This is a genomic window from Streptomyces sp. PA03-1a, from assembly GCF_033792805.1.
In the GTDB taxonomy this organism is placed as follows: Bacteria; Actinomycetota; Actinomycetes; order Streptomycetales; family Streptomycetaceae; genus Actinacidiphila.
This window is the reverse complement of the sequence record NZ_JARAVO010000020.1, coordinates 1-57671: the sequence shown is the minus strand read 5'-3', so window position 1 is coordinate 57671 and position 57671 is coordinate 1. Positions and strand designations below refer to the sequence as shown.

31 protein-coding genes and 1 pseudogene (1 of these 32 running past the window's edge) are annotated in these 57671 nt (G+C 73.5%); 17 read left to right on the top strand and 15 right to left on the bottom strand.

Annotation, left to right across the window (positions count from 1 at the left end; translation table 11 throughout):
* Nucleotides 1-95: the end of an iron-siderophore ABC transporter substrate-binding protein gene (locus PV341_RS06715; protein ID WP_500323620.1), read on the top strand. The gene continues 979 nt to the left of window position 1, outside the view; only the last 95 of its 1074 coding nucleotides appear in the window; its start codon lies beyond the left edge, outside the window; the stop codon is at nucleotides 93-95.
* A gap of 106 nt (nucleotides 96-201) precedes the next feature.
* Here the strand turns inward: PV341_RS06715 and PV341_RS06710 are convergent, their stop codons facing one another.
* The 3 genes from PV341_RS06710 to PV341_RS06700 all read right to left on the bottom strand — a co-directional run bounded on the left by PV341_RS06710 (nucleotide 202) and on the right by PV341_RS06700 (nucleotide 23260).
* Nucleotides 202-1053, bottom strand: a complete 852-nt coding sequence (locus PV341_RS06710; RefSeq protein ID WP_500356996.1) for a tetratricopeptide repeat protein — start codon at nucleotides 1051-1053, stop codon at nucleotides 202-204.
* A gap of 110 nt (nucleotides 1054-1163) precedes the next feature.
* Nucleotides 1164-1370 (bottom strand): MbtH family protein, encoded by a 207-nt coding sequence (locus PV341_RS06705; protein ID WP_500323618.1) that lies wholly within the window; start codon nucleotides 1368-1370, stop codon nucleotides 1164-1166.
* The gene (locus PV341_RS06700) at nucleotides 1367-23260 is read right to left on the bottom strand and encodes a non-ribosomal peptide synthase/polyketide synthase (protein WP_500357001.1); all 21894 of its coding nucleotides are present in this window, start codon (nucleotides 23258-23260) and stop codon (nucleotides 1367-1369) included. Before PV341_RS06700 ends, PV341_RS06705 begins: the two co-directional genes overlap by 4 nt.
* Before the next feature lie 202 nt (nucleotides 23261-23462).
* Between PV341_RS06700 and PV341_RS06695 the strand changes: the two genes are divergently transcribed.
* From PV341_RS06695 to PV341_RS06680, 4 genes are all read left to right on the top strand, one after another.
* Nucleotides 23463-24488 (top strand): FecCD family ABC transporter permease, encoded by a 1026-nt coding sequence (locus PV341_RS06695; protein ID WP_500323616.1) that lies wholly within the window; start codon nucleotides 23463-23465, stop codon nucleotides 24486-24488.
* 2 nt (nucleotides 24489-24490) lie between these two features.
* Nucleotides 24491-25552 carry a FecCD family ABC transporter permease gene (locus tag PV341_RS06690; protein WP_500323615.1) on the top strand — a complete coding sequence of 354 codons (1062 nt, stop codon included), beginning with the start codon at nucleotides 24491-24493 and terminating at the stop codon, nucleotides 25550-25552.
* Between the two features lie 48 nt (nucleotides 25553-25600).
* The gene (locus tag PV341_RS06685) at nucleotides 25601-26401 is read left to right on the top strand and encodes an ABC transporter ATP-binding protein (protein ID WP_500356999.1); all 801 of its coding nucleotides are present in this window, start codon (nucleotides 25601-25603) and stop codon (nucleotides 26399-26401) included.
* A 104-nt stretch (nucleotides 26402-26505) separates the two neighbouring features.
* Nucleotides 26506-26904 (top strand): tautomerase family protein, encoded by a 399-nt coding sequence (locus PV341_RS06680; protein WP_500356994.1) that lies wholly within the window; start codon nucleotides 26506-26508, stop codon nucleotides 26902-26904.
* A gap of 73 nt (nucleotides 26905-26977) precedes the next feature.
* On the opposite strand, the gene argB is transcribed toward PV341_RS06680, so the two are convergent.
* Nucleotides 26978-27838 carry an acetylglutamate kinase gene (argB, locus tag PV341_RS06675; RefSeq protein ID WP_500323609.1) on the bottom strand — a complete coding sequence of 287 codons (861 nt, stop codon included), beginning with the start codon at nucleotides 27836-27838 and terminating at the stop codon, nucleotides 26978-26980.
* Entirely contained in the window at nucleotides 27835-28782 is a 948-nt protein-coding gene (locus PV341_RS06670) for a methionyl-tRNA formyltransferase (RefSeq protein ID WP_500356992.1), read from the bottom strand. Before PV341_RS06670 ends, argB begins: the two co-directional genes overlap by 4 nt.
* 84 nt (nucleotides 28783-28866) lie before the next feature.
* Here PV341_RS06670 and PV341_RS06665 point away from each other — a divergent pair, with 84 nt between their 5' ends.
* Nucleotides 28867-30210, top strand: coding sequence for a lysine N(6)-hydroxylase/L-ornithine N(5)-oxygenase family protein (locus PV341_RS06665; RefSeq protein WP_500356991.1), 1344 nt, complete (start codon nucleotides 28867-28869; stop codon nucleotides 30208-30210).
* Between the two features lie 74 nt (nucleotides 30211-30284).
* Here the strand turns inward: PV341_RS06665 and PV341_RS06660 are convergent.
* Nucleotides 30285-30818, bottom strand: a pseudogene (locus tag PV341_RS06660) (ABC transporter ATP-binding protein); the annotation flags it as partial.
* A gap of 114 nt (nucleotides 30819-30932) precedes the next feature.
* Here PV341_RS06660 and PV341_RS06655 point away from each other — a divergent pair.
* From PV341_RS06655 to PV341_RS06645, 3 genes are all read left to right on the top strand, one after another.
* Nucleotides 30933-31754, top strand: coding sequence for a siderophore-interacting protein (locus tag PV341_RS06655; RefSeq protein WP_500323597.1), 822 nt, complete (start codon nucleotides 30933-30935; stop codon nucleotides 31752-31754).
* Nucleotides 31755-31947: 193 nt separating this feature from the next.
* Nucleotides 31948-32667 (top strand): FAD binding domain-containing protein, encoded by a 720-nt coding sequence (locus PV341_RS06650; RefSeq protein ID WP_500323595.1) that lies wholly within the window; start codon nucleotides 31948-31950, stop codon nucleotides 32665-32667.
* 142 nt (nucleotides 32668-32809) lie between these two features.
* Nucleotides 32810-33202, top strand: coding sequence for a hypothetical protein (locus PV341_RS06645; protein ID WP_500356989.1), 393 nt, complete (start codon nucleotides 32810-32812; stop codon nucleotides 33200-33202).
* A gap of 151 nt (nucleotides 33203-33353) precedes the next feature.
* Here PV341_RS06645 and PV341_RS06640 read toward each other — a convergent pair whose 3' ends face one another.
* From PV341_RS06640 to PV341_RS06630, 3 genes are all read right to left on the bottom strand, one after another.
* Nucleotides 33354-34262 carry a GNAT family N-acetyltransferase gene (locus PV341_RS06640; protein WP_500356988.1) on the bottom strand — a complete coding sequence of 303 codons (909 nt, stop codon included), beginning with the start codon at nucleotides 34260-34262 and terminating at the stop codon, nucleotides 33354-33356.
* Between the two features lie 33 nt (nucleotides 34263-34295).
* Nucleotides 34296-34730 (bottom strand): DUF5959 family protein, encoded by a 435-nt coding sequence (locus PV341_RS06635; RefSeq protein WP_500323712.1) that lies wholly within the window; start codon nucleotides 34728-34730, stop codon nucleotides 34296-34298.
* A gap of 124 nt (nucleotides 34731-34854) precedes the next feature.
* On the bottom strand, nucleotides 34855-35736 hold the full coding sequence (locus tag PV341_RS06630; protein WP_500323589.1) for a hypothetical protein: 882 nt from the start codon (nucleotides 35734-35736) through the stop codon (nucleotides 34855-34857).
* A gap of 53 nt (nucleotides 35737-35789) precedes the next feature.
* On the opposite strand from PV341_RS06630, the gene PV341_RS06625 reads away from it, so the two are divergent.
* Both PV341_RS06625 and PV341_RS06620 read left to right on the top strand, forming a co-directional pair.
* A complete protein-coding gene (locus tag PV341_RS06625) occupies nucleotides 35790-35942 on the top strand; it encodes a hypothetical protein (RefSeq protein ID WP_500356986.1) in 153 nt (50 codons plus the stop codon).
* Entirely contained in the window at nucleotides 35943-36323 is a 381-nt protein-coding gene (locus PV341_RS06620; RefSeq protein WP_500323585.1) for a GNAT family N-acetyltransferase, read from the top strand.
* 73 nt (nucleotides 36324-36396) lie between these two features.
* On the opposite strand, the gene PV341_RS06615 is transcribed toward PV341_RS06620, so the two are convergent.
* On the bottom strand, nucleotides 36397-37899 hold the full coding sequence (locus PV341_RS06615; RefSeq protein WP_500323583.1) for an FG-GAP repeat protein: 1503 nt from the start codon (nucleotides 37897-37899) through the stop codon (nucleotides 36397-36399).
* Between the two features lie 285 nt (nucleotides 37900-38184).
* Between PV341_RS06615 and PV341_RS06610 the strand changes: the two genes are divergently transcribed.
* The 3 genes from PV341_RS06610 (at nucleotide 38185) to PV341_RS06600 (ending at nucleotide 48755) form a co-directional block, all read left to right on the top strand.
* Nucleotides 38185-40221 carry an alpha/beta fold hydrolase gene (locus tag PV341_RS06610; protein ID WP_500356984.1) on the top strand — a complete coding sequence of 679 codons (2037 nt, stop codon included), beginning with the start codon at nucleotides 38185-38187 and terminating at the stop codon, nucleotides 40219-40221.
* Between the two features lie 305 nt (nucleotides 40222-40526).
* Entirely contained in the window at nucleotides 40527-44333 is a 3807-nt protein-coding gene (locus tag PV341_RS06605) for a GH92 family glycosyl hydrolase (RefSeq protein ID WP_500356982.1), read from the top strand.
* Nucleotides 44334-44981: 648 nt separating this feature from the next.
* Nucleotides 44982-48755 carry a S8 family peptidase gene (locus PV341_RS06600; protein ID WP_500356980.1) on the top strand — a complete coding sequence of 1258 codons (3774 nt, stop codon included), beginning with the start codon at nucleotides 44982-44984 and terminating at the stop codon, nucleotides 48753-48755.
* Between the two features lie 145 nt (nucleotides 48756-48900).
* On the opposite strand, the gene PV341_RS06595 is transcribed toward PV341_RS06600, so the two are convergent.
* Together PV341_RS06595 and PV341_RS06590 are read right to left on the bottom strand one after the other, a co-directional pair.
* Nucleotides 48901-51096 carry a TIGR03767 family metallophosphoesterase gene (locus PV341_RS06595; protein WP_500323575.1) on the bottom strand — a complete coding sequence of 732 codons (2196 nt, stop codon included), beginning with the start codon at nucleotides 51094-51096 and terminating at the stop codon, nucleotides 48901-48903.
* A 285-nt stretch (nucleotides 51097-51381) separates the two neighbouring features.
* Nucleotides 51382-52176, bottom strand: coding sequence for an SGNH/GDSL hydrolase family protein (locus PV341_RS06590; RefSeq protein ID WP_499516136.1), 795 nt, complete (start codon nucleotides 52174-52176; stop codon nucleotides 51382-51384).
* 219 nt (nucleotides 52177-52395) lie between these two features.
* On the opposite strand from PV341_RS06590, the gene PV341_RS06585 reads away from it, so the two are divergent.
* Together PV341_RS06585 and gap are read left to right on the top strand one after the other, a co-directional pair.
* Nucleotides 52396-53346, top strand: coding sequence for a GlxA family transcriptional regulator (locus tag PV341_RS06585; protein ID WP_500356979.1), 951 nt, complete (start codon nucleotides 52396-52398; stop codon nucleotides 53344-53346).
* Nucleotides 53347-53492: 146 nt separating this feature from the next.
* Complete coding sequence (gap, locus tag PV341_RS06580) at nucleotides 53493-54491, top strand: type I glyceraldehyde-3-phosphate dehydrogenase (protein ID WP_500323571.1); 999 nt, start codon at nucleotides 53493-53495, stop codon at nucleotides 54489-54491.
* A 49-nt stretch (nucleotides 54492-54540) separates the two neighbouring features.
* Here gap and PV341_RS06575 read toward each other — a convergent pair whose 3' ends face one another.
* Nucleotides 54541-55029 (bottom strand): YcxB family protein, encoded by a 489-nt coding sequence (locus PV341_RS06575; protein ID WP_500356978.1) that lies wholly within the window; start codon nucleotides 55027-55029, stop codon nucleotides 54541-54543.
* 108 nt (nucleotides 55030-55137) lie between these two features.
* Between PV341_RS06575 and PV341_RS06570 the strand changes: the two genes are divergently transcribed.
* Entirely contained in the window at nucleotides 55138-55476 is a 339-nt protein-coding gene (locus PV341_RS06570; protein ID WP_500323568.1) for a hypothetical protein, read from the top strand.
* Nucleotides 55477-55489: 13 nt separating this feature from the next.
* On the opposite strand, the gene PV341_RS06565 is transcribed toward PV341_RS06570, so the two are convergent.
* Entirely contained in the window at nucleotides 55490-56344 is an 855-nt protein-coding gene (locus PV341_RS06565) for a GNAT family N-acetyltransferase (RefSeq protein ID WP_500323566.1), read from the bottom strand.
* Nucleotides 56322-57671: alpha/beta fold hydrolase (locus tag PV341_RS06560; RefSeq protein WP_500356976.1), on the bottom strand; the 1350-nt coding region annotated here is incomplete at its 5' end. The genes PV341_RS06565 and PV341_RS06560, both read right to left, overlap by 23 nt.

Sequence of the window (57671 nt, the reverse complement as noted above, 5' to 3'; positions counted from 1 at the left end):
TGAGCATCCCCTACGTCCTCGACCGCCTCGTCCCGCAGCTCGCCGCCGCGGTGGACGGCGACCCGGCCACGAAGGTGGAACAGCCCGCGTCCTGATCACCGCCGTCCTGCGGTGCTCCGTGCGCCGCCGGGCCGAGGCCGGGCAACCCGGGGCCGGGGCCCGCTCTGCACGCAGAGCGGGCCCCGGCCCGTGTGCCACGCGCTACCGGGCGTCGGTGTCCGGCACGTCCCCGGCGATACGTTCGAGCAGGTCCCGAGCCTCGGCGGTCCGGCGGTGGTCCGGGCCGAACGTCGCCAGGCACGCATCATGCGCGGTCACGGCCCTGCTGAGGGCTTCGCGTTCACGGCCGAGCCCTTGGAGGGCGGTGGCCAGGGCCAGTTCGACCGCACCGGTCTCCGCTCGGTGCTGCTGCGCGGACATGCCGCGGCGCAGGTCGTCGGCGCGTTCCGCCTCGGCGAGTGCCTCTTCGTGACGGGCCTGGGCGTTGAGGCTGCGGGCCAGGCCGAGTCGCAGGACCAGAGCGAACCGGTCATGCTCCGGATGGGCCGCGAGGGCGTCGCGGACGAGGGCCTCCGCTTCCGCGTGACGGCCCTGCGCGGTGAGCGCGAAGACCAGTCCGTTGCGTGCGGCCGCCGCCGTGTTCAGCATGTCCGGGCCGGTGCCGCGGGCCGCTACCCCTACGACGGCCCGGCATTCCGCCTCGCATTCGGCGTGCCGGCCGAGCGCGCTGAGTGCCTGCGCGCGATCCGAACGCAGCTTCAGGGTCAGCATGTGCTCGGCGCCGAAGGTCCTTCCGAACACGGGCAGCAGTTCGTCGTACGCGGTGACGGCCTCGGCGTGACGGCCCTGGGCCCCCACCGCCAGGGCGGCGAAGCTCAGGGCCAGCGGTGCGTACGGGGTGCCGCGCTGCCCGGTCCAGGCAGCCGCCACGGCACGGGCCTCGGTCTCCGCCTCGGCGTAACGCCCCGCCGTGTAGAGCGCGATGACCTCGTCCACGGGGGAACTCGTGGGCCGATCCGCCTCGTGTCGGCCGCGCGGCCGGAAGAGTCTCATGCCCGAAGCGTACGGATCAAGCGCCCGCACCTCCCCATGTGGTGCAGGGACGCACGGGAGGGGCCGCCCCGCGGGGCGGCCCCTCCCGGCCTCTTTCCGTGCGTTCCCGGTCAGCGGCCTTCGACGAGGCTCTTCGGGCGCAGGTCCGTCCAGTTGGTCTCGATGTACTCCAGGCATTCCTGGCGGGCGGCCGGGCCGTGGGCGACGGTCCAGCCGGCCGGGACGGCGACGAAGTCCGGCCACAGGCTGTGCTGGCCCTCGGCGTTGACCAGGACGGAGTAGACGCCGTCGGGGTTCTCGAAGGGGTTGCTGCTCATCGGGTGGTTTCCTTCCGTGTGACCAGGGCCTCAAGGGCCCGGAACCAGGTCTGCGCCAGATCCCGGACGGCCTCCTCGGTGAGGAGTTCGCCGGCGTAGGCCCAGTGGGCGCTCAGCTCGGGGCCGCCGGGGCGGTCCTCGGTGAGGGCGTTGAGGGTGAGGGCGTGGGACATCGGCATCCCGGGGTCGGCGTCGAGGTCGGCGGCGTCGCCCTCCGGCGCGTACGACCAGTCGGCGGCCTCGGGGACGTCGAAGCGGCCCATGTAGTTGAACTCGATCTGCGGCTCGGTGAGCCGGGCCAGCTCCGGACCGGTGACCGGGTTGAGGTACCGCAGCAGGCCGTGTCCGACGCCGCCGGTGGACAGGCCCGTCAGGTGCTCGCGGACGCGGGCGACTGCCTCGTCGGGGTCGGGGCCCGCCGGGCCCGGGTCGAGGCGGACCGGTACGACGCTGGTGAACCAGCCGATGGTGCGGGACAGGTCGGCGTTGCCGGCGAGTTCCTCCTCGCGGCCGTGGCCTTCGAGGTCGACGAGGACGGCGGTGCCGGGCTCCGCGCCGAGCAGGCGGGTCCGCCAGTCGGCGACGGCCTGCGCGAAGGCGGTCAGCAGCACGTCGTTGACGCTCGCGCCGTACGCTGCGGGCACGCGCCCGAGCAGCGGCCCGGTGACCTCGGCGGGCAGGGTCAGCGACAGGTAGCGGGTGCTCTCCACGGTGTCGCGTGCCGTGTCCAGCGGCCGGGCCAGCGGCAGGCCCGCGCCGTCCGCGAGGACCGAGGTCCACCGGGGCAGTTCGTCCTCGCGGGAGGGGTCGAGGGCGCGGGCGGTGAGAAGTTCGGACCAGCGGCGGAAGGAGACGTCCACGGGGGGCAGCTCCGGTGCGCGGCCCGCCGCGACGGCCGCCCAGGCGGTCTCGAGGTCGGGGAGCAGGATGCGCCAGGTCACGCCGTCGACGACGAGGTGGTGCAGGAGCACCAGCAGCCGTCCCGGACGTCCGGGCCCGGCGTCGAACCACACCGCGCGCACCATGTCGCCGGTGTCGGGGTCGAGTCCGGCGCGCGCGGTGACCGCGTGGGCGGAGATCGCCTCCCGCAGCGCGGTGTCGTCCGCGCCGGAGACGTCTGCGCGGGCGAGCCAGGACGCCACGTCGACGGTGCCCGGGGCGGGCACGCGCAGCGCCCACTGCTCGCCGCTGTCGCCCCTGTGGCACGGCTGGGTGCGGGTGCGTTCCAGGCGGGCGCGGAGCATGTCGTGCCGGTCGGCCACGGCGCGCAGGACCGCCAGCAGGCCGTCCTCGTCCAGGTCCGCCGGGGTCTGCAGGAAGGCGGCCTGGTGGTAGCCCCAGATGGGGCCGCCGCGCTCGCGCAGGGCGTGCATGATCGGGGTGAGCGGGACGAGACCGGTGCCGTCGTCGTGGGTGCGGACCAGCTCGTCGCCCGCGAGCGGGACGGCGACCTCGGCGAGCGAGGCCACGTCGCGGTGCTGGAACACCTGACGGGGGGTGATCCGCAGCCCTGCCGCCCGGGCCCGGCTGACGAACTGCATCGCGACGATGCTGTCGCCCCCGAGGGCGAAGAAGTCGTCGTCGGTGCCGACGGCCTCGGCGGGCAGTCCCAGTACCTCGGCGACGAGGCCGCACAGGGTGCGTTCGGTGTCGTTGCCGGGCCTGCGGCCGCCCGTGCCCGCGGTGAAGTCGGGGGCGGGCAGCGCCTTGCGGTCCAGCTTGCCGTTGGACAGCAGCGGCAGCCGCTCCAGGACGACCACGGCGGCCGGGACCATGTACTCCGGCAGGCCCGCCGCCACGTGGGCGCGCAGGGCGGCGGGGTCGGCGGTGCGGCCCCCGGCGGGGACGACGTAGCCGACCAGCTGCCGTACGCGGGGGCGGTCCTCGCGGGCGGTGACGACGACCTGGGCGACGGTGCCGTGCGCGGCGAGGGCGGTCTCGACCTCGGCGAGCTCGACCCGGTAGCCGCGGATCTTGACCTGGTCGTCGGAGCGGCCGGCGTACTCCAGCTGCCCTTCCTCCGTCGACCGCGCGAGGTCGCCGGTGCGGTACATCCGGGCGCCGGGCGGGCCGTACGGGTCGGCGACGAAGCGCTCGGCCGTCAGGTCGGGGCGGCCCAGGTAGCCGCGGGCGAGCCCGGCGCCGGACAGGTACAGCTCGCCGGTGACGCCGGGCGGGACCATGCGCAGCGAGCCGTCCAGGACGTAGGCCCGCGTGCCCCGCACGGCGCGGCCCACGACGGGCCGGTCGCTGTCGGCGACCCGCCCGACGAGGGCGTCGACGGTGGCCTCGGTGGGCCCGTACAGGTTGAAGGCCTCGGTGGACTCCAGCGCCGCCAGGCGCGACCAGAGGGCGTCCGGCACGGCCTCGCCGCCGACGCCGACCACCGCCAGCGGACAGTTCCCGTCGCGGATCAGTCCGGCTTCCGCCATCTGGGCGAGCAGCGACGGGGTGACCTCGATGAAGTCCAGCCCCTCGGCGCGGATCAGGGCGGCGAGCTGCTCCGCGTCGCGGCGCGTCTCGTCGTCCACGATGTGCAGCGCGTGCCCGTCCAGCAGCCACAGCTGCGGCTGCCAGGACGCGTCGAAGGAGAACGACCAGGCGTGGCCGACCCGCAGGTGGCGGCGCCCGGTCAGCTCCTTGGCGCGGTCGTGGAGGTCGTGGCGGTGGCTGTGGAAGAGGTTGGCGAGACTGCGCTGGGTGACGACGACGCCCTTGGGGCGGCCCGTCGAGCCCGAGGTGTAGATGACGTACGCCGGGTGGTCGGGGGCCGGTGCCTGCGGGGCCGCCTCGGGCAGCCCGTCGAGGGCGTCCAGGTGCAGCACCGGGACGCCGGTGTCCGGCAGGGACGCGGCGAGTTCCCGCGTGGTGAGGATCAGCCGCGGCGCCGCGTCGGCGAGCATGTCGAGCACGCGGTCGGCGGGCAGGTCGGGGTCGACGGGCAGGTAGGCGGCGCCCGCCGTCATGACGGCCAGGATCGCCGTGATGTGGTCGGCGGTACGGGGCAGCGCCAGCGCCACGATGCCCTCGGGGCGCGCGCCCGCGCCGGCCAGCACGCGGGCCAGCCGGTCGGTGCGTGCGGCCAGTTCGGCGAAGGTCCACGTCACGGACGGGTCGGTGACGGCGACCGCGTCCGGGGACGCGGCGGCCTGCGCCGCGAAGAGGGCGGGGACGGTGGCGTGGCCGGCCCGCGGGAGCAGGGCCGTGTCGTTCCAGGTCTCCAGCAGCAGGCGCCGGTCGGCGTCGCTGAGGATGTCGATGCGGCCGACGGCGGCGTCCGGGTCGGCGGCCATCGCCGACAGGACGGAGAGCATCGCCGAGGCGATGCGCCCGGCGGCGGCCGGGGTGAACAGGTCGGGGCGGAACTCGGCCGTCAGGCGCAGGCGTTCGTCGGGTTCGACGGCCCAGGCGAACGGGTAGTGCGTGGAGTCCTCGTGCTCGCGCACCGACAGGCGCAGGGCTGCCTCGTCGACGCCCCCCGTCTCCTCCGCCACCGGGTAGGACTCGAAGACCATCAGCGTGTCGAAGAGGTCGCCGAGCCCGGCGCCGCGCTGGATGTCGGCGAGGCCCAGGTGCTGGTGCGGCAGCAGGCGTGACTGCTCGTCCTGGAGGCGGTCCAGCAGGGCGCCGACCGGCTCCTGCGGGTGCAGCCGGACGCGTACGGGCACGGTGTTGATGAACAGGCCGATCATGGACTCGACGCCGTCCAGCTCCGGCGGACGGCCCGCGACCGTCGCGCCGAACACCACATCGTCGCGGCCGGTCAGCCGGGACAGCACGACCGACCAGGCGGCCTGCACGAGGGTGTTGACGGTGAGCCCGCGGCGCCGGGCGAGCGCGCCCAGCGCCCCCGTCAGCTCCTCGTCGGCCTCGACGGTGTGGGTGAGCGGCACGACCGGCGCCCGGCCTGCGTCGGCGGGCACCAGGTGGGTGGGCTCCTCCAGCGCGTCCAGGGCCGCGGCCCAGGCGGCCGCGGAGGCCGCCGTGTCCTGCGCGGCGAGCCAGCGCAGGTAGTCGCGGTAGGGGGCGCCGGCGGGCGGGGTGGCCCCGTCGTAGAGGGCGGTCAGCTCCGCCATCAGGCGGGGCACCGACCAGCCGTCGAGCAGCAGGTGCTGGTGGGACAGGACGAGGCGGTGGGCTCCCTCGCCCGTCCTGGCCAGCAGCAGCCGCAGCAGCGGCGGTTCGGCGGGGTCGAAGCGGCGGCGTTCCTGCAGCAGCAGACGCTCCCACTCCTGCCCGGCGTCCGGGACGGCGGTGAGGTCGACGTGGCGCCACGGCAGCGGCACCGAGCGCGGCACGACGGCCACCGGGCGGCCGGAGGACAAGTAGCGGAAGCCCGCGCGCAGGCTCTCGTGCCGGTCGAGCAGGGCCTGCCCGGCGGCGCGCAGCCGCTCGGGGTCGGGCTCGCCCTCGATGTCGTACGACACCTGGACGGTGTAGACATCGGGGCCCTGGTCGCCGGAGTCGAAGGAGGCGTGGAAGAGCAGGCCGGCCTGGAGCGGGGTGAGCGGCAGCAGCTCGGCCGCTCCGGCGCCGGGAAGTTCGGCGCGCTCGGCGTCGGTGAGGCCGGGCAGCAGCTCGTTGTCGTCGGCGGTGTCCTCGCGGACGGTGTCGACGGCGACGGCCGCCAGGCCCGCGGGGGTCTTGTGGCGGAAGACGTCGCGCGGCGTGATCGTCAGCCCGGCGGCGCGGGCCCGGACCACGAGCTGCATGGCGACGATGCTGTCGCCGCCGAGGGTGAAGAAGTCGTCGTCGGCGCCGACCCGTTCGAGGCCGAGGACGGCGGCGACGAGCTCGCACATGCGCTCCTCGCGCGGGGTGCGGGGCGCGGTCGCGGTGACCTGGGCGGCGAAGTCCGGCGCGGGCAGGGCCGCGCGGTCGAGCTTGCCGTTCGGCGTGAGCGGGAGCTCGTCCAGGACCACGAAGGCGGCGGGCACCATGTGCTCCGGCAGCGCGGCGGCCGCGTGGGCGCGCAGCGCCGCCGTGCCGGCGTCCCGTCCCGGGGCGGGGACGACGTACGCCACCAGGCGCTCGTCGCGCAGCAGGACGGTGGCCGAGGCGACCGCGGGATGCCCGGTCAGCACTCCCTCGATCTCGCCCGGTTCGACGCGGAAGCCGCGCAGCTTGACCTGGTCGTCGACGCGGCCCAGGTAGTCCAGCTCTCCCTCGCGCGTCCAGCGCGCCAGGTCGCCGGTGCGGTACATCCGGCTCCCTGGCTCCCCGTACGGGTCGGCGACGAACCGTTCGGCGGTCAGCCCGGGCCGGCCGAGGTAGCCGCGCGCCAGCTGCACGCCCGCGAGGTACAGCTCACCCGGCACGCCCGGGGGAACCGGGCGCAGCGAGGCGTCCAGCACATAGGTGCGGGTGTTCCACACCGGGCGGCCGATCGGGACGGCGGTGGCCCCCGGCGTGACGTGCCGGGCGGTGACGTCGACGGACGCCTCCGTGGGGCCGTACAGGTTGTGCAGCCCGGCCGTGCCCAGCACCTCGTGGAAACGGGCGGCGAGCGGGGCGGGCAGCGCCTCGCCGCTGCAGACCACACGGCGCAGCCCCGTGCAGCCGGCCGCGGCCGGCTCGTCGAGGAAGGCGCGCAGCATCGACGGCACGAAGTGCGCCGTGGTGACGCCGCTGTCCTGGATCAGCCTGGCGAGGTAGGCCGGGTCCTTGTGGCCCTCGGGGCGGGCCACGACGAGCGTCGCGCCGGTGATCAGCGGCCAGAAGAACTCCCAGACCGACACGTCGAAGCTCGACGGCGTCTTCTGCAGCACGCGGTCGTCGGCGGTCAGGCCGTAGGTGTCCTGCATCCACAGCAGGCGGTTGACGATGCCCTCCTGCGGTATGACGACGCCCTTGGGGCGGCCGGTCGAGCCGGAGGTGTAAATGACGTAGGCGGGCCGGCGCGGGTCGTACGCCTGCGGGAGCGGGCCGGTGGCGGCGTCCGCCGCCGCGGCGCCGTCGGCGTCGACCAGGAGGCGCGGCGCGTCGGTGTCCGGCAGGTCGACGCCGTCGGTGGTCACCACGCACACCGGACGGGCGTCGGCGAGCATGAACGCCAGCCGCTCCGCCGGGTAGTCGGTGTCGAGCGGCAGGTAGGCGCCGCCCGCGCGGTGGACGGCGAGCAGGGTGACGACCAGGGCCGCCGAACGCGGCAGCGCGACGGCCACCGTGGACTCCGGGCCGACGCCCGCGCCCGCGAGGACGTGGGCGAGGCGTTCGACGCGGGCCTCCAGCTCCGCGTACCCGACCGGGGTGTCCTCCACCAGCAGCGCGGGCGCGGACGGGGTCGCGGCGGCCTGGGCGCGGAACAGCTCGGGGAGGGTGAGGCCGGGCACGGCGTGGCCGGTGGCGTTCCACTCCCCCAGGACGCGGGTGCGTTCGTCGTCCTCCAGTACGTCCAGGTGCCCGACGGGCCGCTCGGGTGCGGCGGCGGCCTGCTCCAGCAGGCGTTCCATGCGGCGGGCGAGGAGTTCGGCGGTCGGCCGGTCGAAGAGGTCGGCGCTGTACTCGATCCAGCCCTGGATGCCGTTGCCCTCGCCCTGCTCGACGAAGTCGAAGCTGAGGTCGAACTTGGCGGTGTCCTGGCCGACCGGCTCCGGGCGTGCGGTGAGGCCCGGCAGCACGGGGGTGCCGGCGCGCTCGGCGAGATGGACGACCATCACCTGGAAGAGCGGGTGCCGGGCCAGCGAACGGCCCGGGTTGAGGGCTTCGACCAGCCGCTCGAAGGGCAGCTCCTGGTGCTCGTACGCGGCGAGGTCGGCCGTCCGGACGCGGCGCAGCAGCTCCGCGAAGCCGGGCTCGCCGGACAGGTCGGTGCGCAGCACGAGGGAGTTGACGAAGAAACCGACGAGGTCCTCCAGGCGCTCGTCCGCGCGTCCGGAGACGGGCGCGCCGAGCGGGATGTCCTCGCCCGCGCCGAGCCGGTGCAGCAGGGCGGCGACGGCGGCCTGGGAGACCATGAACATGCTGGCGCCCTCGCGGCGGGCGAGCGCGCGCAGGGCGCGTTCCAGCTCGGGCCGGATCGTGAAGCCCACGGTGCCGCCGGTGTGCGAGGACTCCTGGGGGCGCTGCCGGTCGGTGGGCAGCGCCAGTTCCTCGGGGAGGCCGCGCAGGGTCTCCGTCCAGTAGGCGAGCAGGCCGTCGCCGGAGTGCTCCAGCAGCTCGCGCTGCCAGAGCGTGTAGTCGGCGTAACTCACCGGCAGCGGCCCCCAGTCGGGGCCGTGGCCCGCGGCGCGCGCGGCGTAGGCGGTGCCGAGGTCGGCGAGCAGGGCCCGGTCGGACCACTCGTCGGTGGCGATGTGGTGCAGCACGAGCAGCAGCAGGTGCTCGTCAGGACCGGTCGCGGACAGGTGGGCGCGCAGCGGCAGTTCGCGTTCCAGGTCGAACGGCCGTACGGCGATCCGGGGCAGCTCGTCCGGGGCCGCGGTGCCGAGCGTCACGCGCGCCCGCTCCGGCGCCAGGACGTGCTGGTGGGGCACGCCGTCCACGGCCGGGAAGAGCGTGCGCAGGGTGGTGTGGCGGGCGACGAGGTCGTTCAGCGCCGCCTCCAGCGCGGCACGGTCCAGGGCGCCGGTCAGGCGCCAGGCGGCCGGGAGGTTGTACGAGGGGTCGGCGGCGTCGACCTGGTGCAGCAGCCACAGCCGGCACTGGGCCGAGGAGAGCGGCAGCCGCTCGGGCAGGGCGCGGCCCGCGGTCAGGGCCGGACGCTCCTGCGCGCCCTGACCGTCCAGCAGGGCGGCGAGCCGGGCGACGGTGGGCGCGTCGAAGACGGCGCGCAGCGTCACCCCGATACCGAGCGCGGTACGGATGCGGCTGATCAGGCGCATCGCGAGCAGCGAGTGGCCGCCGAGGACGAAGAAGTCGTCGTCGATGCCGACCCGTTCCAGGCCCAGCACGGCGGCGAACTGCTCGGCGAGCAGCTCTTCACGCGGGGTGCGGGGCAGCCGTCCGCCGACCGCCGACGACAGGTCGGGCGCGGGCAGCGCGGCCCGGTCCAGCTTGCCGTTGACGGTGCGCGGCAGCGCCGCCAGGTGCACGAACGCGGCGGGCACCATGTGCTCGGGCAGCGCGGCGGCGACACGGGCGCGCAGCGCGGCGGGGTCGGGCTCGTGGCCGGGATCGTGGCCGGGGGCGGGGACGACGTACGCGACGAGGCGCGGCACGCCGGGGGTGTCCTCGCGGACGACGACGGCGGCCGTGGACACACCGGGATCGGCGGTGAGGACGGACTCGATCTCACCGGGCTCCACGCGGAAGCCGCGGATCTTGACCTGGTCGTCGGTACGGCCCAGGTACTCAAGGGTGCTGTCGGCCCGGCGTCGCGCCAGGTCGCCCGTGCGGTACATGCGCTCGCCGGGGGTGCCGTACGGGTCGGCCACGAACCGCTCGGCCGTCAGGTCCGGCCGGCCGAGGTAGCCGCGGGCCAGGCCCGCTCCGGCGAGGTAGAGCTCGCCTGGCACGCCGAGCGGTGCCGGGCGCAGCCGCTCGTCGAGGACGTACGCGCGGGTGTTGTCCAGCGGCGCCGCCCACTCCCGGGCCCCGCTGTGGCGTCCGTAGGCGTCGACGGAGGCCTCGGTGGGCCCGTACAGGTCGTGCACCTGGGTGCCGGGGAGCTCGGACAGCCGCTGCCACAGGGCGGGCGGGGTGGCCTCGCCGCCGACGGTGAGGACGGCGGGCGCGTAGCCGCCCGCGGCGAGGAAGCCGTGGTGGGTCAGCTCGCCCAGGTAGGTCGGGGTGAGGTCGACGTAGTCGGCTCCGGTCTCCGCCAGGTGCGCGAGGAGCGCGGCCGGTTCCGTCATCGTGGTCTCGTCCACGACGTGCAGTTCGTGGCCCGCCAGCAGCCACAGCAGCGGGTCCCAGGAGGCGTCGAAGCTGAACGAGGCGGTGTGCGCGGCCTTCAGGACGTCGCGGCCGGTGGCACGGACCGCCGGTTCGACCATGTCGCGCAGGTGGGCGCCGAAGAGGTTGGACAGGCCCCGGTGGGTGCCGACGACGCCCTTGGGGGTACCGGTGGAGCCGGAGGTGTAGATGGTGTATGCGGCCCCCAGCGCCGGGTACCCGGCCGGGCGTGCGAACTCGGCTTCGGGCAGCGGCCCGTCGAGCAGCAGCCGCGCGACGCCCGGCGTTGCCGGAAGGCGTTCGGCGAGGTCGGCGGTGGTGAGCAGGCAGACCGGGCCCGCGTCGCGGAGCATGAACTCCAGCCGGTCGGCGGGCAGGGCGGGATCGAGCGGCAGGTAGGCGGCGCCCGAGGCGAGCACGCCGAGGATCGCCGGGACCATGGCGTGCCGCGGCAGCGCGAGGGCCACCACCGTGCCCTCGGCCGCGCCGTGCGCACGGACCAGGCCGGCCAGGGCGCCGACCCGGTCGCCCAGTTCGGCGAAGGTCAGCGTGCCGGGGGCGGTCACCACGGCCGTCCGCTCCGGGTGGGCCCGGACGGTGTCGGCGAGTATCTCGGGCACCGCCCGGGTCTCCGCGCCGTGCCGCGCGGTGTCGTTCCAGGCGACGGCGGCGGCCTCGTGCTCGGCGGGCGTGAGCAGGTCGAACTCCGCCAGCGGGAGGTCCGGGTGGGCCGCGGCCTGCCGCAGCAGCAGGACCAGCCGGGCGACGAGCAGCGCGGCGGTGGCCTCGTCGGCCAGGTCGGTCGCGTACTCCAGCAGCAGAGCCAGCGGGTGTGCCTCGCCGTGGTCGACGAAGGTGAAGTCGAGGTCGAACTTGGCCGTGCCGGTGTCCATGTCGAACCACTCGGTGGGCAGCCCGAAGACGTCGGGGTCGCCGTCCGGGCGGTGGTGGTAGCCCAGCATCACCTGGAACAGTGGGTTGCGGCCCGCCGCGCGCGGCGGGTTCACCGCCTCCACGACCCGGTCGAAGGGCATGTCCTGGTGCTCGAAGGCTTCCAGAGCCGACTCGCCTACCCGGCCCAGCAATTGACGGAACGTCAGCGCGTCGCCGGACAGGTCGGTGCGCAGCACGAGGGTGTTGACGAAGAAGCCGACGAGGTCGTCGAGGCCGCTGTCGGTACGGCCGGCGATGGGCGCGCCGAGCGGGACGTCCTCGCCCGCGCCGAGCCGGTGCAGCAGCGCGGCGGTGGCGGCCTGGAACAGCATGAACATGCTGGTGCCGGTCGCGGTGGACAGCTCCCGCAGTTCCCGGCCCAGTTCCACGGGCACCTCACCGTGCACGATCGCGCCGGCGCCGGTGGGCGCGGCGGGACGCGGCCGGTCGAGCGGCAGCGCCAGCTCCTCGGGCAGGTCGCGCAACCGCTCGGTCCAGTAGGCGAGCTGTGTGTCACCGACGGTGCCGAGCAGGCGCTCCTGCCAGAGGGTGTAGTCCGCGTACTGGACGGGCAGCGGCTGCCAGGCCGGGGCGGAGCCCGCGGCGCGGGCGGTGTAGGCGGCGGTCAGGTCCGCCATGAAGGGGCGGTCGGACCACTCGTCGGTGGTGATGTGGTGCAGTACGACGGCCACCACGTGGTCGTCGGCGCCGACCCGGAACACCTCGCAGCGCAGCGGCAGTTCCGTCGCCAGGTCGAAGGGGCGGCGCTGGGCGGCCTCGATCAGCCCCGGGAGCTCGGACCCGGCGCAGTCGGCGACGCTGAACCCGGGCAGCGCCTCGGCGGCGGGGACGATCCGCTGGTACGGCTCGCCGTCCTGCTCGCCGATCAGGGTGCGCAGCGCCTCGTGGCGCCCCGCGACATCGCCCAGGGCCCGGCGCAGGGCGTCGGTGTTCAGGGCGCCGCGCAGCCGGAACACGAGCGGGAAGTTGTACGCGGCGCCGCCGCCGGTGAGGCGTTCCACCAGCCACAGGCGGCGCTGCGCGGCGGAGAGCGGGACGAGGGCGGGCCGTTCGGCGGCCGCGGTGAGCGCGGGGCGGGCGGGCCGTCCGGCGTCGGCGCGCTCCGCGAGCCGGGCGGGCGTCGGGGCCTCGAAGAGGTCGCGGATGGCGAGTTCGGCGCCGAGCTCGGTGCGGGCCCGGCTGACCAGGCGGGTGGCGAGCAGCGAGTGGCCGCCCAGGTCGAAGAAGTCGTCCTCGGCGCCCACCGACGGCAGGGCCAGCACCTCGGCGAACAGACGGCACAGCACCTCTTCCTGCGGGGTGCGCGGTCCGCGTCCGCCGCCGAGGGCCACGGCCGGCTCGGCGTCGGGCAGCGCCCGCACGTCGAGCTTGCCGTTGGCGTTCATCGGCAGCCGGTCGAGGGTGACGAAGGCGGCCGGGACCATGTACTCGGGCAGTTCGCGCTTCAGGTCCTCGCGCAGCACGCGGACCAGGGCGCTCGCGTCGCGGCCCGCCGCCGGGTCGTTGGCGTACGGGGCGCTGCCGCCGCCCGGCCGGTACAGGCCGGCGGTCGTGCCGGTGGTGCCGGCCGGGACGAGGACGGCCTCGTAGGTGCCGGCTTCGGCACCCCACGTCGTGAGCACGCGGCAGCCGAGGTCGGCGGCCAGTTCGTGCAGGGTCTCCGGGTCGACGCCGTCCGGACGGACGCGGCCGTCCGGCACACCGGTGAGGCGCAGCCGTTCGGGCCGCTCCCCGCGCAGCCGCTCGGCAAGACCGGGCGACCACGCCGCCACGGACTCATCGCCCAGCCGCACGGAGGCCTCGCCGCGGTAGAGCACGGCGTCGTAGCGGTGCCGGGTCAGCTCGTTGTGGTGGCGTCCGCGCTTGGTGCGCAGGTCGAGGCCGTAGCCGAGGTGCGCGAAGAAGTCGGGGTCGACCAGGAGTTCCTTCTCCAGGCGCAGGCCGCGTTCCACGGCCCGCTCGAACTCCGCTCCGCCGGTGCCCCGGGCGCGCTGGATCTCGGTGTGGAAGGTGCGGGCGAGCCGCAGGTTGCGGACGTCGCCGACGAAGAGCGCGCCGCCGGGGACGAGCAGCTCCATGGCTCCGCGCACGACCGACTCCAGGTAGGCCACGCTGGGGAAGTACTGGATGACGGAGTTGATGACGATCGTGTCGAAGTACCCGGTGGGCAGCCCCTGCAGGTCGTCGGCGGGACGGCAGCGCAGCTCCACCTTGGCGGCGAGCTCCGGGTCCCGCCGCAGCTCCTCGCCGATCTTGCGGATGACGGGGGCGGCGAAGTCGGTGGCCCAGTAAGCCTCGGCTTCCGGGGCCAGCCGGGACAGCAGCAGGCCGGAGCCGACGCCGATCTCCAGGACGCGGCGCGGGCGCAGTTCGCGGATGCGGGCGAGGGTGGCCTCGCGCCACTCGTGCATGTCCTCGAAGGGGATGGGCCGCCCGTCGTAGGAGCTGTCCCAGCCCGCGTACTCCTCGGTGAAGACGGCGGTGGAGATCTCCTCGTACTCGTCGGAGTAGATCTCCTGCCACTCGCCGACCTGGGCGCGCTCGGTGGACTCGCGTTCGGCGGCCTCGGCGGGGGCGGGGACGACGTAGCCGATCAGCCGGTCGTCGCGGACGACGACGGCGGCCTGCGAGACGCGCGGGTGGCGGCTGAGGGCGGTCTCGATCTCGCCGGGCTCGACGCGGTAGCCGCGGATCTTGACCTGGTCGTCGGTACGGCCAAGGAAGTCCAGGTTGCCATCGGCATTGCGCCGCACCAGGTCGCCAGTGCGGTACATCCGCTCGCCGGGCTCGCCGAAGGGGTCGGCGACGAACCGCTCGGCGGTCAGGCCGGGCCGGTCCAGGTAGCCGCGGGCCAGGCCGACACCCGCGATGTACAGCTCGCCGGGGACGCCGTCGGGCACCGGGCGCAGCCAGGCGTCGAGGATGTGGGCGCGGGTGCCGCGGATGGGGCGGCCGACAGTGGGCGTGGCGCTGTCGTGGGTGCCGCCGCCGAGGGTGTTGATGGTGTACTCGGTCGGGCCGTACAGGTTGTAGCCGTAACTCCCCGGGGTGTCGCGCAGCCGCGTCCAGACCGTCTCGGGGACGGCTTCGCCGCCGAGCAGCACCAGCGGCGGGACGTGCCCTTCGAGCAGGCCCTCCTCGATGAGCAGCCGGGCGTAGGTCGGAGTGACGTTGACGACGTCGATGCGGTGCCGCTCGCAGTAGGCGGTCAGCGCGTGGGCGTCACGCCGCAGCTCCTCGTCGCAGACGTGCACTTCGTGACCCTCGACGAGCCACAGCAGCTCCTCCCACGACATGTCGAAGGCGAAGGAGACGGTGTGCGCGACGCGCAGCCGCCGGCCCCCCGCCGCGGCGATCGCCGGCTCGAAGATCTCCTTCTGGTGGTTGAGCTGCATGTTCGTAAGGCCCCGGTAGGGGGTGACGACGCCCTTGGGGCGGCCGGTGGAGCCCGAGGTGTAGATGACGTACGCGGGGTGCTCCAGGCTGAAGTCCGCGACGACCGGGGCGTCGGACAGCTCCGCCAGCTCGTCGGCGACGGCCGGGTCGTCGAGCAGGACCCGCGGGGTGCCGGCGTCCAGGGTGGCCGAGACAGCCGCGTGGGTCAGGAGCAGCAGGGGCCGGGCGTCCTCCAGCATCAGGGAGAGCCGGTCGGCCGGGTGGTCCAGCTCCAGCGGCAGGTAGGCGGCGCCGGTCCGCAGCACCGCGAAGAGGGCCACGACCATCTCCGCGGAGCGGGGCAGGCCGAGCGCGACGACCTTCTCCGGGCCCGCGCCGCGGGCGAGCAGCAGCCGGGCGGTGCGGTTCACGGCGGCGTCGAGTCCGGCGTAGGTGAGGGTGCGCTCGCCGAAGACGAGGGCGGTGGCGTCCGGGGTGCGGGCGGCCTGCGCGGCGAGGAGGTCGGCGATGGTCTCGGTGGGCTCCGGGACCCGGCTGCCGGTCCACTCCCGCTCCAGGGCCGCGTGTTCGGCGGGCAGCAGCGGGTCGAGACGGCCGACGGGGGCCGTCAGGTCCTGCGCCATGCCCTCCAGCAGGACGGTGAAGCGGTCCAGCAGCGCGCGGGCGGCCTCGTGCGGGACGACGTCGGGCCGGTGCGCGAGGGTGACCAGGACGCGCTGCCCCGGCGTCACGATCAGGTTGACGGGGTAGTGCGTGGCGTCGGCGTTGGCGACGGCGGTGGCGCCGTGCTCGGCGCGCAGCCGCTCCAGCCGGTCCTCGGTGTCGTTGTTGCGCAGCACGAAGAGGGTGTCGAACAGCCGCCGGTGTCCGGTCTCGGCCTGCAGCACACCCAGGCCCAGGTACTCGTACGGCATCAGTTCCAGGCGCTCGCCCTGGATGCGCCGCAGCAGGTCGAGGACGGGTTCCGCCGGGTCGAGGGCGACGCGGGCGGGCACCGTGTTGAGGAACATGCCGATGACGTTCTCCACGTCCGGCACCTCGGCCGGCCGGCCCGCGACGGTCGTGCCGAACACGACGTCGGTGCGGCCGGTCGCCGAGGCCAGGGTCAGGCCCCAGGCGGCGTTGAGCACCGTGTTGAGGGTGAGGCCGTGGGCGCGGGCCCGCTCGCGCAGCGAGTCGCCGAGCTCCGCGGGGAGCAGCGCGTCCAACTGCTCGGGGATGACGGGTTCCAGGCCCGCGTCGGCAACGGCCGGCACGAGCAGGGTGGGCTCCTCCAGGCCGGCCAGCGCGGCGCGCCAGGCGGCGGTCGCGGCGGCGTCGTCCTGGGTGCCGAGCCAGGCCAGGTAGTCCCCGTACGAGCCGGGGCGCGGCAGGCTGGTGTCGTCCCCGCCGGTCGCGTAGAGGGCGAAGAGCTGGTCGAGGAAGAGCCAGGCGGACCAGCCGTCCCACAGGATCAGGTGGCGGCCGATGACGAGGCGGTCGCCGAGCTCCGCGCCGCGGCGTACGAGCAGCATGCGGAACAGGGGCGGCGCGGACAGGTCGAAGCGGCGGGTGCGCTCCTCGTCCATCAGGGCGCGCAGCCGCGCCTCCTGCTCGGCGGCGGGCAGCGCCGACAGGTCGACCGTCTCCAGCGGCACTTCGGGCTCGGCGACGATGAACTGCACGGGCTGGCGCAGCCCGTCGCTGGTGAACCCGGCGCGGAGCCCCGGGTTGCGGTCGAGCAGGGTGCGGGCGGCGGCGCGCAGCCGGTCCTCGTCCAGGCGCTCGGCGAAATCGAAGGTCTCGTGGACGGTGTAGACGTCCAGGGCGCCGTCGTCGTAGGCGGAGTGGAAGAACAGGCCTTCCTGGAGCGGGGCGAGCGGCCAGATCCCGGCGACCGCTCCCCCGGCGGTGCGGTGGACGCGCTCGGTCTCCCCGGGCGTCAGCTCGGGGCGGACCGGCCCGGTGCGCTCCACGGCGGCGGCGCCGGTGCGGGCGGCCAGGGCGAGGGCGGCGGGGGTGCGGTGCTCGAAGACGTCGCGCGGGGTCAGTTCGAGACCGGCGGCGCGGGCGCGGCTGGCGACGCCTATGGAGCTGATGCTGTCGCCGCCGAGGAGGAAGAAGTCGTCGTCGGGGCCGGCGTCCGGCAGGCCGAGGACGGCCGCGAAGACCTCCGTCAGCGTGCGCTCGCGGCCGGTGCGCGGAGCGCGGGCGGGGGCGCGCTCGGCCTCGGCCGCGGGCAGCGCGGCGCGGTCCAGCTTGCCGCTGGGGGTCAGCGGCAGCGCGTCCAGCACGACGAAGGCGTCCGGGACGAGCGGCGCGGGCAGCAGCTCGGCCACGGCGGCGCGCAGGGCGGCGGTGTCCGGGCGGGAGTCGCGCGTCGGGACGACGTACGCCACGAGGCGCTGCTCGCGGACGGTCACCGCGGCCTGGGCGACCTCCGGGAGCCGGACGAGGGCGGCCTCGGTCTCGCCGGGCTCGATGCGGTTGCCGCGCAGCTTGACCTGGCGGTCGGTGCGGCCCAGGTACTCCACGACACCTCCCCCGGCCTCCGGCCGGGGGGACCCCCAACGCCGGCGCACGAGGTCGCCGGTGCGGTACATCCGCTCGCCGGGCGCGCCGTACGGGTCGGCGACGAAACGCTCGGCGGTGAGCGCGGAGCGGCCGTGGTAGCCGCGGGCGAGCTGCACACCGGTCAGGTAGAGCTCGCCGGGCACGCCGTCCGGCACCGGGCGCAGGCAGGCGTCCAGCACGCGCAGGCCCGTGTTCCACACCGGGCGGCCGATGGGCACGGTGGTGTCCGGGGCGCCGTCGAAGGCGTGGTGGGTGACGTCGACGGCGGCCTCGGTGGGCCCGTAGAGGTTGTGCAGCGGCACCCCGGTGAGCGCCTGCCAGCGCGCGGCGGCGGCGCCGGGCAGGGCCTCGCCGCTGCTGAGCACGCGGCGCAGGCTCGCCGCCCACGAGGCGTCGGCGGTCACCTCCGGCGTGCTGAGGAACGCCTCCAGCATGGAGGGCACGAAGTGCAGGGTGGTGACGCCCTGTTCGCGGACGAGCCCGGCGAGGTAGGCCGGGTCGCGGTGCCCGTCGGGCCGGGCGAGGACGACGGCGGCGCCCTCGCACAGCGGCCAGAAGAACTCCCACACACTGACGTCGAAGCTGGACGGGGTCTTCTGCAGGACGCGGTCGTCGGCCGTCAGGCCGTACTCGCCCTGCGTCCACGCGAGGCGGTTGACCACGGCGCGGTGGGTGACGACCACGCCCTTGGGGCGGCCGGTGGAGCCGGAGGTGTAGATCAGGTACGCCGGGTCGTCGGGCCGGGCCGCCGCACCGGCACCGTTCCCCTGGGCATCTTCGGCGGGGGCGTCGACCAGCAGCGGCGTCAGGCCCTCCACGGCGGGCAGCCGCGGGGCGTCGGCCGCCGTGGTGACGACGGTGGTGGCGCCGGAGTCGGCGAGCATGTAGGCGACGCGCTCGGCGGGGTAGTCCAGGTCGACAGGCAGGTAGGCCGCGCCGGACTTGAGGACGCCGAGCAGCGCCACCATGAGGTCCGCCGAGCGGGGGACGGCGACGGCGACGAAGCCCTCCGGTCCGGCGCCGCGGGCGCGCAGCCGCGCGGCCAGCGCCTCGGCGCGCGCATCGAGTTCGGCGTACGTCAGGGTGGTGTCGCCGTACACGACGGCGGTCGCGCCGGGGGTACGGGCGGTCTGCGCGGCGATGGCGGCGGGCAGTGTCGTGGCCGGGACGTCGCGGACGGCGCCGTCGAGGTGGGCGGTGGCGTGCTCGTGCGGGGTGAGCAGGTCGACGGAGCCGACCGGGCGGCCGGGATCGTCGGCGATGGCTTCCAGCAGCAGCGTGAGCCGGTCGCCGAGGGCGCGGACGGCCTCGGCGTCGATCCGGCGCGCGTGGTGCTTGAGCCGCAGGTCCATGCGGCGGCCGGGCTTCACGATGAGCGCGAGCGGATAGTGCACGGTGTCGTGGAAGGCGTGGCCGCTGACGCGTACGGTGCCCGAGGGGTCGGCGAGGCCGGTCTCGGCGGGGTAGTTCTCGAAGACGACGAGGGTGTCGAAGAGTTCGCCGCCGCCCGCGTGCCCGGCGGCCCGCTGGATCTCGGCGAGGCCGAGGTGCTGGTGGTCGAGCAGGGTGCTCTGCTCGTCCTGGAGGCGGCGTAGCAGCGTGCCGAGGCCGGCGGCCGGGTCCCAGGCGAGCCGGGTCGGCAGGGTGTTGATGAACAGGCCGACCATGGAGTCGATGCCGTCGACGGCGGCGTCGCGGCCGGAGACGGTGGTGCCGAAGACGACGTCCTGCTGTCCGGTCAGCCGGCCCAGCAGCAGGCCCCAGGCGCCCTGCACGACGGTGCCGAGGGTGACACCGAGCTCGCGGGCACGGGCCGCGAGGCGGGCCGTGACGCGCTCGGAGAGCTCCACGCGGACCTGTGCGGGCTCGACCGGGCCGCCGTCGGCGGGCGCGTCCACCAGACGCGTGGGGCCTTCGAGACCGGCGAGCGCGGTACGCCACGCGGCGCGGGCGGCGTCCCGGTCGGCAGCGGCGATGCGCCGCAGGTAGCCGGCGTACGCGGGCACCGCGGGCAGCGGCGCCGGGTCGTCCGCGTACAGGGCCATCAGCTCGCGGTGGAGGACGGGCAGCGACCAGCCGTCCGCGACGATGTGGTGGAACGTCAGCAGCAGGCGGCTGCGGTCCGCGCCCAGGCGGACGAGCGCGCAGCGCAGCAGCGGCGGCCGCGCGAGGTCGAACAGCCGGGACCGCTCGTCGGCGGCGACGGCGTCCGCGAGGCCGCGGCGCGCGCCGTCCTCCTGCGCGGACAGGTCGACCTCGCGCCAGGGCAGCACGGCGCCACTGGTGACGACCTGGACGGGCCGGCCGTCGGGGAGCTGGCGGAAGCAGGCGCGCAGCGGGGCGTGCCGCTCCAGGAGACGTTCCATGGCGCGCCGCAGGGCGGCGCCGTCGACCGGTCCTGACAGCTCCACGGCCTGCTGCACGACGTAGGCGTCGTGGTCGGCGCCGTCGACGAGGGCGTGGAAGAAGAAGCCCTCCTGCAGCGGGCCGAGCGGCAGCACCTCGTCGACGGTGACCGCGAGTTCGCCGCGCAGCGCGGCCAGTTCGGCGTCCGTCAGGGACAGCAGGGGCGCGGCCTGCTCCTCCGCGGCGGCGTCGTCCGGGCCGCCCTCCTGGGCGACTTCGGCGAGCGCGGCGACGGTGCGGTGCCGGAAGACCTCGCGCGGGGTGAGGCGCAGGCCGGCGCGGCGGGCGAGGACGAGCAGCTGGATCGCCACGATGCTGTCGCCGCCGAGCGCGAAGAAGTCGTCGTCGATCGTGACGGTCCGCACACCGAGGGCCTGCGCGTACAGGGCGCACAGCAGCTCCTCGCGGGCGTCGCGCGGGGCGCGGCCCGAGCTGAGGGCGGCGTAGTCGGGGACGGGCAGGGCGGCGCCGTCGAGCTTGCCGCTGGGCGTCACCGGCAGTCGGTCCAGGGGCACGAGCGCCGCGGGGACCATGTATTCCGGCAGGAATGCGGCGGCGTGCGCGCGCAGCGTGCGCATCAGCGCGGTGACGTCGCGGAAGGGGGCGGGCCGGTTGGCGAGCGGGCGGCCGCCCCCGGGCCGGTACAGCGGGCCCGGGTCGGCGTCCTCGGCGGTGAAGACGGCGTCGACGCTGCCGTCGTCGGCGTCCCCGGTCCAGGTCAGGGCGGCGGACAGGCCGTGCCGCGCGGCGAGTTCGTGCAGCGATTCAGGATCGACGCTGCCGGCGCCGTCGCCGCCGGGGCGGCTGCTGTCGTCGAGGACGGCGAGGGCGTCGAGGTCCTCGGTGAGGCGGGCGTTGGGCACGGCGGTGACGCGCAGCCGCTCCGGGCGCGCGGCGAGCCGGGCGTCAAGGGCGTCGAGGCCGCCGAGGGCCGCCCATGCGATCTCGTCACCCGTGTCCGGTTCCACCGAGGTGGGTGCCGGGCGCAGTTCGACGTCGTAGCGGTAGCGGGTCAGCTCGTTGTGGTGGACGCCGCGCTTGACGCGCACCTGGGCGGCGAAACCGTCGAGGCCCGTGAACCAGTCCGGGTCGACGAGGAGTTCGCCCTCCCACGCCACCGAGCGGTCGACGGCGGCGCGCAACGCCTCCTTGTCGGCGGCGTCACCGGCGGCGCCCTCGTCGCCGGCACCGCGGCGGCTCTCCACGGCGGCGCGCAGGGTGCGCAGCAGCCGCAGGTTGCGCACGTCGCCGACGAAGATCGCACCGCTGGGGGCGAGCAGCGCGGCGGCCTTGCGCAGCACGTCCTGGAGGTAGTCGGCGCCCGGGAAGTACTGGGCGACGGAGTTGATGACGACGACGTCGAAGTGGCCCGCGGGCAGTCCGGTGGTGTCGTGCGCGGGGCGGGCCGACAGCTCGACGCGCCCGGCGAGTTCCGGTACGTCGCGGATCTGGGCGCGCAGCGCGGCGACGGCCTCCTCGGAGACGTCGGTGCCCCAGTACGCCTCGCAGCCGGGGGCCAGGCGGGACAGCAGCAGGCCGCTGCCGACGCCGATCTCCAGGACGCGGCGCGGCGCGAGCGCGGCGATGCGCTCGACGGTGGCCGTCCGCCACTCGCGCATGTCGGCGAGCGGGATGGGCAGCCCGTCGTACATGCTGTTCCAGCCGGCGAAGTTCTCCCGGAAGCCCTCGGAACCCGCGGCGGAGTACAGGAGTTCGTGCAGGTCCTTCCACTCGGCGACCTCGGCGTCGCCGTCGAGCGACGGCACGACGTAGGCGGCCAGCCGCCGGTCGCCGGGCCGGTCCTCGCGGACGACGACGGCTGCCTGGGCGACGCCGGGGTGGGCGCGCAGCACGGACTCGATCTCGCCGGGCTCGATGCGGAAGCCGCGGATCTTGACCTGGCTGTCGACGCGGCCGAGGAACTCCATCCGCCCGTCGGACTTCCAGCGCACGAGGTCGCCGGTGCGGTACAGCCGCTCCCCCGGCTCGCCGAAGGGGTCGGCGACGAAGCGCTCGGCCGTCAGGTCGGGCCGCCCGAGGTAGCCGCGGGCCAGCCCGGCGCCGCCGAGGTAGAGCTCTCCCGCGACACCGGCGGGGACCGGCCGCAGCCGGGCGTCGAGGACGTAGGCGCGGGTGCCGGGGTCGGGCACGCCGATGGGCACGATGGTGCCGGCCGGGGTGTCGGGATCGCACAGGCCGAGCGTGGAGTTGGTGGTCGCCTCGGTCGGGCCGTAGGCGTTGAACATCATGCGGCCGCGCGCGTAGCGGCCGACGAGTTCGGGCGAGACGCGCTCGGTGCCGGCGAGCAGCGTGGCCTCCGCGGGCAGGTGCACGTCGTCGGGCATGGCGGCGAGCAGCGCGGGCGGCAGGATCATGAAGGTGACGCCGTGGGCGTTCGCGTAGTCGGCCAGCGGCGGGCCGGGGACGCGTCGTTCGGAGGGTACGACGACGAGCCGTCCGCCGGAGAGCAGGCCGAGGCACAGGTCCCAGAAGGCGACGTCGAAGCTCGGGGAGGCGAACTGCAGCACCCGGCTGTGGGGGCCGATGCCGAAGCGCTCGCTCTGGGTGGCCACGAGCTTGGCGACGCCGGCGTGGGAGAGGACGACACCCTTGGGCCGGCCGGTGGAGCCGGAGGTGTAGATGACGTACGCGGCGTTCGCGACCGTCAGCCGGCCGCCGGACTCGGGGTCGTGGGCCGGCAGCCCGGCGAGCTCGGCGACGGTGTCCGGGGCGTCCAAGAGCAGCGTGGGCACCTCGCCGGGCAGGTCGGCGGCGACCTCGGCGGTGGTGACGAGGCACACCGGCGTGGCGTCGGCGAGCATGTAGGCGACGCGGTCGGCGGGGTAGTCGGTGTCGACCGGCAGGTAGGCGGCGCCGGACTTGAGCACCGCGACCTCGGCGACGATCAGCTCGGCCGAGCGTGGCACGGCCAGTGCCACCACCGTCTCGGGGCCGGCGCCCCGGGCGACGAGGGCGTGGGCCAGCCGGTTGGCGCGGGCGTCGAGTTCGGCGTAGGTGAGGCGGACGTCCTCGAAGACCAGGGCGGTCTCGTCGGGCCGGGTGCGGACCTGCTCGGCGAACAGGGCGGGCCAGGTGGCGAGCGGCACGTCGTGGCCGGTGTCGTTCCACTCGTGGAGGACGCGGTGCCGCTCCGGCCCGTCGAGGGTTGCGAGGTCGCCGACGACGCGGTCGGGGTGCGCGGTGGCGTCGGCGAGGAGGGTGGCGTAGTGGCCGAGGATCCGGTCGACGGTGGCGGCCTCGAAGAGGCCGGGGTGGTAGGCGGCGTGGATCTCGCCGGACACCACCCGCAGTTCGAGGTCGAGGGGGCCGCCCGCCCAGTCACCGGCTGCGAAGCCGGTGTTGCAGAGCAGACCGCCACCGCGGGTCGCCGCGGCGCCCAGCTCGGCGGCGAGCACGGTGGCCGGGACGCGGTGGGCGTGGACCCGCTCCGCGGCGTCGGCCACCTGCGCGGTGAGCCCGGCGAAGGTGGTGTCGGCGGTGAGCGCGACGCGCAGCGGCACGCCGTCGTGGGCGAGGACGAGGTCGGTGGCCCCGCCGCCGTAGTGGTGGAGCAGGGCGACGTACGCCGCGAGGTGCCGTTCCTGACCCGCGGCCGTGCCGGGCAGGGCACGGGAGCGCACCGCGGCCGGTCCCGCGGGACGCTGCGGATAGGGGAAGTCGACGGGGAGAACGGTCTCCTGTGCGAGCGGAATCAGCCGCTCGCGCCAGAAGTCCCTTGCCGCCATCGCCAGTTCTTCGTTACCCGACACCGGTGCCCGTGCCTTCCCTTATGTGCGGAATCGACTCGACCGAGCCGCGACCGCTCGCCATATTAAGGTAAGCATTACCTAACTTGATAGACCTCCCCGGCGGGGCGTGACCGCACAGCTCACGGCGGTAGGGTTAAGGTGTGCCTAACCTAAGGATGCTGGCCGTGGAGCCAGGCCGGTGACCGCGCGCGGACACCTGCGCCCCGCCCTGCTCGTCGTGTTGCCGGTCGTCGCCCTGGCCGGACTGTGCGTGCTGTCGATCGGGCTGGGTGCCGTCGACATCCCCCCGGACCAGGTCGTCCGGGCGCTTTTCGGCCACCCCTCCAGCCATCTCGTGGACAACATCGTCTGGACCGTCCGCGTACCGCGCACCGTCCTCGGCCTCACCGCGGGCGCCGCCTTGGGGCTGTCCGGCGCGCTCATGCAGGCCTTGACCCGCAACCCGCTCGCCGACCCCGGCATCCTGGGGGTCAGCGCGGGCGCGTCCTTCGGGATCGTCGTCGCCATCGCCCTGTTCGGGCTCGGCTCGCTGTACGGCACGATCTGGTTCGCCTTCGCCGGCGCGCTCGGCACCAGCGTGCTGGTCTTCCTGCTGGGCCGGACGGGCCGTTCGGGCGCGACGCCGGTGAAACTGGCGCTGGCCGGAGTCGCCGTCACCTTCCTGCTGTTCTCGCTGACCAACGCGATCGTCCTCACCGATCCCGACGCCCTGGACCGCTACCGCTTCTGGTCCGCGGGCACCCTCGCCGACCAGGACGGCACCGTCGTCCGGAGCATCCTGCCGTTCCTGGCGGTCGGGGCGGTGCTCGCGCTCGCCGCCGCCCCCGCGCTCAACAGCCTGGCCCTGGGCGACGACGTGGCCGCCTCCCTCGGACGCCGGCTCGGCCTCGTACGCCTGCAGGGGGTCGTCGCGGTGATGCTTCTCACGGGCGCGTCGGTCGCCGTGATCGGCCCGGTGGTCTTCCTCGGCCTGGTCGTACCGCACGTCGCCCGGGTGCTGGCCCAGCACGCGGGCATCGGCCCCGACCACCGCTGGCTGCTGCCGCTTTCGGCGGTGCTCGCCCCGTGCCTGCTGCTCACCGCGGACATCCTCGGCCGGGTCGTCGCACGGCCCACCGAGGTCCAGGCCGGAGTGCTCGTCGCCTTCATCGGCGGCCCGTTCTTCGTCGCCCTCGTCCGCCGGCGCAAACTCGCGGAGGTCTGAGCATGACCGCCCTCGCCCCCCTCCGCGGCCGCCGGCCCTTCCGCCTGGCGGCCCCACCGGTCTCCGGCGTGCTCCGGCCGCGGCTGGTCGCCGTGTGCGCCGCCCTGGCCGTCGCGGTGTTCCTGCTCTTCTGCTGGGGCGTGTCCCTCGGGGACTACCCCATCGGGTTCGCCGACGTGGTCAAGGCCCTCACCGGCGCCGGCGACCCCGGAACGGTGCTGGTCGTACGGGAGTTGCGGCTGCCGCGCGCGCTCGCGGGACTACTCGTCGGCATCGCGTTCGGCATCTCCGGCGCGCTGTACCAGACCATGACCCGCAACCCGCTGGCCAGCCCCGACATGATCGGGCTGACCGAGGGCGCGGGGACCGCCGTGGTCGCGGGCATCGTGCTCGGCTGGGACGGCGGCCTGGGCACCCAGGGCTTCGGCCTGCTCGGAGCGCTGGTCACGGCGCTGCTGGTGTACGCACTGGCGTGGAAGGGCGGTGCCACCGGCTACCGCATCATCCTGGTCGGCATCGGCGTGTCCTGGATGTGCACCAGCGCCACGGACTACCTGGTCGCGCGCGGCGAGCGGTTCGAGGCGCAGGCCGCCCTCGGCTGGCTGGTGGGCAACCTCAACGGCCGCACCTGGGACCAGGTCACGCAGCTCGCGGTCGCCATGGCCGTCCTCGTGCCGCTCGCGCTCGGCATGGGGCGCTGGATGCGGACCCTGCAACTGGGCGACGACGTGGCGGCCGGCCTCGGCACGCCGGTGCAGCCGGTGCGGCTGGCCCTGCTGCTCATCGGCGTCGGGCTGATCGCCTTCGGCACGGCCGCGGCCGGACCGGTCGCCTTCGTGGCGCTGGCCGCCCCGCAGATCGCCCAGCGGATGGCCGGCACGGCGTGGCCACCGCCGGCCGCCTCGGGACTGACCGGCGCGCTGGTCGTCCTGGGGTCCGACCTCATCGCGCGCGAAGCGATCCCCGGCACGGAACTCCCGGTCGGGATCGTCACCGGCGTCATCGGCGCGCCGGTCCTGCTCTGGCTGCTCATCCGCGCCAACCGCGCGGGCTCAGGAGGCTGAACCCATGGCGACACCGACCCCGCCCCCACCGCCGCCGCGGGCCCCGACCTGCGGGCACGCGGGCTGCACCTGGCGTACGACGACCGGCTGGTGGTCGAGGACCTCGACCTCGTCGTACCCTCCGGCCGCATCACCGCCATCGTCGGCGCCAACGCCTGCGGCAAGTCCACCCTCCTGCGCGCCCTGGCACGGCTGCTCGCGCCCCGTCAGGGCGTCGTCGAACTCGACGGCCGCGCCCTGCGGTCGGTGCCGACCAGGGAACTCGCCCAGCGGCTGGGCATCCTGCCGCAGACCCCGGTGGCCCCGGAGGGGCTGACCGTCATCGACCTGGTCAGCCGGGGCCGTTCGCCGCACCAGACGTGGTGGCGGCAGTGGTCCAAGGCCGACGAGCTGGCGGTCCACGAGGCGCTGGCGGCGACGGGCATGACCGAGCTCGCGAACCGGGCCGTGGACGAGCTGTCCGGCGGCCAGCGCCAGCGGGCCTGGATCGCCATGGCCGTCGCCCAGGGCACCCCCGTCCTCCTGCTGGACGAGCCGACCACCTACCTGGACCTGGCCCACCAGATCGACGTCCTGGACCTCGTCACCGACCTCAACCGCCGCGAGAACCGCACGGTGGTGATGGTCCTGCACGACCTCAACCAGGCCTGCCGCTACGCCGACCACGTCATCGCGATGAAGTCGGGGCGGATCGCCGCCGAGGGCACACCGGCCGAGGTGATCACCGCCGGGACCGTCGAGGACGTCTTCGACCTGCGCTGCCAGGTCACCACCGACCCGGTGAGCGGCACCCCGCTGGTGATCCCCATGGGCCGCCACCACGAGGCGGTCCCCGTCGCCGCCGAGTGACCCGGCGGGCGGAGATCGGGGAGCCGGACACCGTCGACCTGCGGCCCGCACGGCGGCGGCCCACGGTGTTGGTACGGGGTTCGCACGGCTGATCGGAGCCGGCCATGCCCGTCTACCACGTGGTCACCACCCAGAACACGGTCTCGGCGCAGCAGAAGGCCGGGTTGGCGGCGGAGTTCACGCGTCTCCACGCGTCGATCACCGGGGCGCCCACCTCCTTCGTGCACGTGACGTTCGCCGAACTGCCCGACGGCAGCGTGTTCACGGATTCGGTTCCCTCACGTCCCCTGCTGATCGAGGCGACCACACGGGCGGGCCACGCGGACACGGAGAAGACACAGCCGGCCAAGGACATCTCGGCCGCCGGCAGCAGAGTGACCGGCGTCCCGGAGTCGCACGTCCTCGTGATCGTCAAGGACAGCCCCGCCCGGTTCGCCGCCGAGGGGGGCCGCATCCTGCCCGAACCGGGAGACGAGGGCGACTGGCTCGCAGGAACCGACTGACCTGCTGCCGGCTTCGGTCGCCGGGGCGGACGGGCGCGGGCAACCGCGGCCCGGCCACCACGGCACACCTCGCCTAGCCGGGCAGGACGGTCGTGCCGGCGCCGCCCGGCCCGACGGACAGCGCGCGCAGCAGGGCGTGCGGGGCGCGGCCGTCCAGCACACGGGCCGTGCGGACGCCCGCCCGGACGGCCCGCAGGCAGCTCTCCATCTTCGGCACCATGCCGCCCCCCAGCGCCGGGAGCATCGCCTCCAGTTCGGCGGCGGTGAGCCGGTCCAGGACCCGTCCGCGGCGCGGCCAGTCGGCGTACAGCCCGGGCACGTCGGTGAGGACGACCAGTGCCTCGGCGTCGAGCGCGGCGGCCAGGGCCCCGGCCGCCGCGTCCGCGTTGACGTTGTAGATCTGGCCGTCCGTGCCCCGGCCGAGCGAGGAGACGACGGGGATGTGGCCGTGCTCCAGCAGCACGTCCACGGCGGCCGTGTTGACCTCCGTCACCTCGCCGACGAGGCCGATGTCGACGATCTCGCCGTCGACCTCGGCGTAGCGGCGCACCGCGGTCAGCGTGTGCGCGTCCTCGCCGGTGAGCCCCACGGCGTAAGGGCCGTGCTCGTTGAGGAGCCCCACCAGGTCCCGTTGGACCTTGCCGGCCAGGACCATCCGCGCGACGTCCAGGACCTCGGGGGTGGTGACCCGCAGCCCGCCGACGAAGCGGGCCTCGATGCCGATCAGGTCGAGCTGGGCGCTGATCTGCGGGCCGCCGCCGTGCACCACGGCGACCCGCACCCCGGCCTCCCGGATGCGGACGACGTCCTGCGCGAAGGTGCGCAGCAGGGAGCCGTCGCCCATGGCGTTGCCGCCCACCTTCACGACGACGGTGCGGCCCCCGAGCGCGCGCAGGGCGGGCAGCGGCCCGGGGCCGGCCAGGGCCGTCGTCACGGACGCGCGGTCAGGTAGCCGCCCATGGTGCGGAACCAGTCGCCGGCCGCGTACTCGGTGCCGTCGTCCGTGCGGACCGTGCGCACCAGCAGTCCCTTGCGGTGACCGCCGCGGGCGTCCGCGCCGGCGACGATGACGACCCCGTCGCCCTCGCGGATGAAGATGCGGCCGGGCGTGCCGCCGTACCGGGCCTGCGAGACGGCGGCGGAGACGATCCTGATGCGTTCGCCGCGGTGGTAGGTGAAGGCGTTGGGGTAGGGGTCGGACTGCGCCCGCACCAGGCGTTCCAGGTCCTCGGCCGGCCAGTTCCAGTCGATGCGGCTGTCCTCGACGGAGCGCTTGTGGAAGAAGCTGGCGCGGGAGCGCTCCTGGGGCGTCCACTCGGCGCGGCCGGAGGCGATCAGGTCCAGGGACTCGCGCACGAGGGGTGCGATCAGGTCGCAGGTGCGGTGGAAGAGGTCGGTCGCGGTGTCGTGCGGGCCGACGGGCTCCGAACGCTGCAGGAGGATGTCGCCGGCGTCCAGTTCGCCGTCCATGCGGTGGGCGGTGACGCCGACGTGCTCCTCGCCGTTGATCAGCGCCCAGATGATCGGGGAGAAACCCGCGTAGGCGGGGAGCAGGGAGTCGTGCACGTTGAGGGTGCCGTGCGGCGGGAGGTCGAAGATCTCCGGCGGCAGCCAGGTGCGCCAGTTGTTGGCGACGATGATGTCGGGTGCCGCGGAGCGGACGGCCTCCAGCAGTTCGGCGTCGTCGGGGCGGTTGCGCAGCAGCACCGGCACGCCGTGCTTCTCGGCGAGTTCCGCCACCGAATCGTCCCAGATCTTCTCGTACGCGTGCTCGCTCCTGGGGTGGGTCACGACGAGGACGACCTCGTGATCCGACTCCAGCAGGGCCTGCAGCGTCCGGTGTCCCCAGGTCTGGTAACCGAACATGACGACCCGCATGGGCTCTGCCTCTCCTTCAGTGATTATTGCAAGGTTAGGCTTACCTTATCTAGTATGTGGCGCGCATAGGGAGGCGATGCAACGGTGACAGCACCGCTCAACGAGCCGGACACGATCCACGACATCCTGGGAATCGGTTTCGGTCCGTCAAATCTGGCTCTGGCGATAGCCATCGAGGAGCACAACGCACAAGTCCCCGCCTCCCGGCGGATCAACGCCCGCTTCCTGGAGCGGCAGCCCCGTTTCGGGTGGCACCGCGGCATGCTGATCGACGACGCGACGATGCAGGTCTCGTTCCTGAAGGACCTGGTCACCATGCGCAACCCGACCAGCGACTTCAGCTTCCTGTGCTACCTGCGCGAACAGGGCCGGCTGGTCGACTTCCTCAACCAGAAGACGCTCTTCCCGCTCCGCGTGGAGTTCCACGACTACTTCGAGTGGGCCGCCGCCCGCGTCGCCGGCGTCGTCGACTACTCCTGCGAAGTGCTGTCGGTCACACCGGTCCGCGACGCCGACGGCGAGGTCGACCACCTCGACGTGACGTGCCGGGACCCCGAGGACCCCGCGCGGACGGTCACCCACCGGGCCCGCAACATCAGCGTGGCCGTCGGGCTCGAGCCGCACCTGCCGCCGGGCACCGAGCTGTCGGACCGCGTGTGGCACAACAGCCAGCTGCTGCCCAGGGTCGCCGAGCTCACCGCGACGGGCACCCCGGTGCGCCGGGCCGTCGTCCTCGGCGCCGGCCAGAGCGCGGCCGAGGCGGTCGACTTCCTGCACCGCACCTTCCCCGACGCGGAGATCTGCGCGGTGTTCGCCAAGTACGGCTACACGCCCGCCGACGACAGCCCCTTCGCCAACCGGATCTTCGACCCGGAGGCGGTGGACCTCTACTTCGGCTCCCCGTCCGAGGTGAAGCAGTCCCTCGTCGACTACCACCGCAGCACCAACTACTCGGTGGTCGACATGGACCTCATCGAGGCCCTGTACGCGACCTCCTACCGCGAGAAGGTGCAGGGCCGCGAACGGCTGCGCTTCCTCAACGTCTCCCGCATCCGCGAGGTGAGCGCCGCGGACGACGGCCTCGACGTGACGGTGGAGTTCCTGCCGACCGGCGAGCGGCACGTCCTGGAGGCGGACGTCCTCGTGCACGCCACCGGGTACCGCTCGCAGGACGTCGGCACGCTCCTCGGGGAGTCCGCCAAGATCTGCCTGCGCGACGACGGCGACGCCCTCCGCGTCGGCCGCGACCACCGCGTCGAGGTCGCCCCCGAGGTGCGGGCGGGCATCTACGTGCAGGGCGGCACCGAGCACACGCACGGGCTCACCTCCACCCTGCTGTCCACCACCGCGATCCGGGCCGGCGAGATCGTCGCCTCGCTCGTCGCCCGTCAGGACGAGCCGGCCGCGGCGGTCACGGCCCGCGCCTGAGACGCCTTCGGGGGCCGCCGGTCGTCCGGCGGCCCCCAAAGGCGTCCGCTCGGCTTCGGGCCCAGGTGCTACGCCTCGAGGTAGGCCGTGGGCTCGTCGAGGAGGAGCACACCGGTCTCCTGGGCGAGGCAGCTCGCGAGCCAGACGCGCTGGAGCTGGCCGCCGGAGAGGTGCTCGGCGCCCCGGGCGGCGAGGTCCGCGACTCCGGTCAGCGCCAGCGCGCGGTCCACCGCGGCCGGGCCGTCCGGGTCGGGCCGGCCCCAGCGCCCCCGGTAGGGGTAGCGGCCGAACTCCACGACGTCCCGTACCGTCAGCCCGCTCGGCGTGGGGCGCCCCTGCGTCAGCAGGGCCACCCGGCGGGAGAACTCACGTGCCGTCAGGGCGAGCCCGTCGGCGCCGGTCCCGTCGTGCGCGTCGATCGTCAACGTGGCGCGGCGGGCCCGCTGCAGGCGTGCCACGGTGCGCAGGAGCGTCGACTTGCCGCTGCCGTTGGGGCCCACCAGGGCGGTCACCTCACCGGGCCGGAGGGTGATCGCCGCGTCATGGACGACGTCGACCCCGTCGTACGACACGGTCACGTCGTACGCCGTCAGCCGGTGACCACGCAGGCCTGAGGCCGCGGCAGTGTCTTCCGTAGAACTCACAAACGAAGGTTAGCCTAACCTAATCTCTGCCCGGACCACCCCCCTCTCACTTCGGTAAACTTAGGCTAACCTTCCTGCATGGCGAAGACCCCGCGGCTCATGCCGCAGAACCCCAGGATGTTCCGCGCCGAGGTCGTCAGGACCGAGCGGGTCTCCCCCTCCCTGCACCGCGTGACCGTCAGGGGCGCGGACCTCGCCGACTTCCCGTGGCTGGGCTACGACCACTGGTTCCGCCTCTTCATGCAGCTCCCCCACCAGGACGCCCTGCGGCTGCCCGAGTTCTCCGGGGCGCGCTGGTGGCAGCCCTACCTCGCCATCCCCACGGCCGAGCGTCCGCACTACTCGAACTACACCGTCGCCGCGTTCCGTCCCGAAGCGGCCGAAATGGACATCGAGTTCGTCGTGCACCGCGCCCCGGACGGCGAACTCGAGGGCCGTGCCGCGATATGGGCCTGCGACGCCCGGCCCGGGGACGCGCTGGCGCTCCTCGACCAGGGCGTCATGTTCGACTGCCCCGAGGACGCCTCCGAGGTCCTCGTCGTGGCCGACGAGAGCGGCATGCCCGCCGCCACGGGCATCCTGCGCTCCCTCCCCCGCGGCACCGTGGGCCGACTGATCCAGGAGATCCCCACCCCGGACGACCGGCGCGACCTCGACGCGCCCCCCGGGATCGCCGTCACCTGGGTCGTGCGCGACGACCCGCACGCGGTCCCCGGCTCCGTCGCACTCGCCGAATTGCGCAAGCACACCCCGGTGGACGCCACCGGGTACGCCTTCGTCGTCGGCGAGCAGAGCCTCGCCACCAAGGGACGCCGGCACCTGCACCGCGCCGGCCTCCCCAAGGACCGCATCACCTTCTCCGGCTTCTGGCGGCACGAGGCACGCCACGAGGACGCCTGACCCCCGCCGTGGGACGGAAGCGCCGCCTCGGCCCCGCGCACGCAGGGCACTTCGCGCACGGAGGGCGCACAAAGGGAACAATTGAGCCCTGTACGCGCTCCCTCAGGTACGGGGAGAATGCGTAGCGCAAGCGATCATGCGACCGGCACGCGCGCCGTCCGGTCGCCGACTCCCGGAAGGCGGGTCGACAGCCGTGCTGCTGCATCTGCCCACGTCCGTGCCCGAAGCACAGGAGTTCATGGCCCAGGGGGCGGTGCCCGTCGGCGGGGCGACGCTCGTGTGGGCCACCTGGCAGCGCGACGGCTTCCCCGAGCAGGCCATGTCGCTGCGCGATCTGCCCGAGGCCAACACGGTCGGACGCGAGGCGCTGGGCGCGGCGGTGGTGCTGAACCGGATCGACGACCGGGTTCCGGAGGTGCTGCGACGGGCGGCCGCCGGTGTGGGCACCGGTGCCGTGCGGCGGACGGCCACCGTCGGCGGCAACCTCGTCGGCAGCACCCTGCGCTGCCTGCTGCCCGCCGCCCTCGTCCTCGGCGCCCGCGCGATCACGCTGGAGCCGGACCGGACCCACGAGACCGATCTCGTCGAGGCCGTGGCCAAGCAGCACCTCCTGCTCGGCATCCGCTGGCGGGAGCCGCTGGTGAGCACGTACGAGAAGCAGTCCGGCGAGGCGGGCGGGCCTCCGCCCCTCGTCGTCGCCGCCGCGGTGCACGCCGCCGACGACGGGCACCGTCTGCGCGTCGCCGTCCGCGACGGCTACGAAGTGCTCGGCGGTAGCGCCCCGTTCGGCGGCGGCACCGCAGCGGCCCTGCACGCGCTGGAGGAGACGGACCTCGCCGCGCTCCACCCCGCGGCGTGGGACGTGGTGCGCCGGCAGGTCACCGGACTCGCCGGACGGCTCCCCGGCTCCTGACCCCCGCACGGGCCCCGCGATCTCGCCCGACGCATCGGGTATGACCCGGCGCTCCCGGTTGTTGATGAGTGCGAGGGCCCGCGCCCACCCTGGCGCGGGACCTCGCCCATCTCCCACCGGATCGGAAGAGGCGAGAGCAGAGATGGCTGACACGCCGGAAGACCCAGAGTACGGGGCGTCGTTCGGCATGGTCCGGAGCGGGCCGGCCCCGGCGCGGATGTGCCTCATCACGCCCGGCGGCGTTTCCACGGTCGAGTTCGTCCTGGAGCCGTCGGTCGGCCTCCGGTGCGCCCGGATGGAGGGCGCCGCGGCACTGGCCCTGAACCGGTGGCTCCACGACGCGGACCCCTCCCGGTACTTCGAGCTGCGGATCGCGTTCCTGCAGTTCGAGTACAACCCCGGTCACGAGTCCTTCGCCGCCGACGAGGTCCGGGCGCTGCGCGCCCTCCTGGAGGAACAGCGGGGCACCGAGCGGTGGAACGACGCCCTGGCGAGCCTGCTCGCCAGGCTGGAGGCCTGCGAGGCGCAGCTGTGACCGCCGACGGGTGAGGTCAGCCGGCGGCGGGCGGAAGGAGGCGCCGGGTACTGACGCGGCCTCCCGGCTGCCGGCCACGCCCGTGGGCCGATGCGGGGTGCGGAACCCGGTCGTGCACCCGGGTCCCGCACCCCGCCTCCGGCGAGCGGGGTCAGGGCCAGATCAGGTCGATGCGTTCCTGGGCGATCGGGTAACCGGCCCTGGCGAAGTGGGCGGCCATCGGTGCGTTGGTCTGGTCCGTCCCCGCCACGATGCGGTCCACGCCCTCGTCGGCGAGCTTGTGCGTAGCCTCGACGAGCAGGTCGTAGGCGTATCCCTGGCCTCGGTGCTCGGGCACGACGCCGATGTAGCCGATCAGGGGGTCCCCGTAGTGGCGGCCGGGGACGCGCAGCCCGACGAGTTCCCCGGCGGAGTCGTAGGCCAGGCGCCACCACTCGCGCGGGCTCGGCAACCAGCGTAGATAATCCAGTTCCTCCTGGGCGGCCGCCTCGAGCCCGGAGGTGGCGACGGTGCGGCGCACATGGGCGTCGAGGCTGCCCCGGTGGATGCGGCGGAAGACATCGAGGAATGCCGCGTCGTCGGGCTCGGGACGGAATTCGAGGCGGCCCGGGCGCGCGGGCACGCCGCAGTCCGGCGTCCAGCGGTAGCGGAAGCGCTCGACCAGAGGGGACAGACCCGCGGCGACGGCCGCGTCGATCCGGGCCTGGGCCTGCTCCCGGACCGCGGGCACGTCGCGCCAGCCGGGCCCCAGTTTGAGGGAGTACTGGGCACGCAGCGGCGAGGTGCGGAGCAGTTCCACGGCCGCACCGGCGTCGATGAAGTCGAACCAGTCCAGGGCGAGCGGCTTGTCGTCCTTCGGCCCGGCCCACCATGCGGCGCGCGCGACGACGACGCCGTCGCGCAGTGCCACCCAGGTCCACTCGGGGCGGTACTCACCGGCGGCGGCCATCTCACTGTAGGTGTCGCCGAAGGCGGCGAAGCCGACCAGACCGGGATCGGGCAGGGATTCAAAAAGCGCTTCCTCGCCTGCGGCGAGGGGGCGGATGACCAGATCGGTCACGCGAGGTCCTTCCGGGTAGCGACCTGCTCCCGTTCAGATCCTCGGCGCCCTCGGAACGGGGTGGGAGCACATGAGAGTTGGCTGGCTCACGGTTCCCACCTCCTTTTGCGATCGAGGACGCGAACGCAGCGTAACAGCATGATCGAATCGCCGGCAAGGTCCCGTACGACCCTCCGCCCGGCGGTTCAGCCCAGGGCCCGGCATACGCCGTCGAGCCGCAGGCGGTTCTCCTCCACAGTTCTCGGCGACGTCGATCGGTACCCGTACCGCGACCTGGGTCGACGGCGCCTCGTGGACTGTCACCTCCACCGGGTCGTCGGGGACGATGTCCAGCCACGCGGTGCGTCCGTCGGGCGGCCACTCGACGCCCTCGCCGGAAGCGAGGGCGTCGAGGCAGCGCGCCCAGTCGTCCAGGTAGTCGACCGAGACGTCCAGCCTCACGCACCCGCTGACGAAGTCGCTCTCCACCACGATCTCGGCCCCGTGGTACCGGTCCCGCCGATGACCAAGGGCGGACCGCCTTCCATCCGGACGCTGACGCTATGCGTCCGGTCGTCGAAACGGAAGAGCTCAAGTCGCTGCGCGTCGTCCGTCATGTGTGCCTCACGTCCCGCCGGTCGAGCGCGAGGGTCCAGGTGTGGACGGTGTTCGTGGTGGGGTGGTCCGGGCGGGGTTCGGCGATGACCGCGGTGAGGCGGTCGCCGTCGCGGCGCAGCGAGCTGATGCAGCCGGACGCCTTGTCGGGGGCGATCGCCAGCAGTTCGGCGAGGACGGTGCCGTCGAGGCGGCGGTCGACGGCACGGAGCACCCCTGCGTCGAGCAGCAGGACCGTCCCGTCCTCCAGCACCACCGGCCGCGGCGTCACCGGGCCGGAGAGCCGGGGACCGCGCTCGATCACACCACCGGGCAGCAGCCGGACCACGCGGCTCGTGGTGGGGTGGCCCCGGTCGGCCTCGACGACCCGGATGCCGGTGCCGACGACGTAATGGCCGTAACTGCGCCAGGAGTCCACGGTGGCGCCGTCACGGTCGTGCTCCCAGGTGTCGAAGAAGTCGTAGCCCGCCAGGCCGAGCACGAACCGTCCCCCGCGCAGCGCGGCACCGCGCTCCCCGCGCAGTTCGGCGACCAGGGTGCCGTCCGCCAGGTCGAGCAGCAGGGCAGGACCGAGGAACCCCCAGGGCGTGTACTCCAGGGAGTCCGTGGTGACCAGCACCCTGCCCCCGGCAATGTGCGCGGCGTTGGGACGGCCGGCGCACGCATGGGTCCAGCGCGTCCGCCCCGAGACGTCGACACAGCTGATCTCCCCGGTCGTCCCCTGGATCCGCAGGTCGTCCCGCCGCGCCAGCGGTCGCCCCTCGGGCGGCCGCGACGGGTACGGCGGCCTGCCCACCGCGCTGTGACGGTCCACCACGGTGACGCGCCACCGACCGGGGTCCGCCCCCTCGGCGCGCCTGCTTTCCTCGGGTATCGGCATGGCCGCGATGCTAACCGCCGCGCAGGGCACGGCGACACGGTTACCATGCGACCGTGATCAAGGTGCGGGCCATGCGCATGGACGACGTCGACGCCGTCTCCACGATCCGGGTGAGGGGCCGGCAGGCGGCGTACGCCGGGATCGTGCCGCGGAGCTACCTGGACGCGATGAACGTCGAGGAGGACGCGGTCCTGCGCAGGAAGTGATTGACGACCGCCGGGAACCGCGTGGAGAACCTCGTCGCCACCGAGGACGGCGTCGTGACCGGCTGGGCGGCCCTCGGGCCGCGCGCCGGGGAGCCCCGGGAGCCCGGCGCAGGCGTCGCCTGCGAGCTCTACGCCCTCTACGTGCGGCCGGACCGCATCGGCACCGGCACCGGGCGCCGGCTGATGTCGGCGGTGCGCTCCCGGGCGGCCGAACTCGGGCACCCGCGGCTGGAGTTCTGGGTGCTCGCCGACAACGCCCGCGCACGGCGCTTCTACGCACGCGCCGGGTTCTCGCCCGACGGCGCCGAGCAGGTCGAGGAATACGACGGCGTTCCGCTCCGGGACCTACGGTACGCGGGCGACACGAGCGCGCCCGCCTGAGCCCGGCGACGCAGCCGTGGCGCCGCACCCGGTCCTGCCGGGCACGGCGCCACACCCCGCCTCGTGCTTCCGCCTACTCGTCGATCGCCGCGCCGAACTGCGCGTTGGCCGAGGGAGCGCCCAGGGTCGCGCCGTCGTACGTCCAGGTGCCCTGGGCGACCAGCCCGGAGGACGACGCGGGGACGACCCAGACGAAGCCGTCGTTCGTGTTCTCGCCCGGGGCCGCCGCGAGGAGGCCGAAGCGGCCGTCCCTGTCGGCGTCGACCAGCCGGATCTGGCCGCCCCAGCGGTCGGAGGCCTCCGCGGCGCCCGGGATGCCCGCGGTGTTCTGGTCGAAGCTGCGCGCTCCCGTGGCGGTGAGCCCGCCCGGTGCGCCGCGCAGGGTCCAGACCGCGCCGGCGTCGGCGACGGAGCCGATGTCCTCACCGGGGGCACCGATGGCCAGGTCGGGAAGGCCGTCGCCGTTGGTGTCGCCGGAGGACAGTTCGGCGCCCCAGCGGTCTCCCGCCTCGGAGACGCCGGGGACGCCGGCCGAGTCCTGGGTCCATGTCTGCGCCGGGGTGGGGTCGAGTCCCGACAGGTCGCCCCTGCCCAGGTGGACGGTGACGGATCCGCCGAGCGCCGAGCCGGTGCCCGTGTCGCCGATGGCCAGGTCGTCCTGGCCGTCGTGGTTGAAGTCGCCGGAGGCGACCGCGGGTCCGCCCTCGAAGGTGCCGCCGTCGCCGAGGTCCTCGACGCCGGGTGCGCCGTGCAGGACCTGGGTGACGCCGACCCCGGGCTGGTCGCCCGTGGTCACCCCGGAGATCGCCAGGTCGGCCCAGGAGTCCTCGTTGTAGTTGCCGTGGCTCAGGCTCCGCAGGGCGAGGCCGGTGTCCTGGGCCGTGCGCTCCAGGGCGCGGACTCCCCGGTCGGCCTGCCGCAGGCGCGGCGCGGCGGTCCCCGGCTGGGCGGTGAAGAACAGCAGGGAGTCGTTCTCCAGGACGGCGATGCTGTCGCGCAGGTTGGCGTCGGGGTCCGAGGGATCCGGGGCGAAGTACCGGGCGGCTTCCACCGCCCGCCCGAAGTTCGCGCCGGCCCGCGGCTGGTCGGGGTCCTCCAGCCAGAAGCTGTCGCCGCCGTGCAGACCGGTCGGGGAGCCCCAGAAGACGACGGCACCGCCGGCGTCGGAGAGCGTGCCCAGGTCCTCGCCGGGGATGCCGACGATCGCGTCGTCGTAGCCGTCGTTGTCCAGGTCGCCGGTGGCCACGGCCTGTCCGAAGCCGTCGCCGGCCTCGGCGGCGCCCGCGACGCCCGAGGTGCTCTGGCTGAGGACGGATCTCTTGGTGGTGCTGAGGCCGCCCGACCCGCTGTACTGCACGGTGACGTACCCGGCGCCCTTGGCCCCGGACACGGTGGCTCCGGGGGCGCCGATCAGCACGTCGTCGTACCCGTTGCCGTCGAAGTCGCAGTTGCGCTGCTGCCACCCGATCGACGGGAAGGGCACCGCCGCCTGTGCGGCGGGGGCCGTGAGGAGCACACCCCCGCCGAGGGTGAGGAGTGCCGCGGCCGCGAGGGCCGCGCTCTTGTTGTGACGCACAGAAGAACCTCCATGGTCTCCTGGGTTGCCCTCGGCGTCCCCCGCGCCCGCGTCGAGTCGCCCGCGGTCGGGTGGCGTCCGGCCGGCAACGCCCGCTGTTCCGTCACCCGGAAGACACATGACGTTCGCCCAGGGTTGTAGCGACCGGGGTGGCCGCCTCCCGGCGCGGGCGGTCGCGACAGGCCGCCGACGGTCGTCGTGGGCCGCCGCTGCCTGCGTCTTTGACCGCGATTTGCCGCCAGGGGCACTGGTGCGGGGCCGCCCCGGGGATTCAGGATGATCCTCATGCCCGAATCCACTGCATTCCACGACCTGACGGCGTTCCTCGCGCTGCCCCGCGTCTCCTCGCTCGCGCTGTCACCGGACGGGACCCGTCTGGTGACGTCGGTGCAGGAACTGTCCGCCGACCGTACCCGGTTCATCGGTGCCCTGTGGGAGGTGGACCCGGCCGGGGAGCGTCCGGCGCGGCGGCTCACCCGCTCGGGGCGCGGCGAGTCCGCCCCGGGGTTCCTGCCCGACGGCACCCTGCTCTTCCTGTCCTCGCGTCCGGTCGCCGACCCCGGCGACGGCGAGGACGACCGGCAGGAGGCGGCGCTGTGGAGCCTGCCGGCCGGCGGCGGCGAGGCGGCGCAACTGCTGGCCAGGCCCGGCGGGATCGGCGAGTACGCGACGGCCACCGGCGCCTCCCGGGTCGCCCTGGGGGCCTCCTTGCTGCCCGGCGCGGCCGACGCGGAGCACGACGAGCGGCTGCGCGAGGCCCGCCGGAAGGCCAAGGTCTCGGCGATCCTGCACGAGTCGGTGCCGGTGCGGTACTGGGACCACGACCTGGGCCCCGGCATCCCGCACATGTTCACCGTCGCGGACGCCACCGCGGAGCAGCCCGCCCTCGTGGACTGCGGCGCGCGCCGGGCCGCCTTCGCCGAGGGTGTGGCGCTCTCCCCCGACGGCTCGCTGGTCGCCTACGCGACGGCTGTGGGCACCCTCCCCGACGAGGTCCGCGCCGTGGTCGTCGTCGCGGACGCCGAGACGGGCAAGCCGCTGCGGATGCTGGAGTCCCCCGACGCGGAGTTCGGCGCCCCGGCGTTCACCCCGGACGGCCGGGACCTGGTGTGCGCCCGACGGCGGCGCGTCACCTGGGAGGCCCCCGGTGACGTCACGCTGTGGCTGACGAGCGCCACGGACGACCAGGACCCCGGACGCGACCTGCTGCCTGATTTCGGCCAGTGGCCGGGTTCCCCGGTCGTCTCGCCGGTTCCCGGTCAGGACGGCGCCCCGGTGGTGTACTTCGCCGCCGACGAGGGCGGTCACGGCCCGGTCTTCCGGCTCTCCACCGGCAGCGGCGAACTGGTCGCGCTCACCGCGTCCGGTACGTATTCGGACGTGGTGGTGAGCCCGGACGGCGGCACCGTGTACGCGCTGCGCTCCGCCGTGGACAGCCCTCCGCTCCCGGTGCGGCTCGACGCCGCGACGCCCGGGCAGCAGCCCGTTGTGCTCCCCTGCCCCGGGCAGGACACCGTGCTGCCGGGCAGCCTCACCGAGGTGCACACCACCGCCGAGGACGGGACGGCCCTGCGGGCCTGGCTGGTGCTGCCGGACGGCGCGAGCGCCGATACCCCGGCGCCCCTGCTGCTGTGGGTGCACGGCGGCCCGCAGACCAGCTGGAACGCCTGGCACTGGCGCTGGAGCCCGTGGGTCGCGGCCGCCGCGGGCTACGCGGTCCTGCTGCCGGACCCGGCGCTGTCCACCGGCTACGGCCAGCAGATGCACGAACGCGGCTGGGCGCACTGGGGCGGCGCCCCGTACGACGACGTGATGGCGCTGACCGACGCCGCGCTGCAGCGGGACGACCTGGACGGCGGGCGCACCGCGATGATGGGCGGCTCGTACGGCGGCTACATGGCCAACTGGATCGCCACCCGCACCGACCGCTTCAAGGCGATCGTCACCCACGCGAGCCTGTGGAACATGTACAGCTTCGCGCAGGTCACGGACTTCCCGGCGTACTGGATGCGGCGCCAGGGCGACCCGCTGGTCAGCACCGAGCGGTACGAGCGCGAATCCCCGCACCTGCGGGCCGCGCAGATCACCACGCCGATGCTGGTGATCCACGGCGACAAGGACTACCGGGTGCCGATCGGCGAGGGCCTGGCGCTCTGGAACGACCTGGTGCGGTTCGAGGTCCCGGCGAAGTTCCTGTACTTCCCCGACGAGGGCCACTGGATCCTCAAGCCCAACAACGTCCGCCTGTGGTACGCGACGGTGCTCGGATTCCTGGCCCACCACGTGCTGGGCGAGGAGTGGCAGCGCCCCGACCTGGTCTGACGGCCCGCCGTCGCCGGGGCCCGGTCCGCACCGGGCCCCGGCGGCCTCCCCTTTCCCGGAGCCGGCCGGGAGGCCGGCTCGGCCTCCGTACACCCACGCGTCCGGTCGCCGACGTGACGGCGTCTCCGCCGCGGGTCTGACGCCGCTTCACACCTGCCGCGCCCGGCCGCGGCGGGTGTCCGCGAGCCCCGCCGGTCCGAAAGTCACACCAACACCCTTGACACCACCGGCGCCTTGACCCCCTACTAGCCCTTGCACAGCGAACTTGACAACGTTGTCTAGGTGCAGAAAGGGTGCTCGCGCATATGCAGCAGAGAGCTGCCCGGCACAGATGGACTTCCTCGGCGGTCGTGTTGGTGACCGCCCTCGCCCTGGCCGCGGCCACGCAGCAAGCGGCGGTCGCCGTGCCCGAACCGGGGCCGCACGTCGACACCTTCGCGTCGTCGTTCGAGTCGGGCGATCCGGCGCCCGACTGGCGCAACACGGTGGACACCGCGGCGGACGGGTCCAAGCGGGCCTCGGGCGTGGACGGTGGCTACAGCACCGGCATCCCCGGCAACCTCAACGACCACGTCACCGACATCCGCGCCAACGGCGAGTACGCGGACTCGGGCGAGGTGAAGGAGAACCTCGTCGACGCAGAGCCGGGGACCAAGTGGCTGGTCTTCCAGCCCACCGGCTGGGTGGAGTTCGACCTCGACGGCCCCGCGAAGGTCGTCACCTACGCACTGACCTCCGCCAACGACGCGGCGGAACGCGACCCGCGCGACTGGACCCTGCAGGGCTCCACCGACGGCAAGGACTGGAAGACCCTGGACACCCGCTCCGGCGAGTCCTTCCCCGAGCGGTTCCAGACGAAGTCGTACGACCTCGCGGAGCCCGCCGAGTACCAGCACTTCCGGATCGACATATCGAGGAACAACGGCGCGTCGGGCATCACGCAGCTCGCCGACCTGCAGCTGTCCACGGGCTCCACCGGGGACCCGGTGCCGCAGGACATGCTCTCGCTCGTCGACCGCGGCCCGAGCGGCTCGCCGACGGCGAAGTCGGGCGCCGGCTTCACCGGTACGCGGGCGCTGCGCTACGCGGGCCGGCACACCGGCGACGGCAGGGCGTACTCGTACAACAAGGTCTTCGACGTCGACGTCCCCGTCCGCCGGGACACCGCGCTGTCGTACCGGATCTACCCGTCGATGGCGGACGGCGACCGCGACTACGACGCCACCAACGTCTCGGTGGACCTGGTCTTCACCGACGGCACCTCCCTCAGCCGTCTGGGCGCCACCGACGAGCACGGCTTCGCGCTCACTCCGCAGGGGCAGGGCGCGGCCAAGGTGCTCTACGTCAACCAGTGGAACGACGTCGTCTCCCGGATCGGGTCGGTCGCCGCGGGCAAGACCGTCGACCGCATCCTGGTGGCGTACGACTCCCCCAAGGGCCCGGCGAAGTTCCGCGGCTGGCTGGACGACGTGACGCTGGAGCCGCTCGCGCAGGAGAAGCCGAAGGCGCACCTGTCGGACTACGCGCTGACGACCCGCGGGACCAACTCCAGCGGCAGCTTCTCGCGCGGCAACAACTTCCCGGCCACTGCAGTGCCGCACGGCTTCAACTTCTGGACGCCGGTGACCAACGCGGGCACCCTCAACTGGCTGTACGACTACGCCAAGGCGAACAACTCCGACAACCTGCCCACGATCCAGGCGTTCAGCGCCAGCCACGAGCCCAGCCCCTGGATGGGCGACCGGCAGACCTTCCAGGTGATGCCGTCGGCCGCCTCCGGCACCCCGGACACGGCACGCGGCGCACGGGCCCTGGCCTTCCGGCACGAGAACGAGACGGCGCGCCCCTACTACTACGGCGTGAGGTTCGAGAACGGCCTGAAGACGGAGATGGCCCCGACCGACCACGCGGCCGTGCTCCGCTTCACCTACCCCGGTGACGACGCGAGCGTGCTCTTCGACAACGTCACCGAGCAGGCGGGCCTGACGCTCGACAAGGAGACCGGCACCTTCACCGGCTACTCCGACGTGAAGTCCGGGCTGTCCACCGGCGCCACCCGGCTGTTCCTGTACGGCGAGTTCGACGCGCCCGTCACGGAGGGCACGTCGAGCGGCGTCAAGGGCTACCTGCGCTTCGACGCCGGCGAGGACCGCACCGTGTCGCTGCGGCTGGCCACCTCCCTGATCAGCATCGACCAGGCGAAGGACAACCTGCGCCAGGAGATCCCGGGCGGCACCTCCTTCGAGACGGTGAAGAAGCGCGCGCAGAAGCAGTGGGACAAGCTGCTGGGCCGCGTCGAGGTCGAGGGTGCCACCACGGACCAGCTGACGACCCTCTACTCCAGCCTGTACCGGCTGTACCTGTACCCCAACTCCGGCTTCGAGAAGGTGGGGTCGACGTACCAGTACGCGTCCCCGTTCTCCGCGATGCCCGGTCCCGACACCCCGACCCACACCGGCGCGAAGATCGTGGACGGCAAGGTCTACGTCAACAACGGCTTCTGGGACACCTACCGGACGACGTGGCCGGCGTACTCCTTCCTGACGCCCGGCCAGGCCGGTGAGATGGTCGACGGGTTCGTGCAGCAGTACAAGGACGGCGGCTGGACCTCGCGCTGGTCGTCCCCCGGCTACGCGGACCTGATGACGGGCACGTCCTCGGACGTGGCCTTCGCCGACGCCTACGTCAAGGGCGTGAACTTCGACGCCGAGGCGGCGTACGACGCGGCCGTGAAGAACGCGACGGTCGTCCCGCCGCAGTCGGGCGTGGGCCGCAAGGGGATGACGACCTCCCCCTTCCTCGGCTACACGAGCACCGACACCCACGAGGGCCTGTCGTGGGCGCTGGAGGGCTACCTCAACGACTACGGCATCGCCGAGATGGGCAAGGCCCTCTACGAGAAGACCGGCAAGAAGCGCTACAAGGAGGAGTCGGCGTACTTCCTCAACCGCGCCCAGGACTACGTCAACCTCTTCGACCCGCAGGCGGGCTTCTTCCAGGGGCGTGACGCCAAGGGCGACTGGCGGGTGGACTCCGCGAAGTACGACCCGCGGGTGTGGGGTTACGACTACACCGAGACCAACGGCTGGGGCTACGCCTTCACCGCCCCGCAGGACAGCCGGGGTCTGGCCAACCTGTACGGCGGCCGCAGCGGTCTCGCGGAGAAGCTCGACGCGTACTTCTCCACCCCGGAGACCGCCTCGCCCGAGTTCGTCGGCTCCTACGGCGGCGTCATCCACGAGATGACGGAGGCCCGCGACGTCCGGATGGGCATGTACGGGCACTCCAACCAGGTGGCCCACCACGTCACGTACATGTACGACGCGGCCGGCCGTCCCTGGGAGACGCAGAAGAACGTCCGCGAGGTGCTCTCCCGCCTCTACACCGGCAGCGCCATCGGGCAGGGCTACCACGGCGACGAGGACAACGGCGAGCAGTCGGCCTGGTTCCTCTTCTCCGCGCTCGGCTTCTACCCCCTGGTGATGGGCAGCGGCGAGTACGCCGTCGGCTCCCCGCTGTTCACCAAGGCGACCGTCCACCTGGAGAACGGCAAGGACCTGGTCGTCAAGGCGCCCAAGAACAGCACGCGCAACGTGTACGTGCAGGACCTCAAGGTCAACGGCCGCTCCTGGACGTCGACCTCGCTGCCGCACTCGCTGCTCGCCAAGGGCGGTGTGCTGGAGTTCGCCATGGGCCCGAAGCCCTCGTCGTGGGGCACCGGCAAGAACGCCGCGCCGGTGTCGATCACCCAGGACGACAAGGTGCCCGCGCCCCGCGCGGACGCCCTCAAGGGCGACGGCGCCCTGTTCGACAACACCTCGGCGACGGACGCGGCGGCCACGACCGTCGACCTTCCGGTGGACGGACGCACCAAGGCCGTCCAGTACACGCTGACCTCGTCGTCGGACCGCACCAAGGCCCCCACCGGCTGGACCCTCCAGGGCTCCTCGGACGGCACGCACTGGAAGACCCTCGACAAGCGCTCCGGTGAGTCCTTCACCTGGGACCGCCAGACCCGGGCCTTCTCGGTCGCCTCTCCGGGCGGTTACACCCAGTACCGCTTGGTCCTGGACACCGAGTCGACCCTGGCGGAGGTGGAACTGCTCGCCTGATCCGCTGAAGGCGACGGGGGCGGGCGCGGAGGGACTCCGCGCCCGCCCCCGCCGTTCACCGCGGGCCGGCCGCCGGTCCCGGGCAGGGGCCACCGGCCCCGACGGCCGGGTCCACCGGCCGAAGGCCGAACTGGGTGACGCAGCTGCCGCTCTGGAGCCTCCCCTGAATTCACATCAGACATCGCACGTCTTTGCGCCATCCGGCACAACAATTGAGAATCCGGAATTACTCAACACATAGATCATCGCCTCCAGGTTTCGCGAGTGTTAAAACTGCCGTCACAGAGGAGTGATCGGTGGCGTCCACTTTGCCGCCCTTCCATCCGGGAGCGGCGGCGTCTCATGTGACCGTTCACCGGGGCGGAGTTCGCCACTCACCCTGCATGGCCTGTGCTCGGCGGGGACGCGCGAGGCTTCTTTGAATGCCGCCGAATCCGGACGGAAACCCCACGCCCGAGAACCCCGCGAATAGTGGCCGGCAGCGGACAGCCGCGCTGAACCTACCGCCAGTTGAGTGCGAATTCAAGCACTTTACATCCGCACTTCACTGATGATCAGATTCGGTCAATCAGTAACCCAGGAGGGCACGTGCGGTTTCCCATATCCCGAAGATCTGCGGTGTGGATCGCAGCGGTTGTTGTTGCCGGTGTGACGGTCGCTCCCGCGTCCGGCGCTGCGCCTTCGCAGCCCCTGCGTGGCGCTGCGGCCGGACCGGGCGGCGCGCAGCGCGTACCGGTCTCGGTCACGCTGATCACCGGTGACAAGGTGAAGGCGTTTCAGGAGCCCGGTGGGACGCTGTCCGTGGACGACGTCCGGCGCGCGTCGGGAACCAAGGGTTCGGTGCGTGTCGCCGTCGAGAACGGCGACACCTACGTGTATCCCGATGAGGCGATGCCCTACATCGCGACCGGCAGGCTCGACAAGCAACTCTTCAACATCACGCAGCTGGTAGCCCAGGGCTACGACGACGCCCACACCGTCGCGCTGCCCCTGATCATCACTCAGTCCAGCGGTGCGACCGCCCGCAAGGGCGGTGCCACCGAGGACGCACTGCCGTCCGGTACGGCTCTGCCAGGAGCGACGGCCACCCTGGGGCTTCCGTCCATCAACGGAGCAGCCGTCAAGGCCCAGCGGTCGAAGGCCGCCACCTTCTGGTCGGCGCTCACCGGCACCACCGGACAGGACGCCCCGCGGTCGGCGGCGCGGACCGCGGGGAGCCCGGACGATGCGGGCGCCCCCTCGTTCGCCGCCGATGTCGACAAGGTGTGGCTCGACGCCAAGGCGCAGGGGACCCTGGCGGAGACCACGGCGCAGATCGGGGCCCCCGAGGCGTGGAAGGCCGGTGGCACGGGCGCGGGCGTCCGGGTCGCCGTACTGGACTCAGGGGTGGACTTCACCCATCCCGACCTGGTCAATCGCATCGTGGCGTCCCGCAGCTTCGTCGAGGGCCAGGAGGTCGTCGACCGCAACGGCCATGGCACCCACACCGCCTCCACGGTCGGCGGGACCGGCGCCGCCTCCGGCGGGAAGGAGCGGGGAGTCGCCCCCGGCGCGGACCTGATCGTGGGCAAGGTCCTCGGGGACGACAACTCGGGTGCCAACTCGGGGATCATCGCCGGCATGGAATGGGCGGCGCGGACCGAGCACGCCAAGGTGATCAACATGAGCCTGGGCATGTCGACGTGGCACACCCAGGACGATCCCATGAGCCAGGCGGTCAACAAGCTGAGCGCCGAGACGGGCGCGCTGTTCGTCATCGCCGCCGGCAACGAGGGAACCAGCCCCTACAGCGTGAGCGCGCCGGGCACCGCTGACGCCGCGCTCACCGTCGGCGCGGTGGACTCCTCCGACGTCCTCTACTCGCGGTCCGGCGCCGGCCCGCGGTTGGGGGACGACGGCCTCAAGCCCGACTTGACCGCGCCGGGTGTCGACGTGCTGGCGGCGAACTCGCAGCAGGTGCCGGGGGCGGAGGGCTACTACCGCACCGACAGCGGCACCTCCATGGCGGCGCCCCACGTCACCGGGGCGGCGGCCCTGCTGGCCCAGAAGCACCCGGTGTGGACGGGGCAGCAGATCAAGGACGCGCTGATGAGCACCAGCGCGCTGACCCCCGCCTACACCCCCTACCAGGCCGGCGCCGGCCGCCTGGACGTCGCGGCCGCCTACCTGCAGGACCAGGTCATCGCGACCGGGTCCGTGGACGCGGGACTCGTACGCTGGACCAAGGACCAGAAGCGGAATCCGGTCAAGCGGAAGATCACCTACACCAACACCACCGACAGCGCCGTCACGTTGCGGCTCACGGTGGACCGCGGCGACTCGCCCGCGGGGGCGTTCACCGTGGCCGCCGACCGTGTCACGGTTCCGGCGCGCGGCACCTCGACGGTCGACGTCGTCGCGGACCCCAGGGCGCTCGCGGCGGGCCGGTACGCCGCCCAGGTCACCGCACGCTTCGCGGCCGGTGCCGTGCACACGGCCATGGGGATGTCCGTCGAGTCCGAGAAGTACGACCTGACGGTCCGCCTGAAAGACACGTCCGGGCAACCCGTCAGTGGCGAGGTCGAGATCACCGGTGCCGACGGGACCACCTCCGTCATGTGGGTCCCGGACGGCAGGCTCACCAGCCGCTGGGCCCCCGGCTCCTACACCGTCGTCTCCACCCTCGACGTCGAAGGCCGAAACGGCCCGCACTCCCTCGGGTACGCCGTACTGACCGCGCCCGAGGTGGACCTCAGGTCCGACCGGGAAGTGGAACTGGACGCGTCGCGCATCCGCCCGGTCAAGGTGGACACGCCCGAGCCCACGACCGTCACCAACAGCAGGATCGACCTGTACCGCTCCTTCACCTCCAGCGAGCCCACGTACAAGGACACACAGGCCCTGCACGAGATCATCATGACCTCGCCCGAGTACGACAGCCTGTGGGCGCTTCCGACCAAGGGCAAGGTGAAGAAGGGCAGTTTCGTCTTCACCACCCGGATCCGCGCCAAGCAGACCCCGCTGAAGATCACCTACGGCGGGCGCAGCCTCGACGAGACCCTGCTGGTGCAGCCCGGTTCCGCACCGTTCCAGGACGGCACCTCGCACGTCGAGGCCGTCTTCGCAGGCACCGGCAGGCCCGCCGACTACGTCGGGCTGTCCGCCCGCGGCAAGGCCGTGGTCGTCCGCGCCGACGCGTGGGTGGCCCCGGCGGACCAGGCGGCGGCCGCACGTGCCGCGGGCGCGGCGATGCTCCTGGTGGTCAACGGCATCGACGGCCGCCTGACCGACTGGTACGGGGACCCGGACGGCTACACGACCGGGCCCATCCCGGTCGCCTCTCTCACCGTCGACGAGGGCGCCGGCCTGATCAAGGAGATCACGTCCCCGGGGAGGACCAAGCTGGCGGTCGAGGCCCATCCCTCGCCGCGGTACCTGTACGACCTGGCCGACTACCACCACGGCGGCGTGCCCGACGACCCCTCCGCGTCGACGGACCCCGGCAGCCTCGCCCGCGTCGACAACGTCTTCGCCACGCCCGCCGGCAAGCAGATCAAGGAGAGCCGGGAGGACAGCCCGCCGTACGAGCAGTACCCCGCCGGCCATCCCTACAGCTTCGGGCCGCGCAACCCGACATTTCCGAGGGAGCCGGTCGCACCGGGTCCCCGAACCGACTGGGTGTCCGCCGGCGACGGCGTGAAGTGGCAGCAGTACGCCGGCGTCGCCGACGGCCTCACAAGCTTCACCGACGTCGTCGGCTACCGTCCGCGCAGCGTGCAGAGCCAAAACTGGTTCGGCCCCCTCATCCGGCCGCGCATGCTCAGCTTCGAGGTCCCGCAGCGATTCGGCGACGTCATGACGGGCATCATCACGGGCTTCGGTGACGGAGGAGCCGCCCACAGCGGCAGCACCGGCCTGATGTCCCGGGACTTCGCCCTCTACCAGGGGGACAAGAAGGTGTACCAGAGCGGGCCGTACGCCGACTTCGTCGCGGTCGACCTGGCCCCGCAGACGCTCCCCTACCGGCTCGTGGTCGACACGCAGGGGAACACCGACGTCACCCCGTACTCCTCCACCACGCACACCGAATGGCGGTTCCAGTCCGGAACCGCCGACGCTCAGGTCATCCCGCTGGTCCAGCTCGACTACGGAACGGAGCTGGACCGCGCCGGGCAGGCGAAGCGTACGTCGGCCTTCTCCGTCACTCCCGTCGTCCTCGGCAGTGACGCGGCCAAGGACGCGGTCTCCTCGGTCAAGCTCGAGGTGTCCTACGACGACGGGGCCTCCTGGCAGCCGCAGGACCTGAAGGCGAGCAAGGACACCTGGCAGGCGCAGCTCCACGCGCCGGCCCGGGCGGGTTACGTGTCCATCCGCGTCACCGCCAAGCAGCACAACGGCGGCGGCATCACCCAGACCGTCACCCGGGCCTTCGGTCTGAAGTAGCCCACGCGATGCGCCGGTGCCCGCACCCCGTGAGGGTGCGGGCACCGGCCCGGGCCGCGGTGCTCGCCGGCGGTCCGGGCACCAACCCGCGCACGACGCCGGCGTGGGACGGGGCGGCACCTGCTGTGGTGCCGCCCTCGTCGGGTCAGGGGGCCAGTAGGTTCAGCCAGGCCCCGGTCCGGACGGTGCCGTCCGCGGGCAGGCCGCGGGAGGACTGGAAGGACCGCACCGCGGTGTCCGTCGCCGGGCCGAAGGCTCCGTCGACGGACAGTCCCGCACCGCGGGTGTTCAGCAGGTACTGCACGGCGGAGACAGCGGGTCCGGTGTCGCCCTGCTTGAGCGTCGCGACGACGAGCGGCTGCCAGGTCGCGGGGCCGACGACGCCGTTCGAGGGCAGACCGCGCGAGGTCTGGAAGGAACGGACACCGGCGGCGGTCGTGATGCCGAAGACGCCGTCCACGGCGAGCCCCACCCCGCGGGCGTTCAGCAGGTACTGCAGGGCCCTGACCCGGGTGCCGCTCTGGCCTTGCTGCAGCAGGGGCCAGTCGGGCGCGGGCGTGCCGGCGCCGGTGGGCAGCGCGAAGGGCAGCGGGAGCAGCAGCTGGGTGTTGCGGGCCGTCGGTGCGCCGCGCCGCAGGTCGATGCCGCGGGCGACGGACTGGATGTCGTTGGCGGCCAGTTCGCGCGCCAGCGAGGCGAGCGCGGCGGGGGTGCCGGTGTCCCCGCCGTACGACAGCGGGGCGTCCGCGTCGACCATCGTGGTGAAGATCGACAGGTGGCCGCCGCCCTCGGCGATCTCGACGATCCGGGACTGCACGGGCCAGTCGATGTGCGAGGCGGTGTTCACCTCCCAGAATCCGGCGCTGAGCGCGGAGGTCCAGGCGGGCTTGTGCGCGGTGATGTTGTTGGTGTGCGTGTGGCCGTCCACCATCAGGACGACGTTCGGGAAGCGCAGCAGCTTGTCGCGCAGGTCGGCGCCGCTGTAGGGCGCGTCGTCGTCCGTGTTGTCCATCGAGTCGAGCGTGTGGTGGCAGCAGACGACGATCAGCTTGTCCTTGACCCCGGGCTGGGTGACGACGGTGCCGGGACCCGTGCCGTTGGGCCGGTCCGTCTCGTAGCGGGAGCTGTTCGCCTTCAGCTGCGCGTCCAGCCACTCCCACTGCGCCTGGTCGAGGGCGCCGTCCGCGCCGCCGCCCGGGTTGGTGGTGTCGAGCACGAGGACCTGGACGAGGTCGGAGGGGCCGGAGGGTATGGCGTAGTACGCCCGGTCGCTGCCGGAGGTGAAGCCGTGTCCGGCGGGGGTGCCGGTGGTGCGGAAGTGCTCGGCGACGAACTCGCGCCGCTCCAGCAGGCGTCGTGCCGGGTCGGCGGTGACCTTCTCGGTGTCGAGGGTGAAGTCGCCGGTGATGATGTCCGTCAGCAGCTCGATGTAGTAGGCGGGCCCGTTGTCGAAGACGTCGGGGACGCCCTCGATCTGGGTGATCTTCGTCGAGCCGGTGGCGATGCTCTTGAGCGGGTCGAACGGCAGGACGTCCGGCGCCACGTTGCCCTGCACGAGGCCGTCGTGGTTGCCGTAGGCGGCGTACCAGGGCATGCGCAGGCCGCCCGCGGTGAAGGGCCTGCGGGCGGCGGCGAGCAGACCGGTCACCAGGGGGAAGCCGGCCAGCTCGTTGTTGTCGGGGGGGCTCTGCCGGGCCTGCGGGTGCCAGTAGTGGACGTCGGTGCCGAACCGCCCGCTGCTCACGCTCTCGTCGAGGGCGAGGTTGCCGGAATCGGGGGTGACGGTGTTGCCGTCCAGCAGGTCGATGTACCAACGGGTCTCGTTGTACTGGCAGTTGTCGACCGCGTCGCCGGTGACGACGGTGAAGGCCAGCGGTGCGCCGGTCCGCGGTCCGCGTCCGACCTGCCGGACGGCGCGGCACATCGCGTCGGTCGTCTGGGTCGACAGGAACTCGTGCGCGCGGTACGCGGACTCGGTGGGATACGAGTTGTAGTGCGGCGGGCCGTAGTCGGCGAGCCGGTCGAGGCACTCGACGCGCAGCGGTGACTGGTCGTCGACGATGTGCAGGTCGGACATCTGGGCGAAGGCGATCAGCGACCGGGTCACCGTGGGTGCGGTGACGTTGGCCAGGTCCTTGCGGACGAGGTGGGGTTCGCCGGGCCCCGCGACGATCCCGCGGTAGCCGGACCCGAGGTCCGGGCCGCGCAGCAGCGTACGGTCCAGGGTCGACAGGCCCGGTACGGAACCGTCGTCGGCGGTGGTCCGGGGGGCGGCGGCCGCGAGGCCGGCGAGGCCGCCTTGGGTGACGGTGGCGGTCACCACGCTCACGGCGGTCGCCATCAGCATTCTTCGGCGCGTCAGAGACATTCCGCATCCTGTTCGGTCGTCAGCCGCCGTACGCGGGCAGCACGGCATGGCGATGGGGGGACGAGGGAGGCGCGCGGACCACCCGGTCGTGGAGCGGAGGACCGGGCCCGCCAAGAGTGGCAAAGGGAGGGCCCGACCGCAAGGAGTGGTACAGCCACTCATCCACTTTCTGACCGACTCACTTGTCGGTGACGGCATGACGCGACCCCGCACGGACCTTCGGGCGCGGCCGTACGGGGTCTGCGGGGAGGTGGGTGGTCAGCTGTTGGCGTTCAGCACGGGGTAGTAGCCGCTCGAGTGGCCCTTGGCGGTCGGGTGGTAGGACTCCCAGCTCGGCGAGACCACCAGGGAGTGCAACCAGTCGTCGCCGGAGCACAGTTCATGGCCGTTGAAGGTCCCCCGGACGTCGCCGAAGACGAAGCCGTGGGCGGCGGCCCTGGCGGCGATGACGCCGTCGAGGACGTCCGCGGCCTCGTCGATCTTGCGGTGCTTGGTGTCGGACAGGCCGACGCACAGCACGTTCAGGGTGTACACGCGGGGATAGCCGAGGACGACGACCTTGGCGTTGGGGGCCTTGGCGCGGATCGCGTTGTAGGTGGCGTCCAGGCGGGCGGGCAGGGTGTTGCGGGCGTAGTTCTCCGCCTGGGTGACCCGGTTGACGCAGTCGGTGTCGGAGCCGATCACACAGGTCGTCATGACGTCCGAGAAGCCCGCGTCGTTGCCGCCGATGGTGAGGGAGACCAGACCGGTGGAGGCGTTCAGCGGGCCGAGCTGGTTGTTGGTCACGTCCGTGGTCACCGCACCCGAGCAGGAGGTGTCGGCGAAGGAGGAGGGGGCGTGGGCGTTCTTCCAGAGGTACGGGTACGCGCTGAAACTCCGGTGGCAACTGCCGCTGGCGCTGTCGTAGTTACCCGCTCCGTTGCCGGCGGAGTACGAGTCCCCCAGCGCGACGTAGGCGGGCCCGGCGGCGTGTGCCGGGGTGGACCACAGCAGGCCGAAGGCCAGGGTGACGATCAGGGTGGTCAGGGCCGACAACGACGTGGTGCGTCTCACGGAACCTCCCTGGGCGGAGAGTTGACTACCACTTGGTAGCCCCGGACCCGGCCCCTTGGGAAGTGTCCATGACAATGGAATGTTAAAATTTCTTCGCGCGTAGATCCCGCGTTCGGCTCATCGCCGTCTCCGGGCCGGGGACGCGCCGGGCGACCGATGGCAGGATGCTTGCGGTGGTGGTCGGCCACGCCACCGGGCGGGAGAGCCGGAGGAGGCCCCTTGAGCGGCAGGAAGAACCATCACGTCGTCGTGCTCGTGCTGGAGGGTGCCAAGCCGCTGGACGTCGGGATCCCGGCGCAGGTGTTCTCCAACCGGCCGAGCATGCCCTACGACGTACGGGTGTGCGGCGCCGCGCCCGGGCTGGTGACCGGCGGCGACGGGCTCTCGTACCACGTGGCGGAGGGTCTGGAGGCGTTCGAGGACGCCGACACCGTCTTCATCCCCGGTTACCGGGAGCCGGCCGGCGCCGAACCGCCCGCGGCGGTCGTCGGCGCGCTGACGGCGGCCCACGAGCGCGGGACCCGGCTCGCGGCCATCTCGACCGGGGCGTTCGCGCTGGCGGCGACGGGCCTGCTGGACGGCAAGCGGGCCACGACCCACTGGCACTACACCAAGGCCCTCGCCGAGCGGCACCCCCTGGTGCGGGTGGACGAGAACGTGCTGTTCGTGGACGAGGGCGACGTGCTCACCTCGGCCGGAGCGGCGTCCGGCATCGACCTGTGCCTGCACCTGGTGCGGCGGGACCACGGCGTCGCCCTCTCCAACCACGTGGCGCGGCGGCTGGTGGCGGCGCCGTACCGCAGCGGAGGCCAGGCCCAGTACGTCCCCCGGAGCGTGCCCGAGCCGCTCGGCGACCTCTTCGCCGGCACCCGCGAGTGGGCCCTGGCGCACCTGGCCGAACCGCTGACGCTGGAGACGCTCGCCCGCAACGCGCGGGTCTCGGCGCGCACCTTCTCACGGCGGTTCGTGGAGGACACCGGCTACACGCCGATGCAGTGGGTGCTGCGGGCCCGGGTCGACCTGGCCCGCGAACTGCTGGAACGCACCGACCTGGGCGTGGAGCAGATCGCCGACCGCGTCGGCCTCGGCACCGGCGCGAACCTGCGCCTGCACTTCCACCGCATCCTCGGGACCTCCCCCACGGAGTACCGGAACACCTTCTCGGCCTGACCGGGAGGAAGTGGCGAGGGAGTGGCGGGATCCTTGCGATCGATGGCGAAATGTATGGCGGGATACTTGCGCATGCTGTCGTTCAGGCCACTGCCGCAAGGGCCCGCGCATGCGGAGCATGGAGGCGGCAACGAAAGGAACCCGCCATGACCCGCATCGCCGTCAACGGATTCGGCCGCATCGGACGCAACACCCTCCGCGCCCTCGTCGAGCGCGGCAGCGACCTCGAGGTGGTCGCCGTCAACGACCTCACGGCACCCGAGTCCCTCGCGCACCTGCTCAAGTTCGACAGCGCGCTCGGGCGGCTCGGGCGCACCGTCGAGGTGGACGGCTCCGAGCTGGTGGTCGACGGCCGCCGGATCAAGGTGCTCGCCGAGCGCGAACCGGCCAAGCTGCCGTGGGCCGAGCTGGGCGTCGACGTCGTGCTGGAGTCCACCGGCCGCTTCACCTCGGCGGAGGCCGCCCGCGCGCACCTGGCCGCCGGTGCCAAGCGGGTCCTGGTCAGCGCCCCCTCCGACGGCGCCGACGTCACCCTCGCGTACGGCGTCAACACCGAGGAGTACGACCCGGCCCGGCACACCATCGTGTCGAACGCCTCGTGCACCACGAACGCCCTGGCCCCGCTCGCGTCCGTGCTGGACGACCTGGCCGGCATCGAGCACGGCTTCATGACCACGGTGCACGCCTACACCCAGGAGCAGAACCTCCAGGACGGCCCGCACCGCGACATGCGGCGCGCCCGCGCCGCCGGCGTGAACATCGTGCCCACCACCACCGGGGCCGCCAAGGCCATCGGCAAGGTGCTGCCGAAGCTCGACGGCAAGCTCTCGGGCGACTCCATCCGCGTGCCCGTACCGGTGGGCTCGATCGTGGAGCTCAACACCACGGTCTCCCGCGAGGTCACCCGCGAGCAGGTGCTGGACGCCTACCGGGCCGCCGCCGACGGCAAGCTGAAGGGCATCCTCGACTACGCCACCGAGCCGCTGGTCTCCAGCGACATCACCGGCCACCCGGCCTCGTCCATCTTCGACGCCGCCCTCACCCGCGTCGACGGCCGCCACATCAAGGTGGTGGCCTGGTACGACAACGAGTGGGGCTTCTCCAACCGGGTCGTCGACACCCTCGAACTCCTCGCCCGCGCCTGACCGCCGGTGGGGGGCCGGCAGCACACGCCGGCCCCCCGACCGCGCCCCGTCAGGAGAACGGCCGGTACCAGGGCCGCTTCACCGGGGGCAGCCGCCGGGCGAAGAAGGCGGCGACGACGGCCTGCTGGGTCTCATCGAAGGCCCGCTTGGGGAAGAACCCGTAGGCTCCGCTGACCTGGCGCAGGTACCAGAACCCCGCACGCTCCCGCGCCTCGCGGTAGGCGTCCCAGCCGACCTCCGCCTGCGAGACGGTCGTGCGCAGCGTGTAGGCCTGCTCCGTCAGCCGGACGGTCCACGGTTCGGCGAACTGGCGCGCGATCCTGCGGACGGCGAGACGGACCGCGACGACCTCGAGGAAGAACGGCATGCCGATCCCGTAGAAGAGCAGCCACTTCTTCGGCTCGTCCGAGAACAGGGACAGCGCGCCCAGCAGGGCCAGGAGAAGGCCGAGGACGGTGACCCCACGGATGGCGGGCGAACTGCGGATCGCTCTGCGGTACTCCCGTCCCGTCATCTGGAACGTCGCGGTGAGGTCCACGGCCGGGTACCGCCTTCGTCGAGGGTGACGGGCTTCACGTGCCCGGACGCCGAGAGGGTACCGGGCGCCCCGAACGCGCCCGTCCTCGGGGGGATAGGATCGCGCGCCGTGGCGAACCCGAGCTTCATCGACTGCTGCGCCGGGCCCGAACTCGCCTGGGTGCGGACGCTGTACGAGTCCCACCACGACCAGGAGTCCCTGCTGTGCTGCGCGGCCTGCCGGACCTACTGGTTCCACCGCTTCCACGAGTACCCCGGCTGGTCCGGCGGCGGCGACGACCTGACGACCTGGTACACCCGCCTCACCCCCGCGGAGGGCGAACGCCTCCGGGACACGGCCGACCCGTCCGCCGAGGACCTCTCCTTCCTCCGGACGCGCCCGGGATGGATGGACGACGCCCGCGGCTCCCGCCGGGTCGACGGCGCGCCGGACCACCCGCACGGCTGACCGGCCTCGCCGGCTACTGCCCGCGGGCCGGCTGACCGGAGATGAGCAGGGTGGTACCGGCCGGGCGGAAGCCCAGGCGGGCGTAGATGCGGGCGACGGTCCGGTGCGCGTAGGCCAGGAAGACGGTGCGCACGCCGTGGTCGCGGGCGTGGGCGGCGAGGGCGGCCGTCACGGCGGCGCCGAGGCCCTGGCGGCGGGCGGTGGGTAGGGTACCGACGCCGCCGATCTCCGTGGTGCCGTCGGCAGGATGGTGGTGGCCCGCGGCGAGCGGGGTGCCGTCGGGGGCGAAGGCGGCGAAGAGCGTCTTGTGGCCGGTGCGGAGCGAGGGGGCGGTCGTCGCCACGGTGGCGTCCGCCCGCAGCGCCTCGGCGGCCGCCGCCAGTTCGGCGCGGCCCGCCGTCCCGGTCGCGGTGCCCTCGTCGGCGAACGCCAGCCCGGGGAGGGCAAGTACGGCGGGGAGCGCGGGATCGTCGGCGTGCACCTCCCGGATCGTGACCCCGTCGGGGAGGGGCTGCCGCAGCAGCGGACGGCGGGGGTCGAGGACCATCAAGGGGCGTTCCGCCACCGGGAGACCGGCTGCCTCGATGCTCCCGCGCAGTGACGGCGTGACCTCCGCGAGCCATTCGAAGGCCTGCGGCACGCCGAGTTCGCGCTGCCGGGCGCGGACCCGGGCGATGTCGTCCGCGGAGGGCGCCCCGCGGCCGCCCACCACATCGGGGCGGGCGTGGCCCGGCCCGCCGTAATAGGGGGTGCCGGGCTCCTTGCGGACGAACAGGCACAGGGAGCCGAACCTCTCGGCTTCGGCGAACAGCAGCGGCACCGTGGCGTAGTAGCGCTCGATGCGGTCACGCGGGGACGGCTCGGTCATGGGGTGCAGGAGACCACGGGCCGCAGCGCCCGAGCAGGAAGTCGTGGACCGCCTGGCGGCCCTCGTCGCTCGCCGCCCGGCTCTGCACGGAGTGGGCGGCGCCGTGGACCACCACGACCTGGGCCCGCGGGGTCAGCTTCTTCTGGTCGTACAGCCATTCCAGAGGCGTCGACAGGTCCCGGTCGCCGCCGAGGAGCAGCACCGGGACGCCGGGGAGGCGCCGGTGCGCGGCAGGTAGCGGCGGGGCCGGGGTGCGGGGCCAGTCGAGGCAGCTGAGCATGGAGCCGAGGCCCATCGCCGTGACGGCGTCGAAGGGGCCGTGGTCGGCCGGGGTCAGTTCGGCACCCGCCTTCTCCAGCGCGTCCCGCCGGCCGGCGACCGGGGCGTCCGACCTGCCCCAGGGGTAGCGTCCGTCGAGGCACAACGTCGAGGCGTGGAGCCCCTGGCTGAGTTCCTCCGCGGTCGCCGCGCTGCCCTGCCGTACGCCCTGGATGAGGCCGTTGAGCAGTCCCGGGTCGCCCTCGGCGGCCTGGTGGAGGGCGTCGATCATGTCCGCGTAGTCGGGGTCGACGAACTCCCAGGTGGTGAGCGCGTCCAGCACGTCGACGCCGTTGCCGTAGGTGTCCACGACCTCGGCCAGGTCAGCCGCCGGGTCCGTGGCGCAGCCGATGCTCGCGCACGCCGCCGTCAGCACGCGCGGCGCGGCCCGCATCGCGGCCAGGTCCATCGGGTCGTAACCGGTCTGGGGCACCACCGAGTCCAGCACCATCCGGGCCACGTGCCCGGGGTGGGCGAGGGCGTACCGCTCGGCGGTGTACGTGCCGTGGGAGACACCGTCGAGGGTCATCTTCCGCACGCCCAGCGCGCGGCGGAGCAGTTCGAGGTCGGCGACCGTGTCGCCGGTGCCGTAGAAGCGGCGGTCGGGACCGATGGCCGCGGCGCAGTCCCGCACCGCGCGTGCGGTGGGCGGCGTCAGGTCCGACGATCCCATCTGCTCCTGCAGCGCGGGGCATTGCAGCGCGTCGCCGCCGGTGCCGCGCTGGTCGATCATGACGAGGCGGTAGTCCTTGAGCACCGGCTCCAGTACCTTGCGCATCCGTTCCACGAAGGGGACGCCCGGCTGTCCGGGGCCACCCGTCAGGAACAGCAGGACGCCCTTGGGGGCGTCCGCGTTGTCGCCCATGGCGACCTTCAGGCCCAGCCGGCCCCGTACCGCGCCGCTGTGGTCGAGCGGAACCGTCAGCGTGGCACAGCTGAAGCCGTCCAGGCCGGGGCAGGCCGCGGTGCCGGAGAGCCCCCCGCTCCCCCCGGCCTGGACGGCTTCAGC

Coding starts and splice junctions, on each gene's coding strand:
- PV341_RS06690 (WP_500323615.1), top strand. CDS start 24,491: ATGACCGCCCTCGCCCCCCTCCGCGGCCGCCGGCCCTTCCGCCTGGCG.
- PV341_RS06680 (WP_500356994.1), top strand. CDS start 26,506: ATGCCCGTCTACCACGTGGTCACCACCCAGAACACGGTCTCGGCGCAG.
- PV341_RS06595 (WP_500323575.1), bottom strand. CDS start 51,096: ATGGCGACCGCCGTGAGCGTGGTGACCGCCACCGTCACCCAAGGCGGC.
- PV341_RS06655 (WP_500323597.1), top strand. CDS start 30,933: ATGGCGAAGACCCCGCGGCTCATGCCGCAGAACCCCAGGATGTTCCGC.
- gap (WP_500323571.1), top strand. CDS start 53,493: ATGACCCGCATCGCCGTCAACGGATTCGGCCGCATCGGACGCAACACC.
- PV341_RS06605 (WP_500356982.1), top strand. CDS start 40,527: ATGCAGCAGAGAGCTGCCCGGCACAGATGGACTTCCTCGGCGGTCGTG.
- PV341_RS06700 (WP_500357001.1), bottom strand. CDS start 23,260: ATGGCGGCAAGGGACTTCTGGCGCGAGCGGCTGATTCCGCTCGCACAG.
- PV341_RS06670 (WP_500356992.1), bottom strand. CDS start 28,782: ATGCGGGTCGTCATGTTCGGTTACCAGACCTGGGGACACCGGACGCTG.
- PV341_RS06705 (WP_500323618.1), bottom strand. CDS start 1,370: ATGAGCAGCAACCCCTTCGAGAACCCCGACGGCGTCTACTCCGTCCTG.
- PV341_RS06565 (WP_500323566.1), bottom strand. CDS start 56,344: ATGACCGAGCCGTCCCCGCGTGACCGCATCGAGCGCTACTACGCCACG.
- PV341_RS06645 (WP_500356989.1), top strand. CDS start 32,810: ATGGCTGACACGCCGGAAGACCCAGAGTACGGGGCGTCGTTCGGCATG.
- PV341_RS06630 (WP_500323589.1), bottom strand. CDS start 35,736: ATGCCGATACCCGAGGAAAGCAGGCGCGCCGAGGGGGCGGACCCCGGT.
- PV341_RS06710 (WP_500356996.1), bottom strand. CDS start 1,053: ATGAGACTCTTCCGGCCGCGCGGCCGACACGAGGCGGATCGGCCCACG.
- PV341_RS06610 (WP_500356984.1), top strand. CDS start 38,185: ATGCCCGAATCCACTGCATTCCACGACCTGACGGCGTTCCTCGCGCTG.